Source organism: Vibrio sp. EJY3 (genome assembly GCF_000241385.1).
Taxonomy (GTDB): Bacteria; Pseudomonadota; Gammaproteobacteria; order Enterobacterales; family Vibrionaceae; genus Vibrio; species Vibrio natriegens.
The window spans coordinates 113,479-171,149 of sequence record NC_016614.1; the positions used below are offsets into that span (position 1 = coordinate 113,479).

General features: G+C 45.4%; 49 protein-coding genes and 1 tRNA gene (1 of these 50 running past the window's edge). 26 read left to right on the plus strand and 24 right to left on the minus strand.

What is annotated here, in order from left to right; all coding sequences use genetic code 11:
• Positions 1-117 precede the first annotated feature (117 nt).
• From emrD to speA, 3 genes are all read right to left on the minus strand, one after another.
• Positions 118-1,323, minus strand: a complete 1,206-nt coding sequence (emrD, locus tag VEJY3_RS16470; RefSeq protein ID WP_014233531.1) for a multidrug efflux MFS transporter EmrD — start codon at positions 1,321-1,323, stop codon at positions 118-120.
• A 241-nt stretch (positions 1,324-1,564) separates the two neighbouring features.
• Positions 1,565-2,491 carry an agmatinase gene (gene speB / locus VEJY3_RS16475; RefSeq protein WP_014233532.1) on the minus strand — a complete coding sequence of 309 codons (927 nt, stop codon included), beginning with the start codon at positions 2,489-2,491 and terminating at the stop codon, positions 1,565-1,567.
• A gap of 1 nt (position 2,492) precedes the next feature.
• Entirely contained in the window at positions 2,493-4,403 is a 1,911-nt protein-coding gene (gene speA, locus VEJY3_RS16480; protein ID WP_014233533.1) for an arginine decarboxylase, read from the minus strand.
• A gap of 549 nt (positions 4,404-4,952) precedes the next feature.
• Between speA and VEJY3_RS16485 the strand changes: the two genes are divergently transcribed.
• On the plus strand, positions 4,953-5,684 hold the full coding sequence (locus VEJY3_RS16485) for an MBL fold metallo-hydrolase (RefSeq protein ID WP_014233534.1): 732 nt from the start codon (positions 4,953-4,955) through the stop codon (positions 5,682-5,684).
• Between the two features lie 40 nt (positions 5,685-5,724).
• Here VEJY3_RS16485 and VEJY3_RS16490 read toward each other — a convergent pair whose 3' ends face one another.
• From VEJY3_RS16490 to VEJY3_RS16500, 3 genes are all read right to left on the minus strand, one after another.
• Complete coding sequence (locus tag VEJY3_RS16490) at positions 5,725-6,153, minus strand: RimK/LysX family protein (protein WP_014233535.1); 429 nt, start codon at positions 6,151-6,153, stop codon at positions 5,725-5,727.
• A gap of 66 nt (positions 6,154-6,219) precedes the next feature.
• Positions 6,220-7,125 (minus strand): 30S ribosomal protein S6--L-glutamate ligase, encoded by a 906-nt coding sequence (gene rimK, locus VEJY3_RS16495; RefSeq protein ID WP_014233536.1) that lies wholly within the window; start codon positions 7,123-7,125, stop codon positions 6,220-6,222.
• 1,500 nt (positions 7,126-8,625) lie between these two features.
• Positions 8,626-8,964 (minus strand): YggL family protein, encoded by a 339-nt coding sequence (locus tag VEJY3_RS16500; RefSeq protein ID WP_014233538.1) that lies wholly within the window; start codon positions 8,962-8,964, stop codon positions 8,626-8,628.
• A 300-nt stretch (positions 8,965-9,264) separates the two neighbouring features.
• Here VEJY3_RS16500 and VEJY3_RS16510 point away from each other — a divergent pair, with 300 nt between their 5' ends.
• Positions 9,265-11,301 (plus strand): PhoX family phosphatase, encoded by a 2,037-nt coding sequence (locus tag VEJY3_RS16510; protein WP_014233540.1) that lies wholly within the window; start codon positions 9,265-9,267, stop codon positions 11,299-11,301.
• A 70-nt stretch (positions 11,302-11,371) separates the two neighbouring features.
• Here VEJY3_RS16510 and VEJY3_RS16515 read toward each other — a convergent pair whose 3' ends face one another.
• Complete coding sequence (locus VEJY3_RS16515; RefSeq protein WP_041170383.1) at positions 11,372-12,592, minus strand: GGDEF domain-containing protein; 1,221 nt, start codon at positions 12,590-12,592, stop codon at positions 11,372-11,374.
• A 107-nt stretch (positions 12,593-12,699) separates the two neighbouring features.
• Positions 12,700-14,010, minus strand: a complete 1,311-nt coding sequence (brnQ, locus tag VEJY3_RS16520; protein WP_041170384.1) for a branched-chain amino acid transport system II carrier protein — start codon at positions 14,008-14,010, stop codon at positions 12,700-12,702.
• Between the two features lie 709 nt (positions 14,011-14,719).
• Between brnQ and lhgO the strand changes: the two genes are divergently transcribed.
• On the plus strand, positions 14,720-15,964 hold the full coding sequence (lhgO, locus tag VEJY3_RS16525; RefSeq protein ID WP_014233544.1) for an L-2-hydroxyglutarate oxidase: 1,245 nt from the start codon (positions 14,720-14,722) through the stop codon (positions 15,962-15,964).
• 26 nt (positions 15,965-15,990) lie between these two features.
• Here the strand turns inward: lhgO and VEJY3_RS16530 are convergent, their stop codons facing one another.
• Both VEJY3_RS16530 and VEJY3_RS16535 read right to left on the minus strand, forming a co-directional pair.
• On the minus strand, positions 15,991-16,602 hold the full coding sequence (locus VEJY3_RS16530; protein ID WP_014233545.1) for a DUF2913 family protein: 612 nt from the start codon (positions 16,600-16,602) through the stop codon (positions 15,991-15,993).
• A gap of 33 nt (positions 16,603-16,635) precedes the next feature.
• A tRNA-Leu gene (locus VEJY3_RS16535) sits at positions 16,636-16,719 on the minus strand.
• 561 nt (positions 16,720-17,280) lie between these two features.
• Between VEJY3_RS16535 and VEJY3_RS16540 the strand changes: the two genes are divergently transcribed.
• Positions 17,281-18,489, plus strand: a complete 1,209-nt coding sequence (locus VEJY3_RS16540; protein WP_014233546.1) for a NupC/NupG family nucleoside CNT transporter — start codon at positions 17,281-17,283, stop codon at positions 18,487-18,489.
• 49 nt (positions 18,490-18,538) lie between these two features.
• On the opposite strand, the gene VEJY3_RS16545 is transcribed toward VEJY3_RS16540, so the two are convergent.
• Both VEJY3_RS16545 and VEJY3_RS16550 read right to left on the minus strand, forming a co-directional pair.
• On the minus strand, positions 18,539-19,633 hold the full coding sequence (locus tag VEJY3_RS16545; RefSeq protein WP_014233547.1) for a DUF3541 domain-containing protein: 1,095 nt from the start codon (positions 19,631-19,633) through the stop codon (positions 18,539-18,541).
• 72 nt (positions 19,634-19,705) lie between these two features.
• A complete protein-coding gene (locus VEJY3_RS16550; protein ID WP_014233548.1) occupies positions 19,706-20,302 on the minus strand; it encodes an alpha-ketoglutarate-dependent dioxygenase AlkB in 597 nt (198 codons plus the stop codon).
• 135 nt (positions 20,303-20,437) lie between these two features.
• Here VEJY3_RS16550 and VEJY3_RS16555 point away from each other — a divergent pair, with 135 nt between their 5' ends.
• Positions 20,438-21,820 (plus strand): diguanylate cyclase, encoded by a 1,383-nt coding sequence (locus VEJY3_RS16555; protein ID WP_041170453.1) that lies wholly within the window; start codon positions 20,438-20,440, stop codon positions 21,818-21,820.
• 344 nt (positions 21,821-22,164) lie between these two features.
• Here VEJY3_RS16555 and VEJY3_RS16560 read toward each other — a convergent pair whose 3' ends face one another.
• Positions 22,165-23,721: a DUF3612 domain-containing protein gene (locus tag VEJY3_RS16560; protein WP_014233550.1), complete on the minus strand. Its 1,557-nt coding sequence runs from the start codon at positions 23,719-23,721 to the stop codon at positions 22,165-22,167.
• A gap of 174 nt (positions 23,722-23,895) precedes the next feature.
• On the opposite strand from VEJY3_RS16560, the gene VEJY3_RS16565 reads away from it, so the two are divergent.
• Positions 23,896-24,474 (plus strand): malate synthase, encoded by a 579-nt coding sequence (locus VEJY3_RS16565; RefSeq protein WP_014233551.1) that lies wholly within the window; start codon positions 23,896-23,898, stop codon positions 24,472-24,474.
• Between the two features lie 105 nt (positions 24,475-24,579).
• Here VEJY3_RS16565 and VEJY3_RS16570 read toward each other — a convergent pair whose 3' ends face one another.
• Entirely contained in the window at positions 24,580-25,593 is a 1,014-nt protein-coding gene (locus VEJY3_RS16570; protein ID WP_014233552.1) for a GGDEF domain-containing protein, read from the minus strand.
• Between the two features lie 181 nt (positions 25,594-25,774).
• On the opposite strand from VEJY3_RS16570, the gene VEJY3_RS16575 reads away from it, so the two are divergent.
• Both VEJY3_RS16575 and VEJY3_RS16580 read left to right on the plus strand, forming a co-directional pair.
• On the plus strand, positions 25,775-27,319 hold the full coding sequence (locus VEJY3_RS16575) for a cryptochrome/photolyase family protein (RefSeq protein ID WP_014233553.1): 1,545 nt from the start codon (positions 25,775-25,777) through the stop codon (positions 27,317-27,319).
• Positions 27,319-28,026 (plus strand): SDR family oxidoreductase, encoded by a 708-nt coding sequence (locus VEJY3_RS16580; protein ID WP_014233554.1) that lies wholly within the window; start codon positions 27,319-27,321, stop codon positions 28,024-28,026. The genes VEJY3_RS16575 and VEJY3_RS16580 overlap by 1 nt, the downstream gene beginning before the upstream one ends.
• A gap of 10 nt (positions 28,027-28,036) precedes the next feature.
• Here the strand turns inward: VEJY3_RS16580 and VEJY3_RS24930 are convergent, their stop codons facing one another.
• Together VEJY3_RS24930 and msrB are read right to left on the minus strand one after the other, a co-directional pair.
• Positions 28,037-28,189: a DUF2256 domain-containing protein gene (locus VEJY3_RS24930; RefSeq protein WP_014233555.1), complete on the minus strand. Its 153-nt coding sequence runs from the start codon at positions 28,187-28,189 to the stop codon at positions 28,037-28,039.
• A 10-nt stretch (positions 28,190-28,199) separates the two neighbouring features.
• Complete coding sequence (gene msrB, locus VEJY3_RS16585; protein WP_014233556.1) at positions 28,200-29,339, minus strand: peptide-methionine (R)-S-oxide reductase MsrB; 1,140 nt, start codon at positions 29,337-29,339, stop codon at positions 28,200-28,202.
• A 180-nt stretch (positions 29,340-29,519) separates the two neighbouring features.
• Between msrB and VEJY3_RS16590 the strand changes: the two genes are divergently transcribed.
• The 3 genes from VEJY3_RS16590 to VEJY3_RS16600 all read left to right on the plus strand — a co-directional run bounded on the left by VEJY3_RS16590 (position 29,520) and on the right by VEJY3_RS16600 (position 31,088).
• Positions 29,520-29,918, plus strand: a complete 399-nt coding sequence (locus VEJY3_RS16590; protein WP_014233557.1) for an OsmC family protein — start codon at positions 29,520-29,522, stop codon at positions 29,916-29,918.
• Positions 29,919-30,032: 114 nt separating this feature from the next.
• Positions 30,033-30,587 carry a sugar O-acetyltransferase gene (locus VEJY3_RS16595; RefSeq protein ID WP_014233558.1) on the plus strand — a complete coding sequence of 185 codons (555 nt, stop codon included), beginning with the start codon at positions 30,033-30,035 and terminating at the stop codon, positions 30,585-30,587.
• Between the two features lie 141 nt (positions 30,588-30,728).
• Entirely contained in the window at positions 30,729-31,088 is a 360-nt protein-coding gene (locus VEJY3_RS16600) for a DUF805 domain-containing protein (protein WP_014233559.1), read from the plus strand.
• A gap of 328 nt (positions 31,089-31,416) precedes the next feature.
• Here the strand turns inward: VEJY3_RS16600 and VEJY3_RS16605 are convergent, their stop codons facing one another.
• On the minus strand, positions 31,417-31,821 hold the full coding sequence (locus VEJY3_RS16605) for a membrane protein (protein WP_014233560.1): 405 nt from the start codon (positions 31,819-31,821) through the stop codon (positions 31,417-31,419).
• Between the two features lie 162 nt (positions 31,822-31,983).
• Between VEJY3_RS16605 and VEJY3_RS16610 the strand changes: the two genes are divergently transcribed.
• The 4 genes from VEJY3_RS16610 to VEJY3_RS16625 are packed head-to-tail and all read left to right on the plus strand — an operon-like array spanning position 31,984 to position 37,837.
• Entirely contained in the window at positions 31,984-33,168 is a 1,185-nt protein-coding gene (locus VEJY3_RS16610; RefSeq protein WP_014233561.1) for an ABC transporter substrate-binding protein, read from the plus strand.
• A gap of 42 nt (positions 33,169-33,210) precedes the next feature.
• Positions 33,211-34,080 carry a branched-chain amino acid ABC transporter permease gene (locus VEJY3_RS16615; RefSeq protein WP_014233562.1) on the plus strand — a complete coding sequence of 290 codons (870 nt, stop codon included), beginning with the start codon at positions 33,211-33,213 and terminating at the stop codon, positions 34,078-34,080.
• Positions 34,077-36,560, plus strand: coding sequence for an ATP-binding cassette domain-containing protein (locus VEJY3_RS16620; protein ID WP_014233563.1), 2,484 nt, complete (start codon positions 34,077-34,079; stop codon positions 36,558-36,560). The genes VEJY3_RS16615 and VEJY3_RS16620 overlap by 4 nt, the downstream gene beginning before the upstream one ends.
• A complete protein-coding gene (locus VEJY3_RS16625) occupies positions 36,560-37,837 on the plus strand; it encodes an amidohydrolase family protein (RefSeq protein WP_014233564.1) in 1,278 nt (425 codons plus the stop codon). The genes VEJY3_RS16620 and VEJY3_RS16625 overlap by 1 nt, the downstream gene beginning before the upstream one ends.
• Before the next feature lie 60 nt (positions 37,838-37,897).
• Here VEJY3_RS16625 and VEJY3_RS16630 read toward each other — a convergent pair whose 3' ends face one another.
• Together VEJY3_RS16630 and VEJY3_RS16635 are read right to left on the minus strand one after the other, a co-directional pair.
• A complete protein-coding gene (locus tag VEJY3_RS16630; protein WP_014233565.1) occupies positions 37,898-38,599 on the minus strand; it encodes a GntR family transcriptional regulator in 702 nt (233 codons plus the stop codon).
• A 174-nt stretch (positions 38,600-38,773) separates the two neighbouring features.
• Positions 38,774-39,679 carry a LysR family transcriptional regulator gene (locus tag VEJY3_RS16635; RefSeq protein ID WP_014233566.1) on the minus strand — a complete coding sequence of 302 codons (906 nt, stop codon included), beginning with the start codon at positions 39,677-39,679 and terminating at the stop codon, positions 38,774-38,776.
• Positions 39,680-39,810: 131 nt separating this feature from the next.
• Between VEJY3_RS16635 and yjjG the strand changes: the two genes are divergently transcribed.
• A complete protein-coding gene (gene yjjG, locus VEJY3_RS16640) occupies positions 39,811-40,485 on the plus strand; it encodes a pyrimidine 5'-nucleotidase (protein WP_014233567.1) in 675 nt (224 codons plus the stop codon).
• A gap of 38 nt (positions 40,486-40,523) precedes the next feature.
• Positions 40,524-41,063 (plus strand): NUDIX hydrolase, encoded by a 540-nt coding sequence (locus VEJY3_RS16645; RefSeq protein WP_014233568.1) that lies wholly within the window; start codon positions 40,524-40,526, stop codon positions 41,061-41,063.
• Between the two features lie 73 nt (positions 41,064-41,136).
• On the opposite strand, the gene VEJY3_RS16650 is transcribed toward VEJY3_RS16645, so the two are convergent.
• Positions 41,137-41,571, minus strand: coding sequence for a hypothetical protein (locus VEJY3_RS16650; protein WP_014233569.1), 435 nt, complete (start codon positions 41,569-41,571; stop codon positions 41,137-41,139).
• Positions 41,572-41,887: 316 nt separating this feature from the next.
• Here VEJY3_RS16650 and macA point away from each other — a divergent pair, with 316 nt between their 5' ends.
• Genes macA through VEJY3_RS16665 form a run of 3 tightly spaced genes read left to right on the plus strand, consistent with a single transcriptional unit; the run spans position 41,888 to position 46,401 of the window.
• Positions 41,888-43,060, plus strand: coding sequence for a macrolide transporter subunit MacA (gene macA, locus VEJY3_RS16655; protein ID WP_014233570.1), 1,173 nt, complete (start codon positions 41,888-41,890; stop codon positions 43,058-43,060).
• 1 nt (position 43,061) lies between these two features.
• Positions 43,062-45,011: a MacB family efflux pump subunit gene (locus tag VEJY3_RS16660; protein ID WP_014233571.1), complete on the plus strand. Its 1,950-nt coding sequence runs from the start codon at positions 43,062-43,064 to the stop codon at positions 45,009-45,011.
• 1 nt (position 45,012) lies between these two features.
• Positions 45,013-46,401 carry an efflux transporter outer membrane subunit gene (locus tag VEJY3_RS16665; RefSeq protein ID WP_014233572.1) on the plus strand — a complete coding sequence of 463 codons (1,389 nt, stop codon included), beginning with the start codon at positions 45,013-45,015 and terminating at the stop codon, positions 46,399-46,401.
• Positions 46,402-46,464: 63 nt separating this feature from the next.
• Here the strand turns inward: VEJY3_RS16665 and VEJY3_RS16670 are convergent, their stop codons facing one another.
• Positions 46,465-47,718 (minus strand): SGNH/GDSL hydrolase family protein, encoded by a 1,254-nt coding sequence (locus VEJY3_RS16670; RefSeq protein WP_014233573.1) that lies wholly within the window; start codon positions 47,716-47,718, stop codon positions 46,465-46,467.
• Between the two features lie 470 nt (positions 47,719-48,188).
• On the opposite strand from VEJY3_RS16670, the gene VEJY3_RS16675 reads away from it, so the two are divergent.
• Together VEJY3_RS16675 and VEJY3_RS16680 are read left to right on the plus strand one after the other, a co-directional pair.
• A complete protein-coding gene (locus VEJY3_RS16675) occupies positions 48,189-50,222 on the plus strand; it encodes a S8 family serine peptidase (protein ID WP_014233574.1) in 2,034 nt (677 codons plus the stop codon).
• 9 nt (positions 50,223-50,231) lie between these two features.
• Positions 50,232-50,579, plus strand: coding sequence for a hypothetical protein (locus VEJY3_RS16680; RefSeq protein WP_014233575.1), 348 nt, complete (start codon positions 50,232-50,234; stop codon positions 50,577-50,579).
• A 64-nt stretch (positions 50,580-50,643) separates the two neighbouring features.
• On the opposite strand, the gene phnX is transcribed toward VEJY3_RS16680, so the two are convergent.
• The 3 genes from phnX to phnW all read right to left on the minus strand — a co-directional run bounded on the left by phnX (position 50,644) and on the right by phnW (position 54,052).
• Complete coding sequence (phnX, locus tag VEJY3_RS16685; protein WP_014233576.1) at positions 50,644-51,459, minus strand: phosphonoacetaldehyde hydrolase; 816 nt, start codon at positions 51,457-51,459, stop codon at positions 50,644-50,646.
• A gap of 77 nt (positions 51,460-51,536) precedes the next feature.
• Positions 51,537-52,916, minus strand: a complete 1,380-nt coding sequence (locus tag VEJY3_RS16690; RefSeq protein WP_014233577.1) for an aspartate aminotransferase family protein — start codon at positions 52,914-52,916, stop codon at positions 51,537-51,539.
• 11 nt (positions 52,917-52,927) lie between these two features.
• A complete protein-coding gene (gene phnW / locus VEJY3_RS16695) occupies positions 52,928-54,052 on the minus strand; it encodes a 2-aminoethylphosphonate--pyruvate transaminase (RefSeq protein ID WP_014233578.1) in 1,125 nt (374 codons plus the stop codon).
• A 268-nt stretch (positions 54,053-54,320) separates the two neighbouring features.
• Between phnW and VEJY3_RS16700 the strand changes: the two genes are divergently transcribed.
• The 4 genes from VEJY3_RS16700 to VEJY3_RS16715 all read left to right on the plus strand — a co-directional run.
• Positions 54,321-55,331, plus strand: a complete 1,011-nt coding sequence (locus VEJY3_RS16700) for a putative 2-aminoethylphosphonate ABC transporter substrate-binding protein (protein ID WP_014233579.1) — start codon at positions 54,321-54,323, stop codon at positions 55,329-55,331.
• Between the two features lie 113 nt (positions 55,332-55,444).
• Entirely contained in the window at positions 55,445-55,855 is a 411-nt protein-coding gene (locus VEJY3_RS16705) for a GNAT family N-acetyltransferase (RefSeq protein WP_014233580.1), read from the plus strand.
• 102 nt (positions 55,856-55,957) lie between these two features.
• Positions 55,958-57,076: a putative 2-aminoethylphosphonate ABC transporter ATP-binding protein gene (locus tag VEJY3_RS16710; RefSeq protein ID WP_014233581.1), complete on the plus strand. Its 1,119-nt coding sequence runs from the start codon at positions 55,958-55,960 to the stop codon at positions 57,074-57,076.
• A gap of 7 nt (positions 57,077-57,083) precedes the next feature.
• Positions 57,084-57,671, plus strand: partial view of a putative 2-aminoethylphosphonate ABC transporter permease subunit gene (locus tag VEJY3_RS16715; RefSeq protein ID WP_014233582.1) — the start only. Its footprint extends 1,137 nt past the window's final position; the window shows 588 of its 1,725 coding nt (coding positions 1-588); the start codon lies at positions 57,084-57,086; its stop codon lies off the right edge, out of view.

The following is a 57,671-nucleotide window of genomic DNA, read 5'->3' on the forward strand; positions in this document are numbered from 1 at the left end:
TATGAAACTTTATTGTGTAAGCAGTTGTTATACAAAGCAAACAGTCTTTTGGAATGTGAGTACAAAAAAGGGACATACTACATAGTATGTCCCTAAGAAAATGCATATTGAGTTTGGTTATATAACCTGTGGTACTTGGTTGGAATGATCCGGCGTGCGGTTAACCCAGCGTAGCCCGAGCATTGCGATAACTGACATCGCCATCATCAAAATACCCAGAGGCATTTGGTTCTGAGCCGGGAATAGTGACGCAAGTAAGGTTGCGATACCCGCGCCCAAGTTTTGCATACCGCCCAACGTCGCACCCGCAGTACCTGCATGGTATGGGAACGGAGAAATCGCCCCCGTTGTGGCTGCCGGAAAGAGTATGCCTGCACCCAAAAAGTAAATAGTAGCGCCGCCAATCAAGGTTAACGCGGTCGTTAAGCCAAACAGGCCTGGGATCAACACGACGGCTGAACCGATAAAAATGGCAACCAGACCAACATTGAGGGCTCGACGCATTGAACGGCGCTGAGCGATGTAGCTCGATAAGCCTGAACCAATCAGATATCCCGGGATCGGAATAATAAACAGCAAGCTGACGGTTGTCGCTGGTAACCCCAAAACGCCGCCTAGTAGCACACCTGCAGCTGCTTCAATGACGCCCACACCCGCGAATGTTGCTACCAGGCAGATCAAAAAACCTTGGAAGCGTTTATCGGATAAAACGTATTGATAGCTCTTAGTCACTGGCTCATTTTTGCGCTTTTCGACAGGGAGAGTCTCCATCATGCTCGTCATCATGGTAATGACCACAGCAATACCAAATAGCGCGAGAAATAGGTAGCTAGAACGCCAACTGAACGCTTCTGTTAAATAGCCACCCAGTAATGGTGCCATCAAAGGTGAGAAGAGGATACACATGCTGATCAAGCTATTCGCACGGTGTAATTCTGCACCTTCAAAACAGTCACGAGTTAAGATACGTGCCATCGCACCACCACAGCCAATGCCCAAGCCCTGAATAAAGCTACCAACTAAGAACCATTCAAACTGGTGGGTAAATAGAGCGACTAACGTCCCCACGATGTAAATGAGCAAGCCAGCAATAATAATTGGTTTACGTCCAAGACGATCGGACAACGGACCATACACAAACTGTGAAAAGCCATATGGGATCAAGTAACAGGCCATAACGGCTTGAAGTGAAGACGCAGAAACCAAAAATTCACTCGCCATATGACCGATTGAAGGCACGTACATCGTTTGGGTCATCTGACCTACGGCAGTCAATATTGCGATTAAAAACGTAAGTTTCACTAATGGAAACGAAGCCGGCATTTACGTGTATCTCCAATAAATTTAAGGTGTAAGAAGCCTTAGCTCTCCATAAAGAGTGCTAATGTAATTTGTTATATTAGGGGATGATTCGTGCGAGATATTAGTGCTTGAATCTGTGCTTGGCAATCTAAACTTTTGTCGTCAAGCAAGATTAAAATCTATGATTTGGATTAGAAAAAATAATCCGAAAGTTTGCTGTGCGAAAAGACAAAAAAGGGAGCGAATGCTCCCTTTGAAAAATTTAGGCTTGTTCTCGACCTGATGCGTAAGCGTACAGCAGTTCTAGAGCAATGGTCGCGCCTGCTAATGCGGTGACATCACTTTGGTCATAAGGTGGTGACACTTCTACCACGTCCATGCCTACGATATTCATGCCAGCCAAACCACGAATGATTTTAAGCACCTTGTCAGTATTTAAACCGCCGCAAACCGGCGTTCCCGTTCCCGGAGCAAATGCTGGATCTAAGCAGTCTATATCAAAGGTAACGTATACTGGCTTATCAGCAACGGTACGACGAATCTCGTCTAGAATCTCATTCACAGACATGTCATTGGCTTGCATCGCATTAATAACGTTAAAGCCGTGATCTTGCTGTTTGTACTCAGTACGAATACCAATTTGTACTGAGTTCTTCGCAGAAATTAGCCCTTCTTTCGGTGCATGGTAGAACATCGTACCGTGGTCGTATGAGCTGCCGTTCGCGTATGTGTCTGTATGAGCATCGAAATGAACTAGCGCCATTTCGCCATAATGTTTCGCATAAGCACGCAGAATCGGAAGGGTGATGAAATGATCCCCCCCCAGTGCAAGCATTGTTTTCTCGCTTTTTAAGATTTCGCTTGTCGCCGCTTCCAAACGGTAAGTGAAGTCTTCTGCGTCACCGCAATCGAAGACCAAGTCTCCGGAATCAATGACGGTTAACTTATCAAATACGTTGAAATCCCAAGGGAATTTTTTACCTTCCCAGGCTAAATTTACAGAAGCGCGACGGATAGCATCCGGACCCATGCGAGCCCCTGAACGACCAGATGTTGCCATGTCGAGAGGAACGCCGAGTACCACAACGTCTGCCTCCGCAGTCACCGGATTTTTAATGTACGGAAGACGCAGAAACGACATTGAGTTGGAGTAAAGCGAATAATCAGTTTTAGTAAACAAATCATTCATATCAGAAATCCTCTAAATAGGTGTATCCCACCAAACCTTGTTCCAGTTCAGCAAGGATTTGTGTTTGTTCACCGGCTTCAACTCGTTCTGAAACCAGTTGTTTGTAATTATCGCGAATCGCTTCAACGTCGATATGAACATAACGCATCATGTCTTCTACGCTATCACCTTCGTTGATGTAGCTAATTTCAAACTCACCGTTCTCTTCTACGTTAACAACCACACTGTGGGTGTCGCCAAATAAGTTGTGCATGTCACCCAGAATTTCCTGGTATGCGCCAACTAGGAAGAAGCCCAGCAGGTATGGCTTGTCTTTAGTCCACGCTGGAACTGGTAACGTACTTTCTATACCTTGACCATCAACATAAAGATCAATCGCACCATCAGAGTCACAAGTGATGTCCAACATGACCGCTCGACGTTCTTCGGCGTCGCCTAAACCAGAAAGCGGCAATACAGGGAATACCTGATCGATCCCCCATGCGTCTGGTAGAGACTGAAAGAGCGAGAAGTTAACAAAGAACTTGTCTGCGAGACGTTCGCTCAACTCATCCAGAATCGGACGGTGGAAGCGGTTCTTCGTGCTCATCTTACGACTCAATTCGAAGTAAATGCGTAGCGACAGCTGTTCTGCCCAAGCGCGTTGCTCTAGGTTAATCACGCCAGTTGCAAAATTAGAATGTGCTTCTGCTAAGTCACTTTGCGTGTCGTTGTAAATCTCAATCAGTGCTCGAGCGTCAGTGCCGTTTTGCAAGTTTTCCCAATTACGCCACATGTTTTGCAGCAACAAAGGGGCATCATCGGCTGGAGCAAACACGTCTTCAGGTTGGTAAGCTTCTGTGCCAATTACATTGGATACCAACACGGCATGATGCGCCGTCAAAGAGCGACCGGACTCAGAAATAATCACCGGCATCGGCTGCTCATATTGCTGACATACATCGCCAACCGTGTTGACGATATTTCGTGCGTATTCAGCAAGACCATAGTTCATCGAGTTGGATGATTGGCTACGTGTTCCGTCGTAATCCACAGCTAAGCCGCCACCCACATCGAAGTAATCGATGCCGGCACCCATTGCACGCAGCTCGCAGTAAAAACGTGCAGACTCATTCACGCCATTGCGTACATCACGAATGTTCGCCATTTGTGACCCGAGATGGAAATGTACCAATTGCAAAGCATCGAGGTTACCGCTGTTCTTCAGGCGGTTAATCACACTCAGCACCTGTGACGCAGACAGACCAAACTTGGACTTTTCGCCACCACTTGATTGCCACTTACCGGCACCCTGAGAAGCAAGACGAATACGCAGACCCAAGCGAGGTTTTACGCCTAAACTTTCCGCTTCTTGCAGTACCAGATCAAGCTCTGATAGCTTCTCTAAGACGATAAACACTTTATGTCCGAGCTTTTCGCCAATCAGCGCAAGGCGCACGTATTCACGATCTTTATAGCCATTACAGACAATCACGGAGCTAGCCTGTTGAGCCAGAGCCAGTACGGCCAATAGTTCCGGTTTACTGCCAGCTTCGAGGCCGAGTTGTTTTGTCTCGAGCTCTGCTTGGCTGGCGAGTATTTCATCAACCACTTCACGTTGCTGGTTTACCTTAATTGGGTATACCAACAAGTATTTATTCGGATACTGATAATCTTCAATCGCTTGGTTGAAAGCATCACAAAGACCATGCACACGTTGATGCACGATCTGTGGGAAGCGAACGAGAACAGGCAAGTTCAGCTGCTTCGCTTCTAGCTCTTTTACAATGGCACTGAAAGGGATTTGATGTGCACGGTCACTTCGAGGAGAGACGTATACCTCGCCTTGGTTATCGATACCGTAGAAGCCTTGGCTCCAGTAGTGAACGTTGTAGTCCGCGCGAATGCGGTCTAATTTCGTTGCTTTTTCCAACTCAATTCTCACAAAAATGTACTTAACCCTTTAATTTATTAGAAGGAAAAGTACCAAAAAGCAATTCATGAGGCATTAATACCAATCACAGTGAGTAAGTGATCAGAAATAGCGCAGGAAAAATGCATGATAACAAGGCACAACTTTTTCATAAGTAGTTACTCTACAGTCAAAAATTGTAACGCAGTTATCGAACATTTTAACCAGCTAGAATGACCAGTTATTTGCTACGATTGGTATCACCTCATACCCTGACACGAACTCCGTGTGCGCGCATTAACGGACAAAATTTGTTTAGAGTCTAATGATTAAAATCTATCTTATCGATTAGGCTTTGTTGTCGAAGATTGGTGTAAATATTTATACCCAGTTTACTTCTTGAGGGGGGATTCAGAGTGCTGTTACTGGTGTCAAATTAACTTGGACAACATATATTTAACAATTTAATGCTTCTACTGTTATAGTTGGTCTGACCAGCAAGGATGTGGTCTTAAAACAGTATAAGGATAGATTTTGCAGCTACATAGAATTCAGGGGTACATACAGACCATGTACCTGGCCGAGTACGCCGATAAACTCATGTTGCTTGATGGTGCAAGCCGAGCTGATATCCCTCATCTTAAAGATTTTATTGAGTATCAACTTAAGCGACCATTTACCGATCTCAAGCTGGTGGTCGTAACCCACATGCACCCCGATCATGCGGGCGCTGCGCATAAACTTAGAGCTCTGACAGGCTGCAAAGTGTTGGCGACCAAACGTGACGTTCAGTGGTATAGCGGTATTGATGGCTGGTTGATGCATTTGACGGATTTGGCGTTGGCTAGGTGGATGGCAAATCGAATGCGCAAACCCAAGCGTAACCTGTGGTATTCAAGGAAACTGAATCCAGATATTGAGCTGGTGGACGGTGAAACTATTCCTGGATTTGAAGATTGGCAGGTATTGGAAACGCTGGGGCATACCGACAGAGATTTATCGGTCTATCATTCAGAACAGAGCGTGTTGTACGTCGCGGATCTGATAGTAAAAGTGAAGAAGCACTTGATTGCACCATTTCCTATTTTTCACCCCAATCAATATCGTCTTTCCGTTAAACGGGTTTTTGAATTGCAACCAAGCTGTTTGTTGCTTGCGCATGGAGGGGAGGTGGTTTTGGATGAAAAAGCCTATCGGCATATTCTGGATACAGCGCCGACCAAGCCGCATACCCATTGGCGGGCGACGAAAATAAAAGCGAAAGGGTTGTTGAGTGTGTTGCTTTGGAGAAATAAGAGATAAGTGACACCTTGTAGAAGGGTCACTCATCTATACGATAGCGTTATGGCGCTAACAAGTGTGACTGGCTTGGATCAACTAACACTTTATCTGCCATTGCCTGACGGCCTAGCAGCATCATGTACGTCATGTTTTCGCGGTTAGTCAACGTAATGTCTATTGGCCACTGTTGATCGTTCATGCGTAGCATTGTGGTGATCACACAGCGGTGCTCGAACGTCCCGTTTGAGGATTTCACTTTACGGTTCGCTTTTAATGGCGCTGTACAACGAACGACCTGTTCTAAGTGATAAACATCCGGGTGAAGATCGAACTCTACGTACGAACGGCCGTTTTTCTCAAAGCACTCGATATTATCGACGTGAAGAGAAGAAGTTTGCGCCCCAGTATCAATACGAGCTTCAAGATGGGGAATTCCTAACTCTGGTAAGCAGATTGCTTCGGCATTCCCAATGACAATTTTCTGATTCATAGTGTCATCCTAGCGACGGGTCGCATAAAGAGGCGAAGTCACCTCTTTATACTGTTTGGATAGTGATCAACCTTTACCGCGAGTACGGTTTGAATTTGGTTTTGCGTTTTTTTCGATAAAGTCGAAAATCATCCCTGCAATGTCTTTATTTGTTGCTAACTCGATGCCTTCAAGACCTGGCGAGGAGTTCACTTCCATCACTACAGGACCATTTTTCGATTGCAGGATGTCTACGCCACATAGGTTTAGGCCCATTACTCTTGCTGCATTAACCGCCGTTGCACGTTCTTCTTTGCTCAATCTGACAAGTTGAGCAGAACCACCGCGGTGAAGGTTCGAGCGGAACTCACCTTCTTTTGCCTGACGCTTCATTGCTGCAATCACCTTGTTGCCCACAACGAAACAGCGAATGTCAGCGCCTTTAGCTTCTTCAATGAACTCTTGAACCATGATATTCGCTTTTAAGCCCATAAAGGCTTCAATCACACTTTCTGCTGCTTTATTGGTTTCAGCAAGAACAACACCAATACCTTGAGTACCTTCAAGTAGTTTAATGACCAGAGGAGCACCGCCAACGTTTTTGATCACGTCCTGAATGTTGTCAGGGTGGTGAGCAAAACCAGTACGTGGTAAGCCGATGCCTTTGCGAGATAAAAGCTGCAAAGAACGTAGCTTGTCACGTGAACGGCTGATCGCTACCGATTCATTGACACAAAATGTACCCATCATTTCGAATTGGCGTACGACAGCTGTGCCGTAGAAAGTGATTGAAGCGCCGATACGTGGAATAACCGCGTCGTATTGTGGCAATTCTTCACCCATATAACGAATCTTAGGGTTGTTACTCGTAATGTCCATGTAGCAGTGCAGAGTGTCGATAACATCAATTTGATGTCCACGCTCTTCGCCTGCTTGCTTTAGGCGCATGGTTGAATATAAATTCTCATTACGAGAGAGAATAGCAATACGCATGGCTGTTCCTTTGTAAGTCAGTACCAGGTTAAAAATATAAGTATAGAGTATAGAATGCAGCAGGCTGATGATATTGATATGACATAACCTACATACTTCAACGAGTTAGAATGGTGGTTGGACAACCACGTCGTTGAGGGTGTGCACATTAGATTTTTTCGCTGGCAGATGAAAACGAAAAAAACTCGTCGTGACGACAAATAATTTTTATCGAACTGGAGCGAATTACGATGGGTAATCTCTAGCAAAGAGCAACGATGATGGGTGGTAAAAATGATAAAACCCCGCCTGGTTTCCCAGACGGGGCTTATTCTTTTTCGCAGCAATCCGGCTACTAAATAGGTGCTCCCTGCATCTATCCTTGATAATGGCTAAGTCCTTTAACCGAGTTCCCTGTTCATCGCCTTCCTAGCGGTGTCCATTCTAGCCTGTCATCCTGACGGGCGAACTCTATCCTAGAGCTTAACTACATCCTTGCTGACAACTCATCCTAAGCTATCAAATCTTCATCCTGAAGATACCTAATCCTTTAGGCTTTTTCCTGTTCCTGCCAACATCCTGTCGACACACTCAGTATTCATGGTTTGTGGTTTTGACTCAATCCTCTATTTGCAATTATTTTTGAAATCGATTGCATGAATGAAATTATTTTTATTTATAAACAATAAGTTAATGTTATTTTCTGGCTTTAATCTTAGTGTGCTTTAATCCATTTGCTTACACGCTGTGTAAGAGATCTCGCACAAGTTGATGGGCCAATGTCGTAAGTGTGAGGATTTTGGATGAGCTGCTCGATTTGCTCTCGATCACAAACCGGTCTATATATCCTGGGAGATCAATATTCTCTGCTGAGCAAAGTTTTCATTGTTCTAAGAGAAGTAATAAGTGAGTTCGATGGAAGACTTTGTTGTATCGCAGGTTTTTATCTCTGAGTGCTAGACTTTTGCGTTAAGAGTGTGGTAATTGATTATATTCCACCTCGGAAATTCTTATTAAGATTTGGTGACAGTAAAAAGAAGGAACTTGATTGCCATTTTTCTGTCATATCAGGTGAGTAGGTTGACCGTGTAAGGAAGATAATATTTGATTTGCTCAAATATTATCGATAGTAAAAAGACCATTATTGTCATTATGTTGTGAATTTGGTCACGGTTAATTGGTTGATTCCTATATAGATTTAACGGAATTGCAAACCTTAGACAATAAGCTCAACGTGAGCGTTACTTATATAAATAAGGGAGATTACTATGAAAAAGATGAGAAGAGCTCAGTTACATCGTGTTCGTATTCAGTATTGGAAAGATACGAAAGATGAGACAGCTAAAAAATCATAGTTAACTACTTTCGACGTCAATGGGCTGGCAGTGGAATACAATATTCCCAGCAATTGCCAGCTCTAAAATACCCTCCTAGCGTTACTTTCCTTCAGACAAAAAATAAAAAAGCCGATCCGAAGATCAGCCTTTGTATAATTTCCTAGCTCAGTTTCCCTGTCTGGAATTACAAGTAGTTGGCATCTACCAATTCGCCAGCTTTTGCAGTTTTTACTTCAGGGCGTGCTTCCAGCCAAGCCAGAACTTGCGCTTTTTGCTCTTCAGTTGCATTGCCGTAGCGCTCAGTTGAGCACAGGAAGCCTTCAAACAGTTCCAGACCACCACCGCCAAAGCACAGACCCAAACCGTCAATGTAGTCAACAAAGTCATCAACGAATACATCGTAGCGGTCGAAGTCATTGATGTCTGTTTCACAGCTGATTTCGAACCCTAGGATTGCGAATTCGCCTAAGAACAGTTTTTTACGGATACGACGGCTTTTGTTATCGATTTTTTCTAATTTCATAACTATCTCTCGTAGATGATCTTATTACGCACACGTTATACCTTCTATAGAACCATATCCCAAGTAAAATTCTATTAATACGACATGTTTGGTTGTTCTTTGTGCAAGCGATGTCTCGTGTTCTTCTGTGTTGATAGGGTGTTTAACCGCGCTAGAGTCGATTTGGTGAAGAAATAATTCAGCAACATAACCTTCATTTATCTTAATTATTATTGTCACAATGTTTCTCCAAACTTCCCCTCGTTCAACTACTTATAAAATCTAATTTAAAATTAAATCAAATATTGGGAAAGTGAGATCATGAGTAAGGAAACGTTCAACGCAACGCGCTTTAACCACAGCAATAACAAACCTTTTGAAGAAGTATTAGAAGCGAGTCTATCTCGTCGTAGCATTTTGAAAGGCGGCTTGGGCATCAGTGCGATGACTGCTTTTGGTGCTTTTGGCTTGGCTGGGTGTAATTCATCTAGCTCAGGTACTTCGACAAGTGCTGCGTCTGGAGTATCAAAAGCAGTACTCAACTTTGAATCGATTCCTGGTTCGTTAACGGACGCAGTTTCTATTCCATCAGGTTACACCGCGCAGGTATTGGTTCCGTGGGGGACACCTCTAAATGCTCAGGGTAACGCATGGAAAAATGACGGTTCAAACACCAGTTCTGACCAGCTGAACGCGTTAGGCATGCACCATGACGGTATGCATTTCTTCCCATTGAATGACAGCACGACAGATGGCTTGCTATGTATCAACCATGAATACATCGATACAACAGCGCTGCATCCGAATGGCCCAACGGTTGAGAACAATGTTCGTACCATCGTTGACGAAGTTCGTAAAGAAATCAATGCTCACGGCGTATCTGTGGTTCGTATCCAACTTGAAGACAACATGTGGAAGCTGGTTGATGCTGATCCACTTAACCGCCGTTACACGGGTGCGACAGTGATGGATCTATCTGGTCCAGTTGCGCACACTGAATTGACGGTAACACGCTTTTCTCCAGACGGCAGCCAAGCTCGCGGTACGCTGAATAACTGTGGTAATGGTTACACACCTTGGGGAACTTACCTAACTTGTGAAGAGAACTGGCCTGGCTATTTCGTTAACGCGGGTACTCGTACAGAAGAGCAAGATCGTATTGGCATTGAGTCAGGAAGCACTCGCTACTTATGGGAAACTCTAGCTGGCAACGCTGAAGAGCGATTGGATGAGTTCACTCGTTTTAACTTAGCACCGACAGGCGCAAGCTCAAGTGACGATTACCGCAACGAAGCTAATGGCCATGGCTATATTGTTGAAATTGACCCATACACGCAAAACTCTCGTGCGAAAAAACGTACTGCACTAGGTCGTTTCCGTCACGAAGGCTGTGCATTCGGTAAGCTGGAAGAAGGTAAGCCGGTGGTATTCTACTCTGGTCACGACTCTCGCTTTGAATACCTGTACAAATTTGAATCAGCTGCTGCCTGGGACCCTGCTGATGCAAACCCAGCGAATCGCCTGTCAACAGGTGATAAGTACATGGACGAAGGCACGCTTTATGTTGCGCGATTCAATGAAGACAGTACAGGTACGTGGTTGCCATTGACGCTAGATAGCATCACAACCTCTGGTGGCACACTGGCGGATAATTTTGACTCTTTAGCAGAAATCATTCTCAACACTGCAGGCGCTGCTGACTTAGTGGGTGCAACGCCGATGGACCGTCCTGAGTGGTGTACAGTTGACCCATTCACTGGCACGGTTTATCTGACACTGACTAACAATACTCGTCGTACAGAAGATACCAATGCGGCAAACCCACGCTTAAACAATAAATTTGGTCACGTGATTCGCTGGGATGAAGGCGATTCTGCTACCGAGTTTAGCTGGGATATCTTTGTGTTTGGTTCACCAGCAAATGTTGATGCTGACACTAACCGCTCAAGCCTAACGGAGTTAAACCAGTTCGCAAGCCCGGATGGTTTGTCTTTCGATGGCCGTGGCATCCTTTGGATTCAAACGGATAACGGTGCAGACGAAGTGACCTCTTACACCAACGATCAAATGTTGGCAGTCGTACCATCGAAACTGACGGATGAAAATGGCGACCAAGCGACGATTGGTGCGGATAACCAAGCCGAACTGAAACGTTTCTTTGTTGGTCCAAACGGTTGTGAAGTGACTGGCTTTACCATTAGCCCAGATTACAAATCATTGTTTGTAAATATCCAGCACCCGGGTAACTGGCCATACAGCGATGATGCAGCAGAAGAAACACCTGCTGGTACAACGGTTCGTCCTCGTGCATCGACAGTTGTGATTCGCCGTGAAGACGGTGGTGAAATCGCAGTATAACTGCCGCCAGTAAACGGTTTTAAAAAGCCCTGCTGTGCAGGGCTTTTTGTTTTGTAATCAATGCAGAAATCTACTTAGAAAGAGAAAGTGTGCTGGTGAGCGTGTGCATAGGAGCCTCTGGGAGGTCATGATATTGACCAAAAAGCGTAACTTGATTACGGCCAGAATGCTTAGAGTGGTATAGCGCGACATCAGCTTGAGTCAGTGCCCTGTCCATCGTACTGCTTTGTACGAGTTCACTGACCCCAAAACTCATCGTAATTTTGAACTCAAATGACTGAAGGGATGCTTCATTTTCTATCGCCGTTCTAATCTGCTCTGAAAAATTTTTTGCCTGATCTAATTTGTCTAAAATAATCATCAAGAATTCATCACCGCCCACACGCACGACACATGCGGATTCAGGCAGTTGTTTTTTAAGTATGTTGGCTATCTTTTCCATAACCTGATCGCCAGCATTATGTCCAAATTGGTCGTTAATTGCTTTAAATCGATCAATATCGGCCATCACGACACTAACAGGAAGGTTATGTTTACTCGCGTCTTTGAGCAGGCACGGGACGATATCTTCCAACGCTCTGCGATTATAGAGACCGGTTAACGCATCGCGTAGAGATAAGTCATTAATCGATGCAACAAGGCGGGCGTTAATTAACCACAAAATGTTAAAACTTAACGCAACGATCAGACAGATACTAAATAAGAAAGTAAGTTGATGGATAACGCCTGCATTCATAAAGCTAGCCATCTCTGGTGCGAATATACTCCAAAGGGCTCTTGCTCCCATAAAAGCGCTATAACAAAAGAAAGAATAGGCCATGGTTTTTACAGGAAGGTTTAGATCATTTTCTTTGCCTTTGAGCATCGCAATGCCACTGCATAATGTTACCAAACACAGATAAACACTCAGGTAGATAACGCGACTTTTGACCGAAGGTTCGTAAAAAGTGAAGTAATAAAATGAGGCGCTAATCAAGGGGATAAAACACGCCATAATGTGGGCGAGTTTAAGTGGAAAAGAACGGAAAATACTCACACTATAAAGCGTGAGTAAGAAGCCTATTAAAATAAGCGTATTGGCCACGATAATGGTGACCCAGTCGGGAGCGGAATCTCTGAGTCCAAGCAAAAATGGTCCGAGACCAATAAACAACAAAGAGACAGAAAAAGTGCTCAATCCTTTTATTTTATTCTGTGTGTATTGGTAACATAGGAGGCTAATAGAACAGATGCAAGAAAACAAAATAACAATAAAGTTAAGTGTTCTTACATCTAAATAATGATTGTCCATAGGCGCTCCGTAATGAGTTATCACTCAGGTAACTCCTTTACCTGAGTTTAACAAATAAGCCCCTAATATATTAACGTAATTATAGATAGTTGTCTTATGTGTAACCGCTATTCTTTGACCAACGCCAGAGTCTCCCCTTTGTTTTCGTTTGGTTTAAACAACAGGCCGAGCCCAGCAATGACGACACTCGGTACAATCCAACTGGCAAAATCATTGTAGAGAGGCAGGTGAGCGCTCATCCATTGATCAATGGATTCAGGCATATTACCCAGAATATGCATTGCATCGACACAACCAAATAGTAGTGCGGTGAACGCTGTGAATACCACCATTAGTTGGGACATTTTATTACGCAGCGGAGCCATCATCATTAAGGCAATCGCGACTGGATGCAGGGCAACCACTACCGGTAAGGTAATTGCCAGAAGTTGTTCTAGTCCAACATTGGCAATCAATCCTGCCAATACCATTGTTGTGATGACACTGCCTTTGTAGCTAACTTTGTTAAAGGTCTTGTCATAGAACTCGCTTCCTGCCGTGGTGACACCAATAGCCGTTGTCAAACAGGCTAAGACCATGACTGCGCCTAATAAAAGCGAGCCAAAAGCGCCAAAATGACTGAAAGTAAACGCTGTTAGAATCTCACCACCGTTACTGAACTCATTGCCCAGGTAAGTGCTCGTCGAGCCAATGTAAGCCAAAGAAATATACACAAACGCCATGGCAACGGCATACATAAGAGCGGCGATTAAAGTGTATTTTGCCGTTGCTTTTCGGCAGTTTATTCCCATGCTTCTAATTGCGCGGAAGATGATCCAACCAAAGCCAATTGATCCCAGTGCATCCATCGTCATGTATCCCTGAGTCAGGCCTTCTGCAAAAGCACCTCCTACGTATGGTCCCGTTGAGTGAGTGGAATCACCGGCAGGGTAGACCAGTGCCGTCACTGACAAGACAATTAAGATTGCCATTAAAGCGGGTGTCAGAACTTTTCCGAGATTGTCTATCAACTTACCGGGATATAGAGCAAACAAAATGGTAACTACGCAGAACACGGCGGTGAAGGGGATTAATGCTGCATCACCAAGCATCGGCGCAAAGCTAAATTGATAAGCCACGGTAATAGCGCGTGGAATTACGAATGCCGGACCAATGACGATGAAAACCATTACCCAAAAGCTGGTGGCTAATGGTTTGGGTAAAGCAGCGGTTAATTTATCTGAGCCATTAACAATCGCGACGATCACCAATGCCATTGCAGGTAATCCCACTCCGGTCAAAAGAAAGCCTGCCATACCGCTGAGAAAGTTTTCGCCAGCCTGATACCCCAAGAATGGAGGGAAGATAAGATTACCCGCGCCTAAATACATGGCGAAAGTCATAAAGCCTAAAGCAGCGATATTGCGTGCGCTTAACATTGTTATTCCTCTTGTGTTTCGCTTGAAAGAAACTGAAAGGAATGGGGAGTGTGTAGTGACCCGTCAGCTTCTTATCAAGCTGACAGAAAGTGTGGTATTGCCTGTCAGCCCTGAATCAGTTTCAGAGAGAGCAGGAGGATCGCAGCAGCAACACCTGAAGGGCGTTTTAATGCAAATGTTGATTGCATGGTCGCTGACATGAGAGATCCTTATATAGTGAAAAATGCCAAGGGACACGTTTGCCTTGGCTTATCGCTACACTAACGAACATTACGACCTTGGCACAACCCTGCAGAGGAAAATAAGTTGATACGGTTAAGGTTTGTTTTTAGGTTGGCATTATAAACTGGATTTTAAGAGATAAACTGGAATATATAACTACTAGGTTTTGGCTTGGCATTTTAGGTTATGGCTTTCTTCTCTCCATTTGGATTTTTTCGCTACAACAAATTGTTCAAAAGGTAAGCAGATTCCCATTGTCCTAATCTGTGCTTTACGATGAAGACATTTTTTCAGCAGAATTTTAATGAAAGCGTAGTTCGGGGTGTATTTTTCATAGTGTCCTTAGAGAGCCGTGACAATTTCTTATGTCGGATAAACCAATGTTGTTTCGTGTGGCAGGCTACGCGGTATTCTCTGTCAATTTTGTTTACAGTGGCGGTAATTTAAGTTGCAGCAGTCTTAACTCTGGGTTTTTATTTGAGGTCGTATGAAATCAGTTTATGACTATATTGTCGTCGGCGGTGGTATCGTTGGCGTGTCTACCGCTTGGCAATTACAACAGCGTCATCCTGATCGTTCCATTTTGCTGGTGGAGAAAGAGTCTGGTTTCGCAATGCATCAGACCGGACACAATAGTGGCGTGATTCACGCTGGTGTTTACTATGCTCCGGGCAGCCTGAAAGCCGAATTTTGTAAACGAGGCGTTGAGGCTACCATCGCATTCTGCACCGAGCACGGCATTCCGGTTGAGAACTGTGGCAAACTTTTAGTGGCGACCAGTGAGCAGGAAGTCGAGCGAATGAATGCGCTCTATGAACGTTGCCACATCAATGGCATCGAAGTTGAGCTACTTGATCAAGCGCAGTTAAAGCTGGCGGAGCCAAACATCACAGGGTTAGGCGCGATTTATGTCAAAGACACAAGTATTGTTGACTATCGATTAGTGACGAAACACATGGCGAAAGTTTTCCAAAAGCTCGGTGGGCAAGTTAGCTTGCGTACTCAAGTGGTTGCGATTGAAGAAAAAGATCAAGAGGTGCAGCTTACTTGTGTTTCTGACGGCCAGTCGATGCAACTGAACTGCAAGATGTTGATGACTTGCAGCGGGCTGATGGCTGATCGCATGACTAAAATGATGAAGATTAAGACCGATTTTCAAATCATCCCGTATCGTGGTGAATATTATCGTCTGGACAGCAAACACAATCATGTTGTGAATCATCTTATTTACCCCATTCCCGATCCTGACTTACCGTTCTTAGGTGTTCATCTGACTCGCATGATAGATGGCTCTGTTACTGTGGGACCGAATGCGGTTCAAGGCTGGAAGCGGGAAGGATACGCTAAATTGAACTTCAGTTTTCGAGATACATGGAGAATGCTGCGCTTTTCGGGTTTTTGGAAAGTGTCGAAAAAACATCTTAAAACGGGGTTAGAAGAGCTGAAGAACTCTTGGTGGAAGTCTGGCTACTTACAGCTGGTCAACAAATACTGCCCCATTATCCAAGTTGAAGATCTTAAACCTCACCCAGCAGGTATTCGGGCTCAGGCTGTGTTATCCGATGGCACATTAGTGCATGACTTCCTGTTTGCAGAGACTGCTCGTAGCCTGCATGTGTGTAATGCGCCGTCACCAGCCGCAACGTCAGCAATACCTATCGGAGAATACATTTGCGATAAAATCGATGCGAAGATAAAAGCGAAAGTCGATATAGGCGAAGAGCGCTATTGATGAGATGTTTGTGAGAGGCTCTCGGGTTACGCAAGCTCGAGAGCAATACGTACGAACTGCTCATCTTGATATTGAACAGCGTAATTAAACGTGTTGTTGGCGTAAATACTACCAAGGAATAGTGAACGCTGACTCATAGGGCCACGGAAAAGCATCGAAATAGGTGCGATCAGGGCGTTATTGTCGTCGAAATGCTGGTTTAAGTTCTCAGAGAGGACGCACAGCAGACAGCCATGTTGATCATGCGACAGATCGACATCCTCCGGACGAGAGAGCAATACGGTAGTGCCTAATTTCTTTTCGATTTCGTTAATAAGTAGCAGGTAGCTATCTAAATGCGGCTGAGGGTTACTTGGCTTGTCTGCTCCCACACAGCGTTCCAGCAATACTTCTAGATTACCGTTTTCCCCTTTAGCTTGCTGAGTCAGCGACTTTAATGGCTTTTTAATCAGCTTGTAGCGATTGCTTTTCAGCTTTGGCTTAAGCCATTTTTGCAGCAGATCATTACGTTCTTTTAAAGCGATAGGGCGAGAAGAAGCATGAATTTTAAAGTGTAGATGCAGTAAAGCATGCACAGCAAGTTCGCTCAGAAGTTGGTTTGCATCTGCGGATGGTCTTGCCTGCTTAGAACTTTGCATTACTCTCAAACGAAATCAAAAGAAGAAGGATAATGGTGCCGAGAGAGGGACTCGAACCCTCACACCAAAGGCACTAGCACCTCATGCTAGCGTGTCTACCAATTTCACCATCTCGGCATCATGATGCTCTGTAGTTACAGAGGCTTCGGAAAGAAGCGATTCAAATTGTATAACCAAATTCCATCTCTTGGCGAGTGTAAAATTAAGCATTTTTGGCCATTCTAGTTTGATTGCGCATTTATTGGCCGTTTTCCGCTTTTTTAGCCAAAGGAATTTTACTTATAGCCCTGATTTAGATATGGACATTAACGAAAAATGTCTGGATTGCATGAAATATGAACGCTTGAACGTTTGCTTTTATAAATGTGATGAATATCTCTTTTTATTGACTATACTGTCGTCCCGTTTAAACGGGATTTAGGGTTTCGTTGTTCAAGGCCCTTACCCATACAAGCCGTCACATGGAGCAGGCAGAGTAATCAACTCGCCAGCAGTGAATGACCCCACGGACCGGACCAGCTCCCTTTAATTGCTTGTATAAGGTAAAAAAAAGATGTCGAACTATTCGCTCTGTCTATATTCACATTCGCTGAGTGTGCCATCACTTAATACGTTGAGTCATTCTTTCACCAAGCTCTTTGGTGCTTCTCTTTTCGTTCACGTAGTGTAGGCCGAGTCATGAGTATCCTATTTAGTTTATTTGGTATCGCTGCACTCATTGGTTGTGCTGTTCTTCTTTCCGAGAGTCGTTCATCTATTAACTGGAAAACGGTACGCCGTGCATTACTGTTACAAATGGGTTTTGCGGCGTTAGTGCTTTACTTCCCGATGGGGCAGGCGGCACTTGCGAGTTTGAGTAGCGGTGTTGCTGGTCTGTTGAGCTTTGCAGACGAGGGCATTAAGTTCCTGTTTGGTGACTTAGCTTCTACTGGCTTTATCTTCGCCATCCGTGTCCTGCCTATCATCATCTTCTTCAGTGCGCTTATCTCCGCCCTTTACTATTTGGGCATTATGCAAAAGGTTATTCAGTTTATTGGCGGTGCTATCCAAAAGTTTCTTGGTACTAGCAAAGCTGAGTCTTTGGTTGCAACGGGTAATATCTTTTTGTCTCAAGGTGAATCACCGCTTTTGATTCGTCCATTCTTATCCAGAATGACACGTTCTGAGCTGTTTGCGGTTATGGCCGGTGGCATGGCATCTGTCGCGGGCAGCGTCTTAGGTGGTTACGCAGGATTAGGGGTCGAGCTGAAGTATCTGATCGCAGCGAGCTTCATGGCTGCACCAGGCAGCTTGATGATGGCTAAAATCATCGTACCTGAGCGCGAACAGCCGAGCGATTACAGCAATATCGAATTGGATAAAGCGGACGAAAGCAACGTCATCGATGCGCTAGCAAGTGGCGCAATGGGCGGCATGAAAGTGGCGGTTGCAGTAGGTACTATGCTGATCGCATTTGTCAGTGTCATTGCTATGGTGAATACCGGCCTTGAAAACTTAGGTGGCGCGTTTGGCTTCTCAGGCGTAACGTTGCAAGCTATTTTTGGCTATATGTTCTCGCCTTTGGCTTGGTTAATTGGCGTCCCAACTCATGAAATTCTTGCGGCTGGTTCGTATATTGGCCAAAAAGTTGTGATGAACGAGTTCGTTGCATTTATTGATTTTGTACAGCACAAAGCGGCGTTGTCTGAGCATACTCAAGTTATCATTACCTTCGCTTTGTGTGGCTTTGCAAATATTGGCTCGATAGCGATTCAGTTAGGTTCCATCGGAGTTATGGCTCCTGAACGTCGTAAAGATGTTGCGAATATGGGACTAAGAGCGGTTGCGGCGGGTACGTTAGCTAACCTGATGAGCGCGTGTTTAGCGGGCATCTTTATCTCTCTGTAAAAACACTCGCTTCATTTAATACGAAAACCCGCCGTTATGGCGGGTTTTGTTATTTTTGCTCTTTCGGTACCAAACCATAGGGTATCGATTGAAACGATTTGGGAAATGATTGGTAACTCGGCCCTTGGTTGACGCCTTTCCAGTCCAGCAGCATGATAGCTAACACGTTTCGATGTTCACCAAATTTAAGATCAAAACTCCCTTCGACTGACGGGATCAAGCCTTGCTCTTTATCCAGAGCTGCTCGTATCGCATTTCGTGTCTTTTCTACCACAGGGTCATGCGTTAGCCCTGCTAGAAGGAAAGAAATGCCAACTTCCGCAATGACATCTTCTTTGCATCGAAGCAGTATGGTATCGATGTTTTTGCGCAAGTAGTCGAAAATCCACTGATGCTGTTGTTCACTTACCTGTTTTTGGTAGTACTGAGAATCGGCAAAAATAATGTGCGTCATGCCGTAAATTTTGTTCCCATACTGTTGAGTCGATAGCTTCTTATCTTTGTCGTCGGGATAGGTTGCTTGAAACGCTTGTGTAAACGCTTCAATCACATCTTGCTCTCCGAGCTGTTTTAGCCAATACACTTGATTGGCTAACTGCGCCGCCCAAGCTTCGATCATCTCTTGGTCAGTGGCGTATCGAGTAAAATCATACCTGCGCAACACTTCTCTGAGAGTGGTATCGTTTTTGTGTTTCAAACCGTATTCGTCTGCTCTTGCCATTGCGCCGAGCAAATCAATGCCAAGGTATAAGTACTCTGGGTGGTGCTTTGTCACCGTATACCGCAGCTGGCCTCGCTCATCGTCTTTATTTTGATAGCTTGTCAATCGTTGTGACGCATACAAAATGATCTCTTCGGGCTGGATGACTTCGGAGGACAGTTTATTTAACCGGCTCGCGACTTGCGCCATATCTGTCCAAACAGCGGGTAGGTATTTTGGGTCCTGCGTCTGTCTGTACATACGCAGACCAAAATGCCCCTCTTTAAACGGAGGAAGAGTGAAAAGTTCCCGTTCATAAGTATCCCGAATTACTTGCGCTGATTGAGCGTAGCTTAAGGGAGGAGATTCAACCTCGTTGGCTTGAGTTTGAAAAATGAGAGAGCATGATAGTAAAAACGCTAAACTAATAGGCTTGATACGCATAATTTCATTCCATGAAAATCTTTTCTAAAGTTATCACCAATACTTACATGAAGTGTAAAAGGTTGGTCAATACTACAAAATATGTCGAAAAGTCAGGTTGATGCGCTCACCTTTGGGCTTTGAGGTTTTGGGAACGCAGTGTCGCCAGTGGTGTTGAAGCTCTCCGGCCATAATCAATAAAGCACCATGAGAAAGATCGTATTCAATCTGGGTTTTACAATGTAAATTCCTTAGCAAAAATCGTCGACTTTCACCTAAATTTAGCGAAGCGATCACCGGATTTCGGCCTAGCTCGGGCTCGTTATCTTGATGCCAACCCATAGAATCCTGACCATCGCGGTATAAATTGGCCAATACCGAGTTGAAAGTTACTTCAGCGATGGCTTCACAACGCGCTTTGAGAGTAAGCAGTTCGGGTGTCCACGGATAAGGGGGCATTGTCAGCCCTGAATAGGTGTAAGCGGCGTCGCCATGCCAAGCTTGCAGCCGAGGTTGCAGGACTGACCTGCCAAAGATGTTAATTCGTTCTTGCTGCCATGGTAATGTTTTCCTGAGGATAGCAAAAAAGTTGTCGGCCTCGGCAGCTTCAAGAAAGTTTGGATGATAATAGAGTTTACCTTGCTGCACTTCTTGCCAGAATGAGCTGCTAAATAAGTCATCTTGTTGCATTTTTTACCGCTCTACGTATAAATTTTTTAGATTATTGTTACCTTTATGATAGCTATTGAGTATTATTTGATTAAATAAGAATTTTAACAATAAATGAAAGCGTCTCGCAGCGGTATGCGAGATAGTGGGGAGCCAATGCGCCACTTTCCCAAGAAACAGTATTACTTTGCCTTATTCTTCCTGATTTTTTTCGTTTTGTTTGTCGGAGTTGTTGAACTATTACATCAAAACCAAAAAGAACATAACCGAGAGCAATTACTCGCTGAAGCCAAAGATCAACTTTCTATCCTCCGATCCAACCTGGAGGCAGGCCTGATGGCCGACATTTACCAAGCCAGCACTTTAGGTACGCTAGTGACATTGCTACCTGAAAGTGGTGCGCGCGAGTTAGGTATCGCCGCAGAACGTATTCTGAATAAAAGTAAGAATATTGATGCCATCGGTATCGCGAAAAATGACGTTATAAATCATATGTTTCCACTCAAAGGTAATGAGGGTGCGCTCGGGCTGGACTATAGAACAGTTCCGGAGCAATGGGCGCAAGTAAAAAAAGCCAGAGAGATTCAACAGATATTCATCGCGGGGCCCGTTACGCTGGTGCAGGGTGGGCGAGGGTTGATTGTTCGAGTTCCTGTATTTCGAGATCCGCCAACAAATAGTGATTATTGGGGCGTTATCAGCGCGGTTATCGATTTTGATAGTTTGCTGAAAGAAACAGGCATTCTCGAGTTTTCTCATCGTTATCCTTTGACGATAAGAGGCTATGACAGTAGTGGTGCATCTGGGGATATCTTTTTTGGGGTGCCGAATTTATCAAAGACAAGGTACGCGACAGAGACGGTTTACTTCCCTTTTGGAAGTTGGAGTTTGTCCGTATTCTCAAGTGATACATTGGAACAGCAACTGCCGTGGTACGAATTCCATTTGGTCAGAATTCTTGGCTATTCGGCTTTGTTGGCTTTGAGCGTTACGTTTATTGTTATTTATCGTCTGTATATCATCGCCGACACTCGTGCCTTACATGACGAGCTGACAAAATTGCCAAATCGTCGTTATTTCATGCAGTCCTATAAGCAGCAGTTTGAGCTCGCTCAGCGCTATAAAAAACGATACCACTTTGCTTTGGTGAACATCGACCTCGACCACTTCAAGCACATCAATGACACGCATGGTCATGATGCTGGCGATACAGTTTTACGAGAGACAGCGGAACGTATTAAAGGCAGTTTACGTCGTTCTGATATGGTTGCTCGCATGGGGGGAGATGAATTTTTAGTTGTCGTTTATAACCCAAAATCAGAACAGAGCTTGTTGGCTTTATTACAGAAAATCGAATCAGCGATTTGCACGGCTCCGGTCATTTACGGGCAGGAATTCATTAAACTGCATGTGAGTATGGGTTACGCGATGTTTGAACCTGGAATGACCTCGCCAGAACAAATGTTGAAAATTGCCGACGAAAGAATGTATCAACACAAGCATGGTAAGCATCAAGCGGCTAAAGCTAAATTAGGCTAATCGGAAGCCGTTCTCGTTTTAAGACCTGGCGATCACTGTGATTTCGCTGCTTGGTTGGGCGGTGTTCTTTTTGAGAAAGTAATTAGTAGCAATGCGGTTGGTAGCATATTTGCATTGCGTTGCGTTTTGCAATTGCAATTTGCAAAAATCCTGGTTAATAAAACAACGATATGCATCTGGATCGTTTAAAATACGGGATTTAAAAGTTGGCACGCATCGTGCTTATATATAAGTGACCCTTATTAAGCCGAGGGTCACCTAGCCAACTGACGTTGTTAGTGAATGCAATTTGTTCACAAGTATATACCGCCAATCACGATTATTGTGATTGGCGTTTTTTCTTTCTAGAGGTTGAGAATGTTCACCTCATCTCCTGTTTGATCTGCTTCACCACACTTGCTGTAACAACTTGGCTGTCTTGGACAAACCGCACCTCTCGAGCAGATCAGTCTTGCCTGAGTCTGTATTCCACGCTCTATCCAGTTAATATTTAAAATTTTGGCGATGGTCGTTAAATCCTTTTTGATGTGTGTCGGAATAACACTACTGCCACCTGACGCCACACACAGGGACTTCAACTCTTCTGCGATAGAAACGGCATCGCCACCTTGCGCAGTGATCGCTGGATTTAAATCGATACCAGCACACAACACGCGGTTGTTCCCTGCCGGATCAAATACATTGACTGACTCACAGCAGTAAATGCGTGGTTCATCACCGACATTAAGAATCGAGATTTGAGCCGAGCTGGTATCCAGTGGCTGCGCTAAACGGCGGAACACTGCCCAATGTTGGCAAGGATCGTTTACTTTGCGCATGTTGCCCCACGGTAAAGGAATACCATTCCCTCGATATACCGCTTTGAGCTTTCCTGGGCCGTAGGCATCAAAATAATGCCAATGCGGGTAAGGTGAAACCACCGTCATTCGGCGCATGGCCACAGAAGGAGAAACCCCGGCTTTTTTGTGTACGTCGATTTCGTATCCAGAGCGGTCGAGCAATTGACGAAACGGTACTTTAGGGCACAGCAGCGCACCCGCAAAGAAGCTCGATTCAAAATCACGCCAAGCCTGCAGAATATCTTGTGAATTCAGCTCTGAGTTGGACATTGGGCTGTCCATTTGCTCCCAGTTGTTCTGATGCCCAATGGTGAGTACGTTGTTCATCGCATCACTGCTGTGCAGAACTCGGTGACCAATGTAGACCGCCAGATCATATTTCAGTCTGGTCGGGTAATCGCGCATTCGCTTGTTGAGGTAAATCGTTCCTGGCGCTTCCATAAACGAGGTGATCAACTGTTTAGCACTCACGCCAAGCTCATCGATCACATCTTGAGGTGCTCGGTCTACCCATCGGATGTCGAGCCCCATGCTCTTGGCAATATCGATCAAGTCTTCGACCGAAAGGTTCAAGCGTTTAAGACCGACTTCTTCTGCCGCTCGCTCTAGATCAGGAAAGTGGTTCTGATGATTCTCTTGGTGAGCTCGAATCAGTAAGTGAGCAAACTGGCGTCCTGTAATTCCTGTTTGGGAGAGCATTTCAGGAATCGCAATCTGAAGAATATCATTAGAAAACAGGAAACTTGGCTCCAGCGCCATGCCACTAATACCACCACGGTTACCTTTATTCGGGGTAATAGCTTCGAGTTCCGGTTCATCATCTAAAAACCAAGCGGGATCTTTTTGGAAAACTTCCGCGATCACTTCCAGCATATCGATGCTCGGGACGCGTTTTCCACGTTCAATCATAGAAAGGTAAGAAACCGAAGGCGCGTACTCTGGATTGATCCTTACACAGCGAGCAGACAAATCTTCCATTGTTAAATGGTTGTTTTTTCTCAGGTTGCGTATTTTCGTACCGAGAAAATGAGACTGACGAATTAAGCTTTTTGACACAGACATTTTTGTAAAATTCACACTGTAAAATTTTTGTTGTGAAATTGTAGTAAATTATTCGCTAGTCTACATACTAAGCAGACAAGGAAATTAACCATCAACTTCACAGAATTGTCTGAAACTTAAACAACAGAATTAAGTAAGTACTCTAGGACGAGTTTTTAGTGCGAGGATATGACGATGAATATGCTGAACTTCGATAATAAAGAAATGCAACAACAACAACGCCCATTTATCGCTGAAGCTGTATTTGCCGTCGAAGCGGTGAGTGCTGAGCAACAGAGCGAAAAACAAGTAAAAGCGAAGCAACTACTTGACCGTATGTTCCCTTTGGAGAACGGGTCACACCAAGACGTATCAAGCTACGTAATTGATTACCGTCATGTACTAGCTTACTTTAAAGACGGTTCTCACAGCGGTCTGGCAAGTCCAAAACATTTTGTGGCGTACACTGGTGAGAAAGAAGATCCTAAATCGATTTTGCTTAAAGATGAGTCAGGTAACCATGTTGAAGTAATGTTCGGTTGTCACAAAGGTACGGGATGTGTTGAACTGATGGACATTGATGACATTCAGTTAGAAACTCGCATCACGTTTAACCCTGAACTGACTGGTAATGCGCCAACGGCAATGCGTCACTGGATTAGCCTGGTAAAAGGTGACAAGAAAGGTAAGCCGATGGCTTGCAGTGAAGACAAAGAATACACGGCTAAAAATGGTGAAGATTACGTTCTGAGCTACTGCTACAACGTCGACTAATCTTCTGAATAAGCCAGATAAACAAAACCCTGCACAATATGCAGGGTTTGTTGTTTTTAAAGTGAGCAAGGTAAATCCGTCGCACATTTGTTGTACGCTTTGATACTAGATAGGCATGACTCGATTTCGACCTAACATCTTGGCATCATAAAGTTGCTTATCTGCTTTGGAAACCAGAGATTCCGCTGTCTCTCCAGGTTCAAATTCTGCCACACCAAACGACGCTGTTATGCTGTGAACCTGAGTGCCCGTGCGTTTATCTTTTACTCGTAGTTTTTCAATCATACGGCGCAGCGTATCAGCATATTGACGTGCAATACGCAGCGATTTGTTCGGTACAATTAACGCAAACTCTTCACCGCCAAAACGATAAGCGCAGCTTCCATCACGACAGCTCTGTTGCAGTCGTCGAGCAATCGATTTAAGAACGCTGTCACCGAAAAGGTGGCCATAACAATCGTTAAATTCTTTGAAATGGTCGATATCAAGCATTATCAGACTCATCGACTGATTTGCATCGACTAACGCGGCGAGATCTGAATCAAAAGCGCGACGGTTGTAGAGGTTGGATAGCCCATCAAATAGGGCGTCTTTTTGTACTTCTGCCAGTTGGGTTTTGAGGCGAGAAATCTCTTCACTGGCGTTGGTGAGCTGACTATTTAAAAACTTAGTTGAATGACGAATCTCATGCGCATCCTCTACGAACTGATGGACGGCGTTCATGACTTCCTCAATGCTCACATTGTTATCTTGAACTTTTTCTAGCTTGTTGACGCTCTTGTCTACCATGTCTGAAAATGTGGAGGTATCTGAAATCGTATCATTCATTGAACTTGATATTTCGTTCAACAACACTTCTATATTGTTTCTTAGATCGTCAAGACTGGTTTCTGCTTTATTTGCCACATAACGCTTATAGAGATTCTTCGTGGCAGCTGGCGGACAAACATCGTAGCTTTTTAACACCGTATCCATCTCTAGATTGAGATCTGGAATGGCGTTATCCACGTAGGTATACCAAAGCGCGTAGTTAGCTGGAGTTGCTGCTACGTAGTTTTTGATCATTAGTGGCACCGCTTTTTTTAAGTTAGCGGTTGATTTCTTAAACTCGTCAGTCATTTCTGAGATGAAAGTAACAAAATGGAATTAGTCTTAGAGTAGCGGAAAATGGAAAGTATCGCTTTAAATATTTGAATGCTTTATACAAAAATGAGTGATTAGGATAATTATTGATAATTTTAAAGGCAGAAAACCCAAACCAATGACTAGAAGCAATAATTATTCGCATAAGGAATGTTAGATGCGATATGAGACAGTTAGACTGATACTAGGTGATCAACTCAATAGTGAGCATTCATGGTTTCAGCAAGTGGATGACAACGTACTTTTTCTGATAGCCGAACTGAAGCAGGAAAATACTTATGTGACCCATCATATACAAAAAATATGTGCATTTTTCTCTGCGATGGCGCGGTTTGCGAAAGAAAAACAGAATGAAGGCCATCATGTATTGTATTTGACTTTAGATGACACCCAGCCTTTTGAGAACCTAGAGCAATTGTTAAAGCACTACGTTAAAGAAGTGGGTGCGATTAAGTTTGAGTATCAAAGACCGGATGAATACCGGCTATTGGAACAGTTAGCGAATGTAAAACTAGAAGGCGTGGTTACGCGTTATGTCGATACTGAACACTTTTTACTGCCATTTGAGGAAATAGAGCCGCAGTTTCCGAAAGGGAAGCACGTCACGATGGAGCATTTTTATCGCCGCATGCGTAAGCGTTTCAATATTTTGATGCAAGACGGCAAAGCTCTGGGTGGAAAGTGGAATTACGACGCCAACAATCGCAATAAACTCAAAGTAAAAGACATCGAACAACTGCCTAATCCTCTGATGTTCAGCTTAAACGTGCATGAGATTACTGCGCGCTTAAAGCGACACGATATCCAGACGATAGGAAAACTCGACGCAGCTCTGCTGTGGCCAGTTAACCGTACTCAGAGCTTATCTCTTCTGGCGCATTTCTGTCAGGTCTGCCTCCCTTTGTTTGGACGGTTTCAGGACGCCATGACGGGCGAGCATGATGCGAAGTGGAGCCTTTACCACAGTAGATTGTCTTTCTCGATGAACAGTAAATTACTGCATCCGAAGGAAGTGATTAATGCTGCGCTTCGTGCCTTTGAGGCGAACCCCAATATCGATATTTCTCAGGTCGAAGGCTTTATTCGTCAAGTTTTAGGCTGGCGAGAGTACATACGAGCCATTTATTGGGCGAATATGCCACAGTATCCGCAGAAAAATGAGCTTGGGGCGTCACGCCAACTGCCCGGCTACTTTTGGAGTGGTGAAACGAAAATGGCTTGTATGCGTAATGCGATTGGACAGTCACTTGATTTCGCCTACGCGCATCACATCCAGCGTTTGATGGTTACGGGTAATTTTTGCTTGCTGACAGAGATAGATCCAGACCAAGTGGATGAATGGTACCTTGGTATATACGTCGATGCGATTGAATGGGTGGAAATGCCCAACACCCGAGGGATGGCCTTGTTCGCCGATGGTGGCATTGTTGGCACTAAGCCCTACGCCGCCAGTGGCTCCTACATTAATAAAATGAGTGACTATTGCAAAAACTGCCACTACGACAACAAAGCTCGCAGCGGAGAAGGCTCATGCCCATTTAACAGCTTGTACTGGCGCTTTATGCACAAACACGAGAAGCACTTAGCCAGCAATCCGCGAATCGGGATGATTTTCCGTTCGTGGGACAATATGGAAGAGTCGCAACGTCAAGCCATTCTGGATACTGCTGAGCAATACATCTCAGACTTGGAGAACTTGTAATGAAAATTCTGGTTGCTGGTGGAAATGGTGGAATCGGGTGGGCGATAGTGCAAGAAATAGGAAGACGATTTCCGACTGCGGAGGTTCATGCTACCTATCGTCGACAAAAGCCAGACGTTCATCAAAGTGGAGTGATTTGGCATCAAGTAGATGTCAGCGATGAATCTCCAATAAGAAGCTTGAGTGAGTCTGTCTGCGAGGTCGATTGGGTGATTAACTGCATTGGCATGCTGCATACCAAGGACAAAGGGCCAGAAAAGAATTTGAGTTCTCTGGACGCCGAGTTTTTTCTTCAATCGATCTCAGTAAATACCTTGCCAACTATGCTGTTGGCAAGGTATTTCACTCCTGCCTTAAAACGCAGCCACTCGCCAAAATTTGCTTCAATATCGGCAAAGATTGGCAGCATCAGTGACAATCAACTTGGTGGCTGGTACAGCTACCGAGCTTCCAAGGCCGCGCTCAATATGTTTCTTAAAACTATGTCGATTGAGTGGCGTCGCACGGTAAAGCATGGCGTGGTTTTAGCGCTTCACCCCGGTACGACGGATACGCCTCTATCTGCACCTTTTCAGGCGAATGTGCCTTCAAATAAGCTTTTTACTCCACAGCGAGTCACGTCTGATTTGATTCGGTTGATAGAAAAAGCAGCCCCGCAAGAGAGCGGGGCGTTTTGGGCGTATGATGGGGAGAGTTTACCTTGGTAACATCTTTTTACTACGACGCCGTTAGTGAGGACTTACTACGGCGACAGCGCTCTGAGCAATAAACCACTTCCGCCCAATTTCGTTGCCATTTTTTTCGCCAGGAAAACGGGCGCTTACAGATAGGGCAGGTTTTCGTCGGTAAATGCGCTTTAAACCCCTTCATACTTTTCCCACTATTTGAAAAGATACAAGTAATCGCCGTAACCTTGCTGCGCCATTTTATTTACAGGAACAAATTTCATCGCAGCAGAGTTCATGCAGTAACGCAGGCCGGTTGGCTTTGGCCCGTCTTCAAACACATGACCAAGGTGTGAGTCTCCGAATTTACTGCGCACCTCTGTTCTCGGATACAACAACTTATAATCGGTTTTTTCCACGATGTATCCGGGGTTGATTGGTTTAGTAAAGCTTGGCCAACCGGTGCCGGATTTGTATTTGTCGGTTGAAGAAAATAGCGGTTCGCCCGTGACAATATCCACGTAAATACCCGCTTTTTTGTTATCCCAATACTCGTTATCAAACGGCTTCTCTGTCCCTTCTTCTTGTGTGACGTAATATTGCAATTCCGTCAGGGTAGACTTGATTTTAGCTTGGGTAGGTTTGTTGTAAGCTTTGACCTTCGACAATAGCTTTTTTTCTTCGATAAGTTGGCGAAGGGTTTTCGGACGTTCTTTACGATCATCGCCGAACACGTCATCCAGGTACTGATCTCGTCCCGAGGCGTAACGGTAGTATTTGTATTTCAAACTGCTCTTTTTGTAATAGTCCTGATGGTATGTCTCGGCAGGATAAAACTTCTCAAATTTGATTAACTCAGTTTTCAGCGGTTTCGGATAGATCATCGCTTTGTCGATTTCCATCATGAAGTCTTCAGCAATCTGCTTTTGCTGCGCATTGTGATAAAAAATCGCTGGGCGATATTGAGGACCGCGATCAACAAACGAGCCTTTATCGTCGGTCGGATCGATGTGCCTGAAAAAGTAGTCCAGAACTTGCTCGTAGCTCACCACGCTTGGATCGTATTTCACCTCGACCACTTCAATGTGCCCGCTCTTACCCGAAGACACTTGTTTGTAGGTTGGGTTTTTAACGTGACCACCCGAATAGCCGGAAACCACGTCCAACACACCGGTTAGTTGCTCTAAATCTGACTCTGTACACCAAAAGCAGCCGCCCGCAAGTGTCGCAACCTCTACTTTTTCCGATGTGTTCGTTTTGCTCATCGTATCCGCGTTGCTTACCGTACTGATTAGTAGGAACAAGACTGGCAGCCCGAAAGAGAATCCGATTATTAACTTAGATAACGTCTTCATAGCATCCTCTATAATTAATTTCTCAACTGTTACGTAAATAGAAAGGTAACAGAGCGAAAAAATTGCACGAATCTTGAAAATTACGTTGTCCTTTTTTCTAACAAAGATAGAGTATCGGCACGAAACATACCTGCTCGTTGATACGAGGGTGTTAACGAACGATGCAATATGAGGTAAACCATGCAAGCAGAAGTTAAATGGGTCGAAGATTTTAAATTCCTAGGTCAGTCTCAGTCTGGCCATTCTGTCGTGATGGACGGGAATGGTGGCGCGACGGCTCCAAGCCCAATGGAAATGGTACTAATGGCGGCGGGCGGTTGTAGCTCTGTCGACGTTGTAGATGGTTTAAAATCTGCAGAGCAAAAGGTTGAGTCGGTCAACGCGAAGTTAACCACAGAGCGTCGCGAAACGGCACCGCGTATTTTTACCAAAGTGAATATCCACTTTGAAGTGTCTGGTAATGATCTGAATCCAGAAATTGTTGCGCAAGTTGCGGCAGATTCCCTCGAAAAATATTGCTCAGTTTGTTTGATGCTTGGAGAAGGCGTTGAGATGACCCATAGCTGGGAAATTGTTTAACCCCGCATAACGCCAAAAATCAGAAAACAGGAAGGAGAAAAGCGTCGTCTTTTCTCTTTTTTTATTTCTGAAATCACGTACGGTGAGTGGTGTTTTAAGTAGTAGGGTTTTCCAATGACAGAATTAGAGAAAATGATGTCTGGCCAAGTGTTTAATGGTATGGATGAATCAATCGATGCCATTAGGACGCACGCCACTCATGCATTGCGCGCGTTTAACAACAATACCGATGAAAGTCAGCGTGACGCGTTGCAAAAGCAACTGTTTGGTAAAGCAGGGTTGTGTATTGTTCAAGCTCCGTTTCACTGCGAGTTTGGTAAAACCATTGAAATTGGTGAAGAGACCTTTATCAACATGAATGTGGTTATGCTTGACGGTGCAAAAATTACCATTGGAAATAACGTCCTGATTGGCCCAAGTGCCCAGTTTTATACCGCTTCACATTCATTGGATTATCGCAGTCGCCGACGCTGGGAAACCTTTTGTAAACCGATCGTTGTCGAAGACGATGTATGGATTGGTGGTAACTCCGTCATCAATCAAGGGGTGACGATTGGTGCTCGATCCGTCATTGCGGCAAACTCAGTTGTAAACAGTGATGTTCCGCCCGATTGCCTTTATGGCGGGACGCCAGCGAAATTGATTCGTCGTCTGGATGAAAAGGACTAGTTTCAAAGCGATCTTCCATCAACCGAGTAAGATATGGTTGAAAATTGCGACTAAGTGCAAAAAGTTGCATTTGTCGAGGTAAGTATGAGTTATGCACTATATAGTTAGTGTTAGCAAACTTACCAAGTCGGGAGAAAAGAGATGGATTGGTACTTAGCAGTATTAAAGAAATATGCAGTGTTTAACGGAAGAGCAAGAAGAAAAGAGTATTGGATGTTCTTTTTATTCAACCTTCTGATTACGATTGTTTTAGAAATTATTGATGGCCTATTAGGCACGGCTTTGATTGGCGCTGTTTACGGGCTCGCTGTGTTGATTCCTAGTATTGCTGTTACCGTGCGTCGATTACACGACATAGGACGAACAGGCTGGTGGGTATTGATTGGCTTGATTCCTTTGCTTGGTTTGATCGTACTGATTATTTTTGCTGCGACTGAAGGTAACAGAGGCAGGAATGAGTACGGCTCAGATCCGAAAGAGGCAGGTGAAGCCTTCGCTTAATATAACCAAATGACTTTAAGATGCTGAATTCAGAGCGTTGTCACTGGCTCGAGTTCAAGGAAAATAACCAGCGGAATAGAGAGTTTTTGCCAAGCCATTCTTGCTGAACTATGCAATTCGGTATAACTTTCTTTGAATAAATCTTGGCATTTTCCGAACACTGGATTTGATTTTAATCTCGGGTTAGTACCTCTTAAGCTTTAAACTGGCACTAATTATAAAATATGATTTTAACTATCGCTAAAAGCCTGCAATTACTTAATTTGCAGGCTTTTTTATTGTAGTTAACCTGAACGCAGGCTAGTTAAGTGGTTGAGAAAGGGGGGAGTTATGCCTTTTCGCGATTTATTTCTGGCGTTAGGATCCACTCAGCGCTGTCATTAAGTACATCCATTTTGGTGATTTTCCCATTACGCACCTCAAAACGGTCGGTGTAGCGGTTACCGTCAAAGTGACGACCATCTTTCCATTGCCCATACAAGTAGCCGATGGAGTAAACCACACAATGATCTTCTTTCTGCATCGCATCATACTGGACGATATTCTTTTTTACCCACTGATAGCGCTGCTGGTTAAATGCTGTGATAGCTTGGGCATTTTCCATCTCTCGGCGTCCAGTAAACGTGATCTTTACTTCGTTATCCATGTAGGTAGCGGCAGTATCTGGATCTGGAATCATTGACGCCTCTAAAAACTTACTCACGATTTCTACTGCTTTATCTACTTCTGTCATATCTTTTTCCTTGTTGTATACATTTGGTGCAAACTTATCCAAATCGGATCATTTTTGTGCACATTTTTACGTTAATTCACCGAAAATCAGGGCTTTTCGTCTGGCATCTTAATTGCTAGCAATAATTGTGCAATAGCTAGCAATCAATAAGAGAGGGATTTTATGAAGCGTTTAACAATGAAGAAATTGGTGAATAAAGGATTGAAGGTTGGGGTTGGTACGGTGCTTTCGTTAAGCGCTATTTCTGCTTATGCCGTTGAACCGATCAAAGTGGGGCTAGTAGCGGCACTTTCTGGGCAGTCTGCAAAATCAGGCGAGGCGATAACAAGAGGTTTAGAAGTTGCCATTGATGAAATTAACGCGGCTGGTGGCGTACTTGGACGTCCGCTAGAGCTAGTGCGTCGTGATGATGAAAGTAATCCGTCTAAAGGTTTACTGGCCGCCCGTGAACTGATTCAGAAGGAAGATGTTTCTGTACTGTTTGGCGGGCTGGATACGCCAGTCTCATTGGCCATTGTTCCTGTGGCAAACAAAATGAAAATGCCTTTCATGGGCGTATGGGCTGCTGGGACACCGATTACGAAAAATGGTGCGAAAGAGAACTATGTTTTCCGTGTTTCTGCTGTTGATGAAGTCGTTGACGAAGCTTTAGTGCAGTACGCCATCGATAAATACGAAATGAAAAAGCCAGGTATGCTACTGATTAATAACCCATGGGGCGAATCCAATGAGAAAGGGTTTCGACTCGCGCTTGAAGCTCGTGGTATGGAATACACTGGCATCGAACGAATTGAGTCAGGTGACGTAGATCTGGTTCCGCAACTCACTCGACTGAAAGAGAAGGGCACCGACACTTTGTTGATGGTCGCTAACGTAGCACCTTCGGCTCAGGTGGTGAAGTCACTTGAGCGTATGGGCTGGGATGTTCCAGTGGTTTCACACTGGGGGCCTGCCGGTGGTCGTTTTGGCGAGCTTGCCGGACCAACCGCTGATCGCGTGCACTTTATTCAAACCTTTACGTTTACCGATACTCAGTCAGGAAAAGGCGGTGACGTGTTTGCCAAGTTGCAGGCTAAATTCCCGGAAATAAAAACAGTTGCTGACGTGACGCCAGCTGTGGGGATCGCCAACGCCTATGATGCGATGCATCTAACGGCGATGGCTATTGAGAATGCCGGTTCGACAAAAGGCAGTGATATTCGTTCTGGTTACTATCGTATCGATGACTATAAGGGGCTGATCAAGGATTTCAAACGCCCATTCAGTGAAACACAACATGATGCGATTGGCGCGAAAGATTATGTATTCACTCACTTCGTAAACGATCAAATTGTTCCTGTGCAATAAGAATAGTTATTCACTAGGTCAACGTTAGGAGAGGGTGAAGTAATGTTAACTGCTGCAATCATTACCGGGCTAGGTCTGGGGAGCATGTATGCTCTCCTTGCACTCGGGTTTCATATCACTTACATCGTTAGTAAGACCGTAAACTTTTCTCAGGGCAGCGCTATGATGCTCGGAGCGGTACTGGCTTATACCTTGTGTATTACTTGGGGAATGCCTTACTGGATGGCGTTTTGTATCACCTTAATGCTGAGCGCACTATACGGTTTGGTTATTGAGAGGTTTCTCGTCCGTCCGTTTGCTATGAAAGGATCCGACGCCTGGCTAATGGCGACGGTCGCGGGTGGCATTCTGATTGATAACGCCGTCTTGTTTACATTTGGCAAAGAACCCCGCCAGTTCAGTAACGCATTTGCGACGACCAGTATTGATTTGTTTGGGAGTGGTGTTTACGCCTTGCAAATCATCATTCCTATCGTTGGCGTCATTATCGCTTTGCTGCTTGCCTATGCTGTGCATCATACCCGTCTTGGAAAAGTACTTCAGGCTTGTGTGCAAAACCCGAATTCAGCACAACTGATGGGGATTAACGTTGGACGCGTGGTCGCAGCGAGCTTTGCGGTGTCTACCGTGCTGGCCGCGATTGCTGGGATTTTGATTGCCCCATTATTTGCCGTTCATTCGGATATGGGCACCTTGTTCGGTCTGAAAGCATTTGCGGTTGCTATTTTGGGAGGCATTACCAGTGCATCTGGTGTGTTTACCGCTGGCATCATTTTTGGCTTGGTAGAAGCAATCGTAACCGTTTATCTGGGCTCTGCATTTACACAGATCATCACCTTTACACTCGTTATTTTTGCCCTAGCAGTGAAACCTAATGGACTGTTTGTCAGAGGTCAGGAGATCAAAGTATGAGTTTGACAGGAACAAAATCGTGGTTACTAGTCGCAGTCGCCACGTTGGTAGGTTCGCTTTTGTGTTTCCTACTCGATAGTTACTCGCTATTGGTGTTTACCTTATGTGTTATCACTGCTTTAGTGGGGGTTGGACTGAACATTTTAATGGGTATGAGTGGACAGATAAGCTTTGGACATATTGCCTTTTACGCAATAGGTGCTTACATCAGTGCGCTTCTACTGTTAAATGATGTACCGTTTGGATTAGCCGTGCTGTCTGCCGCTTTGGTATGTGGTGGTATCGGCGCTTTGTTAGCGATACCGGCTATGCGCGTGAGCGGGCCTTATTTGGCCATGGTCACTATCGCTTTTGCTTTTGTTGTTCATCATGGCTTGATGGAATGGCGTGATGTCACCGGGGGCGCAAACGGCTTAATGGGCATTCCTATGCCTGAGCTCGGTGATTTGGAAGCAGAGCGATTACTGGCGTTGATCGGCGTGATGATTTTAGGATCGTCATTACTGGTCTACCAACATCTCTATTCGAGTGGATGGGGAAAAGCGATGCGAGCGGTAAAATCTAGCCCGATCGCAGCACGTTCGCTAGGCTTTAATCCGCTGCAGACACAAACACTGGCGTTTGCCATCTCAGCGCTGTTCGCGGGTTTGGCTGGCGCTATGATCCCCCCACTGATGATGTATATCAGTCCTAGTACCTTCCCCTTTACTCAGTCGATCTTGTTTGTATTAGTGGTGATTCTTGGTGGGGTTGGCACATTGTGGGGGCCCGTCATTGGTGCGGCGATTGTCGTTTTGTTGCCAGAACTTCTTGCTCCGTTGGCAGAGTACCGTCTGCTTATTTTCGCAGCACTTTTACTTGCCGTTCTTTGGGGGGCGCCTCGGGGACTTCTTGGCGAAATCAGCGTTAAGTTTCGTCGTACTTCAATACAACTACCACCCAAATCGGTCAATCGTCACCTGATTGGTACGTTTTATGACCGAGCTGACAATGGACTCAATGGATTGCGTGTTGATGACATTAGTATCAGCTTTGGTGGTGTTGCGGCCGCTCAAGGCGTCAGCTTTGAAGCTCCTCTGGGCAAAGTAACCAGTATTATCGGTCCAAATGGTGCCGGTAAGACGACGGTACTCAACATGATCAGCGGCTTTTACAATCCGGATAATGGCAGCGTCAAGCTCAATGAAGAGTTGGCTGGTATGAGTGCTCATCGAATCGCTCGTTGTGGTATTTCTCGTACTTACCAAACCAGCCAGCTGTTTGACAGTATGTCTGTGTTGGAAAATCTCCTCGCGGCAATGCAGCAAGGTAGTATCGGACACCCATTCTATGCGGAACAAGCAGGGCAGCGTGATCTTGCTTTAAACCTGCTAGCTCTGGTTGGTTATCGAGGTTCGATTAATACTCCAGCTCAAGATTTACCTCATGTCGACCGACGTTTGGTTGAAATTGCTCGTTCATTAGCAACATGTCCTTGGGTTCTGCTGTTGGATGAACCTGCCGCAGGATTAAGCCGTGAAGATACGGATCAGCTGGCTGGGCTTATCAAGTCCATTGCCAGATTTGGTATCGCCGTCATTCTGGTTGAGCATGACATGAAGTTAGTGATGGGAGTCAGTGACCAAATTCTGGTGTTAGATGCTGGTAAACCGATCGCGTTGGGAGAACCAAAACAGATTCAGAACAATGAGAAGGTCATTGCAGCCTATCTTGGCGCGACCAACTATGAAGCGCCACAACGAACTGAAAAATGGCGAGCCACCAGAGAGTCAGTACTATTTACTAAAGGCCTAACCATAGATTATGGCGCATCACCTGTGGTTGAAGATGTCGATGTTGAAGTCAATCCGGGGGAGTGTGTTGCGATTCTAGGTGCGAATGGCGCAGGTAAAAGCAGTATCTTACAAGCGATGGCTGGGCTGAAAAAAGCAGGGGCTGGAACAATCGGTTTGGACGATAGCTATATCCATGAGCTTAATGCTAATCAAATCGCCAAACGGGGCTTAGCATTGGTACCCGAAGGTCGTCAATTATTCGGTGAATTGTCCGTGAAAGACAACTTACTGATGGGGTCTTACTCGAGACAGGACACTGTCGATCCTGAGTCTGAAATCGAAGCCATTTTACAACGCTTTCCTCGCTTACGGGACAGAATCGACAGTCCTGCCGGACTGCTTTCTGGTGGGGAACAACAGATGGTTGCTGTCGGTCGGGCCTTGATGGCCAAGCCAAGAGTACTGCTGTTGGATGAGCCGTCACTTGGTCTGGCACCTTCGATGATTGGTGAACTGTATGATGCACTGGCGCAGCTTCGTGATGACGGGGTAACCATACTATTAGTTGATCAAATGGCTAACTTGGCATTACAGATTGCCGATCGTGCCTACGTCCTTGAAACTGGGAAAGTGGTGCAATCTGGTACTGCAGAACAGCTATTGTCCGATTCTGAGTTAGAAAAAGCGTACATGGGAGCAAGTTAATGAAAGCAGATACAGCAGTGATTAACTTCCGTTTAGAAGGACAAGATGCTTTACAGATTGCACTGATAAAGCAGGGGTATTTTGTTCAGTTTCTGTCTCAAAATGAAGTCGACGTTTCTGGTTTGGAAGTGGATAACGTGATTAATGCGAAAGGACAACTGATGCTTCCGGGCTTAATAGAAACCCATGTTCATCTTGATAAAGCGTGTACAGTCTCACGTTGTCAGCTACACCAAGGAACACTCAAAGAAGCGATTGAACAGACAGCAGCTCTGAAGCAAGCATTCACTTACGATGATGTTTATCAGAGAGGAAAGCGAGTACTGGAAAAAGCGATCACTCAAGGCACCAGCTACATGCGAACGCATGTAGAAATTGATCCGGTGATCGGGTTGATAGGTTTTAATGCGATTAAGCAGTTAAAACAAGACTATGCCTGGGCGATCACGCTAGAGCTATGTGTTTTCCCGCAGGAAGGGCTACACAATAACCCTGGTACCTACGACCTGTTAGTGTCTGCGTTAGAGCAGGGTGCAGATTTACTGGGAGGATGTCCGTATACCGATAGTGATCCTGAGCAGCAGATACGAACGTTATTTGCTCTGGCTGTTGAGTACGATGTTGATTTGGATTTTCATCTTGACTTTGATTTGGACAGTTCCAGCATGTCTTTACCCCATGTATTGGAAATGACTCGAGAGTTCGAATATCAAGACCGTGTAACTGTTGGGCATGTGACCAAACTTTCCGCTCTTAAACCGGATTATCTGGCGGAAATAGCAAAGCAAATGGTTAGTGCGGGGGTGCGGTTAACGGCTCTACCGAGCACCGACTTGTTTTTAAATGGAAGAGAGTATGATCATTTAGTGCCAAGAGGGGTTGCACCGCTTTTGCCATTGAGTGCTCATGGTGTCTGTTGTTCTGTTTCAAGTAATAATATTGAGAACCCATTTACACCTTACGGCGATGCGTCTCAGGTTAGGCAAGCAAATTTGTACGCAAATATAGCGCAGTTGGGCACCCCGAATGAGCTTCGTCAGTGCTTTGAATGGATTTCCGGTGAGTCGGCAAAGATCATGCGTTTAGCTGACTACGGCATTGGCGTAGGAAAGGTTGCGGATGTGGTGTTTTTTGATGCCAATGCTCAAGCGGAAGTGGTGGCGACTATTCAACCTCCAAGTATGGGGCTTAAGCGCGGAGCGGTTACTTTTACTCGGCAGAAGACGATGTTAAAGCCCCCTCAGGCTAACGTTGCAGATACGATAGTGAACGAATAACGGCTTGATCTCGAGCTACAAAGAAAAAGGGAAGGGCTCACTTCTCTTTTTCTGTTTAGATTATCCGCGGAGTGCTTCGTTTAGCTCCAGTTCTTGATCTTTGCTGCTACTCAGTACCAGCTCCGCTTCTAAGTGATCTAAATGAGCGATCATTACCGACGTTGCTTGCTGCGCATCACCGCACTTTAGTGCGTCAATAAGGGATTGGTGTTCGTCATGCTGGCAAGATGGTACATCGTTACGCTGATACAGGGCGACGATCAGTGAACTGCGCACCATTAAGTTGTCGAACATCTCGATCAATATTTGGTTTCCACACATATCTGCGAGCATTCTATGGAACTTGGTTAATGCACTGATAATGGCGCGGCGGTCATTGGTATTAATCGCTTCTCGTTCTGCGACCATATGCGCTTCAATCTCAGACCAGCGATCTTCAATGATTTGAGGTGAAATGCCCTCAACAATACCTCTTTCAATCACTCGCCTTGCTGCGAATACTTCCCTGGCTTCTTCTTCACTTGGCTGTGAAACCCAAGCCCCTCGATTTGGCTCTATGGTCACGATGTGCTGTAGCGCCAGACGTTGTAGCGCAGTCTGAACATGGTTTCGGTTTGCATCCAATGCTGCAACGATTTGAGCTTCAACAAGACGTTGGCCGGGCTTAAGCTTGTGTTGGGCAATAGCTTTGGACAAGGAACCCATAATGCGTTGTACTTCTTGTTGTTTATGAGTCGAAGCTTTAGAGCGCGACGTAACCATATTTTTATCACCCCATTTTTCAAATACTAAACTCAACTTCAGCTGTTTTTAGTCTCTGCCTTATCTTTAATTCTTAACGCTTTTTCTAACTTCTGAGCTTTGCTCCTACTATATCAGAACAGCGCACCAGATTTGAAACTTCAGTGCTGATGAATAGGTTAGCGTAAACCTTAGTTAGCGATCCCAGTAGGGTAAATCAGTCCCCAGCTTTTCGCTGATATAGTCGATAAATACCCTCACTTTTAACGGCATGTGTTTACGTTCTGGAAAAACGGCGTAAATGGCGTGCTCTGGTAGCGCGTAATCTTCCATGACTACTTTGAGGTTACCAGCAGCGATGTCTCTTGATGCGATAAAAGTGGGTAGCTGAGCAACGCCAGAACCTCTTAGCAGAAGTTGCCGAATGGCTTCGCTGTTATTCACAACAAAGTTACCTTTTGGCAAAACGCGGTACTCACTGCCGTTGTTAATGAACATCCACTCTACGCCACCTCGAAAGTACGAATACAGCAGACAGTTATGGGCAACCAGATCACTTGGCTTTTGCGGAGTACCGAACTCAGCAAGGTAATCGGGTGATGCGCAAAGCACACTTTTACAAGGTGCGAGACGCTTGGCAACTAAGTTAGAAGAGGCTAACTCTCCAATGCGGATACCCAAATCAAAGCCGTCTTTGATCAAGTCGACCATCTTATCTTCGAGGTTCAGGTCCACTTCGATCTTAGGGTAACGAGAGAGAAACTCACTGATTAGAGGCGAGATATGCAGCACGCCAAATGACATCGGCACAGTGATTTTAAGCCGCCCTTGCGGAGAGCCTTGCAATTCGGAAACCGCATCGACACCTTGTTGAGCAAGATTGACTGCTTGAGACGCATATTCAAAGTAGCGTCTGCCCGCTTCGGTCAGGCTTAATTTTCTTGTAGTGCGGTTAAGTAAACGAATGCCGAGATCGTCTTCCAGTTGATTGATGCGCTTACTGACGGCAGATTTTGTCAGGTTAAGTTGTTTGGCTGCAAGCGAAAAGCTGCCGCACTCTACCCCCGCCACAAATACCGGCAGGGAGGCTATCGCATTCACATCAATTTCCTTACATTGTTGATTCAAAGGATACAATTAATTTCCAATTATAGTGATTATCTTCCAGAAGAAAACAATCTAGACTATGTACCCATAAGATTATCGACGACCTTGAATTTTGGGATGAAAAAATGAAGTACGATTGGATTCTGTTTGACGCTGACGAGACCTTGTTTCACTTTGACGCTTTCAAAGGTTTGCAACTGATGTTTTCTCGCAAAGGCGTAGATTTTACAGAGCAAGATTTTGCTCACTACCAAACGGTAAACAAGCCACTATGGGTTGACTATCAAGATGGAAAAGTGTCAGCAGATGAGCTTAAACACAAACGGTTTACCGAATGGGCAGAAAAGCTCAACACGACTACCGCAGAATTAAACAGCGCGTTTTTAGAAGCCATGGCTGACATTTGTAGCCTGCTGCCAGGGGCGAAAGATCTGATGGAAGCGCTACAAGGTAAAGCTAAAATGGGCATCATCACCAATGGCTTTACTGAGTTGCAGGCTATCCGTCTTGAACGTACCGGGATGACCGACTACTTCGAGCAAATCGTGATCTCCGAGCAAGTTGGTGTCGCAAAACCGGACTTAGGCATTTTTGAATACGCGATGCAGCAAATGGGTCACCCATGTAAAACGCGTGTATTAATGGTAGGTGATAATCTGCATTCAGATATTTTGGGCGGTAATAATTTTGGCATTGAAACCTGTTGGTTGAACACCACCGGCGCAAGTGTTGACGAACGTATCGCACCTAGCTATACCGTAGAATCATTGAGTGAACTAAAGAACATTTTGATTGCGTAGAGAGTCAATCAATAGGCTTTTATAAACAAGGAATAACCATGTCAGATATCAAGCAGCTCGACAGTAAAATTGTCTATCAAAATAAGTGGATGACGGTTCGTGAAGACAAAATTTTGCGTCCAAGTGGCGCGGAAGGCATCTACGGTGTTGTCGACAAACCAGACTGTGCGGCGATACTTGCTATCGATAATGGAATGATTCACTTGGTTCAACAGTTTCGTTATACCGTAGGACAGCGTTGCTGGGAGATCCCGCAAGGTGCCTGGGAATCCAGCCCGGATGTTGATCCGCTGGAGCTCGCAAAAGGCGAACTTAGGGAAGAAACTGGCATGTTAGCGGGAACAATGGAGTACGTGGGTCCTCAGTTTATTGCTTACGGTTTTCTGAATCAGACTTGCCACGTTTACTTTGCAAGCGATCTTACTGAAGTGGGCAATAAGCTTGATAGCGAAGAAGAAGATCTTATTTCCCGGGCATTCTCTGTAGAAGAATTCGAGCAGATGATGATAGAAGGGTCAATCAAAGACAGTGTGACGATTGCCGCTTATGGTCTAGCGAAACTCAAGAAATTCATTTAATTCCACAGGACTATTGGTTGCTTTTGAATTTTTACAGCGGCATGGTGCCGCTGTATCAGACATGATATGTCGTTTATTCGTCGACTTTCTTACCTAATATTTCCACATGTGCTTTTTTAGTCACACCAGTGACTTGTAGCGCAGTATTGCCAACAGATTCGTAATTCAATTCGATCTTATCTAGTTTAGCGTCATCTTTTGTTGGAAGGCTCAGGCTGCGTGATGACATGCCACTGGTGAGAACACCCAAACTGTCGAATGTTTTTTCTTTGCCGTCCTTCATGATGACTTTAATGCTCTTTAGATTCACGGTACCTTGCGTACATTTGATCTTTATGTGACTAAAACGAGCATTCGCAAACGGAGATAGAGGGTTTACAGTGTCTGTCTCTGATTTAAAGCTTACGGTTTTTTCCGCAATTTTGTCCCAATCACTATCACTCGCGACCGATTGAAATGACGCACAGGCCGCTAAAAGGCAGAGTGAGATGGTTTTCAGTAGTTTCATATCTTTTCCTCGCAATAAACTTAGACGTTTTTTAATTCAATTCGATGGGTACTGTGCTCTTTTCCTGTCAAAAACTGGTGTTGTCTTAAAGACAAGACCAGTTTTTACTTGGGCAGTTTAAGCCGATTTTCTTATTGTAAATCCATCGCTTAGTGTAGTTCAGGAATGGACATCTCACGACTTAATTTAGCTAGGCTATCTAGATTTTGGGGAGAAGAATCTTGACGATACTTTACTTATCTTTACGACTACCTGCCTATACGTCTTGATTAAATCGCAGTATAAAATAATAACGATTACTTACTTCACATCTTTTATGAAACTCAAGAAAAAATGGCTCGCATTGTGTGGTGTTCTTCTCGCTGGTGCGGCTGGAGTGTACTTTTTACAACCTCCGGAAGAACTCTCTTCTTATGCCACAGAAACGGTACGTAAAGGGAACATTGAAAAAGCCGTTTTGGCGAATGGAATGTTGCAGGCATCGAAGCTTGTTAATGTTGGTGCTCAGGTCTCAGGACAGATTCAAAGTTTGGCGGTCAGTCTCGGTGACGAGATAAAACAAGGCGATCTTATTGCCCAAATTGACAGCCTGACTCAACAAAATAGCCTCAAAGAGGCGCAAGCATCTCTGAACAGTCTCAACGCGCAATACAAGGCAAAGCAGGCTGAAATCAAACAGGCAAACTACGAGTATGTGCGTCAAAAAGGCATGCTAGCGGCAAAAGCGAGCTCAAGAGCTGATTTTGAAAATGCCGAAGCGTCATTGGCAATTTACAAAGCAGAATTAGCACAGCTCGACGCGGAAATCGAGAAAGCTAAGATCAATGTCGACAGTGCCAAAGTCGATCTTGGGTACACGACGATTAACGCTCCGATGGATGGCACCGTGGTTTACACTTCTGTTGAAGAGGGGCAAACCGTCAACGCCAATCAGACCACGCCAACCATTATCGAACTTGCCAAGCTGGATACGATGACGGTAAAAGCCGAAATCTCGGAAGCAGATGTTATCTTCGTTCATCCCGGTCAAACGGCGGTGTTCACAATTCTTGGTCAACCTAATCAGCAATATCAGGGAGTCTTACGTGCCATCGAACCCGGGCCAACGATTATGGATGGCGATGACAGCGATTTGACGATCTCTGACAGTGATGCCATTTACTACAACGCCGTTTTTGATGTTGATAATCCGCAAGGTGTTCTGCGCATTGGTATGACGGCTCAAGTCTCGATTGTTCTGGAAGAATCTCAAGATACACTCGTTATCCCGGCACAAGTACTGCAAAAATCGGGTGGCAAAAACGCTTACACGGTTCCGGTTCTGGAAAACGGCCAAGTGGTGCAAAAGCCGGTTAAAGTCGGTATCAATAATAAAGTGAATGTTGAAATTCTTTCTGGCCTGCAGGAAGGCGATCAAGTGGTATTGGGCACAGCAACGGCAGGTGGTTCGTCAAGTAGCAGACGTCCTGGACCTCCAATGGGGTTATAAGATGAGCCAAGTTCTATTAAAAGTAGAGGACTTAAGCCGGAGTTTTGTGTCCGGTGATGAATCACTTACCGTACTTAATCACATCAATTTAGAGATTAAGCGCGGTGAGATGGTGGCTATCGTTGGTGCCTCTGGTTCTGGTAAGTCCACGCTGATGAACGTACTGGGCTGTCTGGATCAACCCACAAGCGGCCGCTATTTCATTAACGGTCAAGACGTTTCGACGCTGGAGTCTGATGAGCTGGCTGAGCTAAGACGTGAATATTTTGGCTTTATCTTTCAAAGATATCATTTGCTTGGCGATTTAACGGCCGTGGGTAACGTGGAAGTTCCTGCCGTGTATGCGGGTGTTCCTCATCGTCAACGAGAAGAGCGTGCCAAATCATTACTGACACGGCTGGGGCTTGGAGAGCGCCTGACTCACAAACCGAGCCAATTAAGTGGTGGCCAACAGCAGCGCGTGAGTGTCGCGCGTGCGCTGATGAATGGCGGTGAAGTTATTTTGGCGGATGAACCGACGGGAGCGCTGGACAGCCACAGTGGTGAAGAGATGATGGCTCTGCTCAAAGAGTTGCATCAGCTTGGACACACTATCATTCTCGTCACCCATGACATGAATGTGGCGAATTTTGCCGACCGAGTTATTGAAATCAAAGATGGCGAAATCATCTCTGATCAGCAAAATGTCAGTGAAAGCAAAATTGCGCAGACACAGGTCAATAAACAGCCGCAGCAGGATGCCAGTAAATGGTGGAAGTGGGATAGCTTCGTTGATGCATTGAAAATGGCGCTGCTTGCTATGTCCAGCCATCGAATGCGAACGTTTTTGACCATGCTAGGGATCATCATTGGCATTGCATCCGTCGTATCGGTGGTCGCTCTCGGTAACGGTACTCAGCAACAGATTTTGTCGAATATTGCTTCTATGGGTACCAACACCATTGATATCAGGCCCGGAACCGGTTTTGGTGACAGACGCTCAGGAAGAATTCGGACTCTGACCGCGGATGATGCTGAATCACTAAAGAGCCTGCCATTTGTGGATAGTGTAACGCCTTCAATTTCGAACAGCTTAACCGTTCGATACGCCAACCAAGATGCGTCGGCAACCATCGAGGGTGTGGGTGAAGATTATTTCCGCGTTCGTGGCTATGAGATTGCTCAGGGTCAGTTTTGGGATGAAGATAGTGTCAGTTCACTCGCACAAGAAGCGGTAATTGATGACAACACCAGAAAAGAGATGTTCGCTGATCGAAGCCCGATTGGTGAAGTGATATTCCTTGGCTCACTGCCAGTGCGAATTGTTGGCGTTACGCAAAAGAAAGATGATGCATTTGGTAATAGTGAAGCACTGAAAATCTGGGTGCCATACACCACGATGTCTGGTCGTATGATGGGACAACGCTACCTTAATGGCATTACTGTCAGGATTGATGAAAATGCCTCTAGCAGCGCCGCCGAGCAAAGCATCATCAGTTTGCTGAAAATGCGCCATGGCACGGAAGATTTCTTTACCATCAACACAGACACAATTCGTCAAAATATCGAGAAGACGACGGCCACGATGACGCTGCTCATCTCTGCGATTGCGGTCATCTCTCTTGTTGTTGGCGGTATCGGAGTGATGAATATCATGCTGGTCTCGGTCACCGAACGGACCAAAGAGATTGGTGTACGAATGGCGGTTGGCGCAAGGCAGGCAGATATTCTCAGGCAATTCTTGATTGAAGCCGTACTGGTCTGTTTGTGCGGCGGTATAACAGGGATTGGTTTAGCGTTTTTGATTGGCTTCGCGTTTAGCTCATCGGGCAGCAGTTTCCAAATGATCTATTCGATGAACTCTATCATTGCGGCATTTATCTGTTCGACTCTGATTGGTATTGCGTTTGGTTTCTTACCTGCGCGTAACGCCGCAAAACTCGATCCAATTGAAGCACTAGCGAGAGACTAGCATGACGAATACAACAAAATTTAAAACTCGCTTTCTTGCCGTCGCATTAGGCGCAGCCTTGTTGACTGGTTGTGGCTCGATGATGCGTTCTGATTATCAGGCTCCTGAAGTTCAGGTGCCGACCAACTGGCAGCAGGTGCATGTTGCTGGTGATGTCAGTATCGACCCGTGGTGGCTGGCGTTTAATGATCCAAACCTCAACAGTTACATCAATAAGGTTCTTCAGGAAAATAACGATCTGGAAGTCGCGACGCTAACACTGAAAAAAGCACGTTTGCAGTTAGGGTTAGCGAAAGATGACCTGTTCCCGACGTTCAGTTCATCGACCTCTGCTCAGGTCGAAAAGTGGCTAGACAGTGGTGAATCAGGTGACAGTTACAGCACAAGCTTATCCGTCGGTTACGAGTTGGATTTGTGGGGTAAGGTCTCTGCGGATATCGATGCAGCAAAATGGGCGGCAATGGCGAGCAAAGAAGATCGCGAAGCCACGGCTCAAAGTTTGGTGGCGACCACCGCTTCACTTTACTGGCAAATTGGTTATCTTAAGCAGCGATTGCAACTTGGCCAAAATAACATTGATGATGCACAGCAAACCCTGAATCTGATTCAAAGGCAGTATGAGCTGGGTGCGGTTGATCAGCTTGATGTGCTGGAAGCGAAAAGTTCACTGGCAAGTTTGCAAGCGCAGCAGAGTGAGTTCGAACAGAGCTTGTTAGAGGCGAATAACGCCTTTGCCATCTTGTTCAATCAGCCTCCTCAGAGTATGAGTGACACTATTCGCATGTTACCGGATGAAAGCGTTCCGTCGCTCAATGTAGGTGTTCCTGCCGATCTGTTGATTCGTCGGCCTGATGTCAAAGCTGCGATTTATGACGTGAAATCTGCTCTGGCAAACAAAGATGCCGCTGATCTGGATTACCTACCTGAGCTGACGTTAACGGGAGCGCTAGGTGGTTCTTCAGAGGCATTAAAAGACTTGCTTTCTAACCCCGTAGGCACGTTAGGCGCAGACATCACATTGCCATTTCTGCAATGGAACGAAATGGAGAACAATAAAGCGATTGCGGACGTCGAGTACAAAACGGCTATCGTCAATTACCGCCAAGTGTTGTACACCGCATTCCAGGATGTGGAGAACGCACTGTCAGCACGCGAAAAGTTGATGTATCAATCTGATCGTTTGCAAGAGCAATATGATGCGGCCAGTGCCGCTGAGAAGATTTATGCTGCGCGATACCAGTATGGCTCTACTTCGATCATGGACTATTTAGATGCTCAGGAAAACACCAGAAACGCAGAAGCGTCTTTGCTTGAGAATCGATACAATCAATTCATTACTCAGGTAACGCTATATCAATCATTAGGTGGTACGGACATAGCGCCGTTGTAACTCCCCGCGTAAAAGTAGAAACATAAAATGGCCACGTTTTAGCGTGGCCATTTTTATCAAAGCTTAGAAATGGTGTTGTTCTAAGTTATTGCTACTCTCGAGCATTTTCTCCGCTACATAGCGGTGTGTTGCGGTTGTTGGGTGAGTGACGTCCCAGAAAACGAACTTCTCAGCGCCAGAGCTTGCACACTCGGAGCGTAACGCATGTGAGTAGAGGTAATCCATTGAAGAGGAGCGGTTGATGTCCAAACAAGGCTCTGTTGCATTTACAAAGCCATGATCTTCGGGCGCTGAAGTCAGGGCCTCAAACAGCGCATATGTATCAAACAGTGTGATATTGTAACCCTGAGCTTTGTAATATTTCTCCTGCTCTTTGATGAACTCATTCATCGCTAACACTTTTGCGCGAATCTTTTCGATTTCTTCCGGCGTAGAGTATTTGAACTGAGGCGCTTTCGTGGCATCTGGCAGCGTCATTAACAAAAAGTTGTTCGCTCCTGCATCCGTCAGGCGAATCAATGCTTCAGCGTAGTCCGATTGCACTTCTGCTACGCTACGGTCGTAATTCATGAAATCATTCAACCCAAACTCTAATGTGAATAAGGTATTGGCTGGATTGTAGTTTTTGGCCAGCTTTGCATAAGTTAAGTAAGAAGAGACTTGCTCGCCAACACCTGTGAGTGCGATGTACTGATTTTCACCTGCAGCGCCACCGACAGCCCAGTTGTAAAGGGGTAGATTTTTGGCTTTCGCGATGTATTCCGTCCATACAAAGCCATTTGAAAAGTGGCCCAGAAACCAGCTATTTGGATTAGGAAAGCGCCATTGTGAAGCATTAAAGATGTTACCGGTGTCAGATAAACTGTCCCCCAGAGCAACCACCTTATTGATTTGGTCCGGTTGCATCGCCGCATCGTTGCTCCAAATGGTATGGTTATATGAGAAGCGATTATCAGCGGCAAAGAATGTGATATCAGCGTTTTCGTTAGCTAAATCCAGCGTAGACTCACATCGTTGGCGGATGACATTTTGAGTCGTGTTGGTATAAAACATGTTTTTAAACGAAACTGCACTCCACCAATAGCCGTCAATAGTGAAATAACTCCCATCTTCATTTTTTGCCCATTCCCAATCAGTGGCAACGTCATCTTTAGAATAACTCGTGCGATACCAACAGCGGACGTAAGTGTAAGTTTGGTTTTCTTGCGCACTGATCACTTCGGACGCCGAAACTTTTTCTGGAGATAACGCTGGCTGTTCAGCGATTGCAGAAGCAAACGGGAGCAACGCGGTTAACAGTGTGATTGTTCGTTTCATCTTTCACTCTTCTCGTTTTGGTTATTGTTCCAAGCAATTGGAAAAATACCGGGTTATAAAAGTAATCAAATGAGAATTTCTCTCACTACAATGTATAACCTTGAGTAAAAACTCTACATAGTCAACATCTGAATATTCAATATTTTCCTTTTGGCACCATGGTCAAAAAACGCATTCAGTATGAAATGATAAAGGCAACCAAATATAGAATAATTACTCAATAACATTAATTTAACATTCACTTTTTGTTTATATAAGTCTTTGCTTTATAAGTGTTTGTTTGTGTTTCCAATGCTAACTGAAAATGTTTATTGAATGATCTTTTGTACAAAAAATTACATTCATGAACCGAATTGTTTGGCATTTTCAGGTGATGGGCTATAGCTGAGTCTCTCATGTGAACACCGATTTGGTGATTTTTCATGAGGATATGGTGAATAAAAAATCAGCTCATATAAGGAATAGAGCAAATGCATTACACAACAACTAAAAAACAGGGCTTATTATCATTGTCTGCCTTGGCCGTTGCGCTAACGACTTCTTTGTCGGCGTATTCGGCACCACCGATGGGATTTGATGAATCCAAGTTACCGAAGAAATATATCGTCAAGTTTACTGAGGACGAGGCTGGTGGTTCTTCCATGCAAGGCAACGCATTTTGGGGGCCGCGAATAGCACAAGAGTCTGTTTTAAAACAGGTAAAAGCACGAAAAGTTGAGAAGCTGGGTAACCGTGCTATCTACAGCGTAGAAATCGATGCTGATGAACTCACGCAACTTCGCAACCGCAGCGATGTAGAATATGTGGAAGTCGATCCACCGCGTTATTTGCTCAGTGAAACGACACCATGGGGCTATAACGCAGTCAATGCTCAGCAGTTGGATGACTTTAACGCAGGCAATCGTACCGTGTGTATCATCGACTCTGGATACGATCTTTCACATAACGATCTTAGCGGCAACCGCGTAGCAGGCACAAACGACAGCGGTACGGGTTCATGGAGTGACCCAGGGAATAATAACGCTCACGGCACTCACGTTGCAGGTACGATCGCGGCAATTGCAAATACTGAGGGCGTTAAGGGAGTCATGCCAAATCAAAACGTCAATCTACACATTGTGAAAGTGTTTAACGAATCTGGCTGGGGTTACTCTTCTGGTTTAGTCAAAGCGATTCAAACGTGTGCAGATAACGGCGCAAACGTGGTGAATATGAGCCTCGGTGGTAGCCAATCTAGCCGAACCGAGCAAAATGCACTGCAAGATATTTATGACCAAGGTGTTCTTCTTATTGCAGCTGCGGGCAATGATGGCAATACGGCACACAGTTACCCGGCATCTTACGATTCGGTCATGTCGATTGCGGCCGTTGATAATCAAAATGATCATGCTGCGTTTTCTCAAGCGACGGATCAGGTTGAAGTCGCCGGACCGGGTGTTGCTATCCTTTCTACCGTTACCGTCGGTGAGGGTAAACTGTCGGACATCACTCTTAATGGTGTAAGCCAGTTTGATCGCGGTATCGTTCCTCACAATCGTTTGATTAATAACGGCACGTCTTATGTACCGGATCCTGTAGCAGGAGCGGTGACGGCTACCTTAGAAAGTTGTGATGTCTCTGGTGGTAATTTTAATTGCGGTGATATGTCAGAAAAAATCTGTTTGGCTGAGCGTATTGGTAACCAATCTTCAGGTAATTACCCAGAAGTGGACGCTGTGCAAGCTTGTTACAATGCAGGCGCTAGTGCTGCAATTGTGTACAGTAATACGGAATTACCTGGTTTACAAAATCCGTTTTTAGTTGACCAGAATAATGCGTATCGCATGGTATCAGTGACCGTTGATCGAGCACTTGGTCAAGAGCTGCTTGGCTACTTAGGGCAAGAGATCACTGTGTCCACAACGACAGGTGAAGACTACGAGTACTACAATGGTACATCGATGGCGACACCTCACGTGACTGGCGTGGCGGGCTTGGTATGGAGCTACCACCCAACGTGTACTGCGGCACAAGTGCGTAATGCTCTCGTTCAAACCGCGACAGATATCGATGTGGCAGGTCGAGACAACCGCACTGGCCACGGCTTAGTCAATGCAGAAGCGGCGAAGCTGTTCCTGGATGCAGGCTGTAACGGCCCTGATGGTGGAGGCAGCGCTTCGGATTCAAGCTACTCAAACACGGATCCTGTGGCGATTCCTGATAACAAAGCATCAGGGGCAATCAGCGCGCTCGATGTCGATCGCTCTGGTGATTCAGGCACGGTGAGTATTGACGTTGATATTAGCCATACTTACATCGGCGACCTGCGAGTGACGCTGACTTCACCAACGGGTGGACAAGTTGTGCTGCATGACAATACAGGCGGAAGTGCTAACGATATCAAAACCACTTTCCAAGCGGATTTCTCTGGTTTTGAATCGCAAGGCTCGTGGGAACTAAAAGCCGTAGACAGTGCCAGAAGAGACACAGGCACAATCAACAGCTGGACTCTGACTTTTCAATAAGGAGTGGCCATGAAGAAGTCGACCTTACTTTCTCTGTCTGCGGTGGGTGCTACCGCACTATTGGCAATCGGACTGAGTTCGGCCAGCTTGGCGAACAATCAAGGATTTCCGCTCGTGGATGAACGTTCTGAACAAGCTGAGCAACAACCTGCGCGTTACTTTGTAAAGTATCACAAGGGGAAAGAAAGCGAAGTGAGAGCACTTCTTCGTCAGCATAACCTTGAAGTGGTCGATGCTTTGGTGAAGCAACAGGTACTAGTAGTGAGCGGCGAACAAGCGGACGTCGATAAGCTATCTGGTAACGAATCGGTTGAATACACTGAGCAAGAACCAACGCGAAAGCTATTGTCTCAATAAGATAGCCTCAATAAAAGAAACGCCCCGCTAAAAAGAGGGGCGTTTTTTCTGCTTATTAGACGAATTAAGGACGCTCGCCAGCTTCCAAACGACGCTCTATATCTGCAATCACTTCTGGTAGATCTGCGATAGTGTCAACCAAGTAATGAGGTGAACTTTTGATAAGTTTTGCGCGTGCTTTCTCACGGGCAGCATCTAACGTTGCTTTGTCTGCCGCTTGATACTCTTCAAATGTAAGACCTGCTTCGTTCCCCGAAAGTAGAAGGCCCAACGTCCACATGCCAGCGTTATGCCCCTCAAAGATACCCGGTGCAGAGTCGTCCACTTTGATACACGCATTTACGTCTGTCACGCCAAGTTCTATAACGTTTTTCAGTGCCATAAATGGCGCAGGGCGTCCTCCCTGTGGCAGGTCATCGGTTGCGACTACGTAGTCAGGCTGGTAACCGTAATCTGCGGCAACAGGAATAAGCACGTCCATCACTTCACGCGGGTAACCAGAGCAAGAGCCGATTTTAATGCCCTTGGCTTTTAGGTTGTTGACCACGTCAATTGCGTTGAGGATAGGCGCAGCGTGGTCCGCAACTTTCGCTTTTTGAAGAGGCATAAATGCCGCGTAAATTGCGTCGATGTCTTCGCTGGTCATCGAGCGACCGAACTTATCGTTCCAGCGTTTATCAACCGCAGGAATACGCCCAACCGCCTGAATGTGGTCCCATTTGCCCAGCCCCATTGGTTCGCGGGCTTCTTCAAGGTTAATATCAAAATCAAAACCTTGCTTAAACGCTTCGACGAAGATGCTGGTAGGTGCAAAGGAACCGAAGTCGACGATAGTGCCTGCCCAGTCAAAGATGACTGCTTGAATTGGTGAGTTGCTCATGGTCAATCCTTTTATTGCTTGTCAAAGTGCGCTCTGGCGCTTTGGATAACGTAGGTTTCGTAAAAGGTCAGCAGACCTTACAGGTAGTTAAAGTCTTTACATACTTTGGCGATGGCCTCATCAAATATTGCCATCGCCAGCGTTAATTGTTCTCGAGTGATGACCAATGGTGGGCTAAGTTGAATCACATTGCCTTGTGAGACCTTAAAGCTCACGCCATCGTTGAGGCATTGGTACAACACAGCTTCGGCTTCATCAAACGCGCGCTGTTTAGTATCATGGTCCGTAACCAGTTCTACCCCCCACAGCATGCCGATGCCGCGAACGTCACCAATTACCGGGTACTTAGCTTTCATCTCGAGTAACTTTTCGCGCATGAATTGGCCGTCGGCTTTCGCTTTATCAAGCAGGTTTTCTTGTTCAATGACTTCCATGGTTGCCAGTGCTGCGGCACAACCGATAGGGCTTTTCTCATGGGTGTAGTGACCCATCGAGATTTGCTCAGCCGTGTTGTATTTATCTTTGGTGACCATGGCTGCGATTGGCACTAAACCACCGCCTAAACCTTTACCGATACACAGAATATCTGGCTCTATATCGTAAGCCTGATAAGTAAACCATTCGCCACTGCGACCCATGCCGTTGGGAATGTCATCAATGATCAGCATGACATTGTGTTTGTCACAAATTTCCCGAATGCGTTTCCAGTAGGCTTTACTAGGCACTTGAACATCGGTATTTCTCACCGCTTCAGCAATGAACGCGCCTACGCCACCTTCTTTCTCGATCACGTACTCAAGGTAGTCGGCGTAATGCACATCATGACCATCTGGTGAGGGAAGGGCGCCCCGGTAAGAAACCGCTGGTGGAATTCGCTCCACGCCAGCCATTAATGGCCCCATACCGTGACGAAAACAGGCTTCACCACCAACTGAAATCGCATCTAAAGATGCACCATGGAAAGAATCCCACAGTGACACCACTTTATAGTTACCCGTGATGTGACGAGCCAGTTTAAGTGCCATACCTATTGCTGATGTTCCACCCGGAGCAAACAAAACGCGGTTTAACTCTCCACCACAAATTTGCGTCAGTTTTTCTGCGCACTCAATCGCGGTTTCGTTGGTAAAACGGCGAGGCGAAAACGGCAACTTAGCGATTTGTTCCTGCACCCGTTCAATAACATGCGGGTGTCCATAACCAAGCTGGTGAACGTTGTTACCATGAAAATCCATATACTTTTTGCCGTTAACATCTTGGATGTAGATGCCTTCTGCTGCCTCTAATGTATCGAGACACGGCGTCGACATGGCTTGATGCAGAAATACGTCGGAGTCACGCTTCAATAGAGTTTGCGTGCGTTCGTCGTCCATTGATTCATTCCACACTTGGCGAGCGGGCGTTGTATTGACGTCGCCTTCGCTACGGAAATGCGTTGGCTTTACATTCTGACTCATCGTGATTTATCTCAGCTCGCCAACTTTTGATCTGGTTGATTTTGCCAGTACATCGCGTTTTTTACCGCCCCGATCAGACGCTCAATATCTACTGGATACACTTCACCAATGTTGCCAATGCGGAAGCAATCTGCGTTTGATACTTTGCCTGGATAAATTACGAAGCCTTGCTCTTTCAAACGCAGGTAGAACGTTTTGAACTGATAATCGCTGTGTGTTGGCGAGTAGAACGAAGTGATGACAGGTGAATGTAGCTCGTCATTGAGTAGTGGTTCGAAACCAAGTGAACGCATACCCGCTACCAGCGTTTTCTGGTTGGTTTGGTATCGCTGATGACGGGCTTCTACGCCGCCTTCTTGTTCCAGTTCTAGTAATGCTTGATAGAAAGCTCGCACCGTGTGAGTCGGAGAAGTAAAACGCCATTTACCGTGGTTGACTTCCATGCAGTGCCATTGGTCATATAGGTCGAGGCTGAGTGAACGTGCCTGGCCTTTGCATTTTTCAAGCTCGCTCTGCTTTGCAATCACAAAACCGAAGCCCGGAACGCCTTGAATACACTTGTTCGCTGAGCTGATCATAAAGTCGATACCAAGATCGGCGATATCCATTGGAATGCCACCAAAGCTCGACATGGCATCGAGAATGACGACTTTACCGTGCGCTTTCGCGACCGATGCAAAATCGGCGATAGGGTTGAGCATGCCAGTGGTTGTCTCGCAGTGAACAATCGCCACGTGCGTGATAGTAGGATCCGATGCCAATGCAGTTTCCACTTCGTTCAAGTGTGGCTGTGATGTTTCGCCAGGGGAAACCACATGGCATGGAATATTCAGATATTCGGCGATTTGAGCGATGCGAGCACCATAGGCACCATTGTCGACGACAAGCAGTTTGCCATCTTTACCAATCGCGCTACCAATGGTTGCTTCTACCGATGCAGTGCCACTACCTTGCATTAATACGCTGGTGTAGCCGTCTTTTTTTGTTGCCAGCTTGACGAGCTTCGTGCGGATCACTTCTACGATATCTTTATTGTAGTCATCGTCCCATGTGCACCAGTCTTTCAACATTGCTTCACGCACGCCTTCAGAGGTAGATAAAGGGCCAGGGGTCAGTAGCAGGTATTCGTTTTTCATTTCTCTTTCCGTCAGAATTAATTTATTGGTCTACACCAAAATATGAAATTAACTTTAGCAGGTGAGAAAAAGGCACGTAAATAGTCGATCGATGAATTTCACAAAACTTTAATATGGCAAATTTAATGGTTAAAAGAAGGGCGATTTGAAGAAAGTTTTCGTAAAACTGCCATTTAACGATCATGAATTCGTCACATTTGGTCAGTAGGGTAATGAACGTCAACTGGTACAGACCAAAATGAATACTTAGCCAAATTAACTGGAGAAAATGATGAAAAACCGTTTGATGAAAGGATCGCTGGCTGCGCTTGTATCTCTGCTAGCTACTAATGCAATGGCTGCACAGGAAGTGACGGTTTACACCGCTTTCGAAACTGACATTCTTGCTAAATACAAGTCTGCGTTTGAGAAAGACAACCCAGATATCAAGATTAAGTGGGTTCGCGACTCAACAGGTATCATGACGGCGAAATTGCTGGCAGAAAAGAATAATCCTCAGGCAGAAGTCGTGTGGGGTCTTGCTGGATCGTCAATGGCACTACTGAAAGAAGAAGGCCTGTTAAAGGCTTACCAACCTGCAGGCTTGGCGGATCTTCATGCGAACCTTAATGACCCACAATCCAATCAAGCGTGGTTCGGTAACGATGCGTTCTTTAACGCAGTTTGTTTCAACGAAGCGGTTGCCAAACAACTTAACCTGCCTAAGCCAACGTCTTGGGAAGACCTCATTAAGCCAGTTTATAAAGGTCACATTGCCATGCCAAACCCTGCATCTTCTGGCACGGGTTACATGCAGGTTTCTGCTTGGCTGCAAAACATGGGTGAAGATCAGGCATGGAACTACATGCGTGACTTAGACAAAAACATTGCTCACTACACACACTCTGGTTCTAAGCCATGTGTTCAGGCGGGGATGGGCGAAGTGGCTATCGGTATCTCTATGGCAAGCCGTGGTGCGAAGCTGAAAACTCAGGGCGCACCTTTGTCAGTGATCACTCCGAAAGGCATCGGCTGGGAATCAGAAGCTGTAGGTCTGGTTAAAGAGTCAGATGCGGCGAAGCGCGTGGTTGACTGGTCCATTTCGAAAGCAGCGAATGAGCTATACGTAGAAATGTACCCTGTTGTCGCTCACAAAGACGTGAAAGCGACGGTGTCTAATTTCCCGAATGTTCAAGAAAACATGGCGAAGATGGACTTTGCACAAATGGGCAGTAAGCGTGCAGAAATTCTAGCGGCATGGTCTGAGAAATTTGACGCGAAATCAGAGCCAAAATCGTAATATTCCGCGCATACAGGGTTTTACTGGGGAGAGCGATTGCTCTCCCTTTTTGCATCTTGTTCAAAGTAAAGGCACATTAATGGCCGGATAGGCGTATAGAAAAGAGGGAGCGAATGAAAGTCCAACGAATTAATGCAGAGCAGACACTACAACTTCGGCAACAGGTTCTATGGCCAACTCAAAGCATTGATTTTTGCAAGGTGGCAGAGGATGAATCTGGCTATCATTACGGCGGGTATGTTGATGGGTATTTGGTGGGTGTCGCTTCCGTATTTTTTAGTGAAGGTTCGGCAAGGTTAAGGAAATTTGCTGTATCCCCAAGTCTGCAAGGGAGGGGATTAGGCTCATTGATGTTGGAGACCATGATCGCGGATGCCAAAGCGCTAAACGCAGAAATATTTTGGTGCGACGCTCGTGAGTCCGCGCTAGGGATTTATCAGAAGTTTGGATTACAGAAAGAGGGTGAACGCTTTTATAAATCCGACATCCCATATTTTAAGATGAGTCTGGATTTAAGCGTGTAAATTGAGGGCTTTCATCAGTTTGTCATCTTCTGGCTATAAATTTGTCATTGGAACGTAACACTCCAAACCTAAAATTGGTATATACCATTTGGAGTGTGTGTTATGTCAACTAACCAACCTTATCTGAACATTGAAAATGTAGTGAAACAATTTGGACAGTTCACTGCATTAAAGCAAATCTCGCTGGCGATCAAAAAGGGCGAGTTCGTCTGTTTCTTAGGCCCGTCTGGCTGCGGTAAAACAACCTTGTTACGCGCAATTGCGGGTTTAGATTTGCCAACGTCTGGTGCGATCTTTCAAAACGGTCAAGAGACGACATTTCTACCACCAGAAAAGCGTGACTTCGGCATCGTATTTCAGTCTTATGCGCTATTCCCTAATCTCACGGTACAAGAAAACATTGCGATGGGTTTGAAGAACCAAGGCATGTCGACCAAAGACGCCCTGGAGAAAGTTGATCAGTGGCTTGAGACGATAGGATTACCCACTTCGGGCCAGAAATTCCCTAACCAATTGTCGGGCGGTCAGCAGCAGCGTGTTGCTTTAGCGCGTGCACTTGCTTTATCTCCCGGTCTGCTGCTTCTTGATGAGCCTTTATCTGCGTTGGATGCGAAAGTGCGTGTTCACTTACGTGATGAAATTTGTAAGCTGCAACGCAAACTGGGTATTACCACCATTATGGTGACCCATGATCAGGACGAAGCGTTGTCGATGGCAGACCGAATTGTCGTGATGAATCATGGTGTGATTGAGCAGGTAGGGACGCCGCAAGAGATTTATCAAATGCCAGCGACGCGTTTTGTGGCCGAGTTTGTCGGCAGCATGAACTTCATTGAGACATCCGTCGTTACTGAGTCTCAGGTACGTATTGCAGAGACTTTGTTACCACTACCAAATTTAACGAATTACGAGATTAAACGCGGTGACCGTTTTGATCTGGCTGTGCGTCCTGAGAATATCAAGTTTGTTGAAAACTACCGCAATTCGCTTCCGGTTCGCATTACAGCAAGCGAGTTTTTGGGGGCGTTTTTCCGAGTAGATTGCGAACTGCAGAACGACGGCCAGGCGAAGCCAATCGTTGTTGATGTCCCAGTGGAAACCGTGCAAAACCTCAATATTCGTATCGGTGATGTTCGTTATATCCAGTTCTCGGAAACTGGCTTACACGCCTATGCCATTCCTTCTAAGGGTAAAGCCTTCAAAAAAGCGTTGGCGGCGTAGGTGCAACATGGATGCAAAGACAATGACGATGAATAGCCTGACTACTCAAGACAAAGCGAAATCATTGGTGGGACGTATTAGCCGCGACAACCTCGTGTTGTTTGGATTGTTAGCGGCTACCTCGACGATGATGATCTTGTTCATCTTGATGCCGCTGTGGGCGATGTTGACTAAAAGTGTGCAAAACAGCGATGGGGAATTCGTTGGGTTAGCTAACTTTGTGAGTTACTTTTCTTCCTCAAGCCTGTGGGTTTCCGTTGGTAATACTTTTACGTTAGGTCTGGTTGTGACAGCGGTGGTTGGCTTACTGGCGTTTGGTTATGCTTACGCACTGACTCGCTCATGCATGCCGTTAAAAGGTTTGTTTCAAATATTAGGTACCGCGCCGATTCTTGCGCCGTCGCTTTTACCAGCGATCAGCTTGATCTTTCTTTTTGGTAATCAAGGTATTGCGAAAGAGCTACTTGGTGGCCACTCAATATATGGTGTTATTGGTATCTCAATGGGCTTGATCTTCTGGACGTTCCCTCATGCTTTGATGATTCTGACCACATCTCTGCGCACTTCGGATGCACGTCTGTATGAAGCGGCTCGC

Excerpts from the sequence above, each read along its gene's own strand:
- VEJY3_RS16510 (WP_014233540.1), top strand. The coding sequence starts at position 9,265 with ATGAGTAAGGAAACGTTCAACGCAACGCGCTTTAACCACAGCAATAAC.
- emrD (WP_014233531.1), bottom strand. The coding sequence starts at position 1,323 with ATGCCGGCTTCGTTTCCATTAGTGAAACTTACGTTTTTAATCGCAATA.
- VEJY3_RS16660 (WP_014233571.1), top strand. The coding sequence starts at position 43,062 with ATGAGCCAAGTTCTATTAAAAGTAGAGGACTTAAGCCGGAGTTTTGTG.
- VEJY3_RS16710 (WP_014233581.1), top strand. The coding sequence starts at position 55,958 with ATGTCAACTAACCAACCTTATCTGAACATTGAAAATGTAGTGAAACAA.
- VEJY3_RS16515 (WP_041170383.1), bottom strand. The coding sequence starts at position 12,592 with ATGGACAATCATTATTTAGATGTAAGAACACTTAACTTTATTGTTATT.
- VEJY3_RS16595 (WP_014233558.1), top strand. The coding sequence starts at position 30,033 with ATGACAGAATTAGAGAAAATGATGTCTGGCCAAGTGTTTAATGGTATG.
- VEJY3_RS16670 (WP_014233573.1), bottom strand. The coding sequence starts at position 47,718 with ATGAAACGAACAATCACACTGTTAACCGCGTTGCTCCCGTTTGCTTCT.
- VEJY3_RS16540 (WP_014233546.1), top strand. The coding sequence starts at position 17,281 with ATGAGTATCCTATTTAGTTTATTTGGTATCGCTGCACTCATTGGTTGT.
- VEJY3_RS16500 (WP_014233538.1), bottom strand. The coding sequence starts at position 8,964 with ATGAAATTAGAAAAAATCGATAACAAAAGCCGTCGTATCCGTAAAAAA.
- VEJY3_RS16700 (WP_014233579.1), top strand. The coding sequence starts at position 54,321 with ATGATGAAAAACCGTTTGATGAAAGGATCGCTGGCTGCGCTTGTATCT.
- brnQ (WP_041170384.1), bottom strand. The coding sequence starts at position 14,010 with ATGTTAAGCGCACGCAATATCGCTGCTTTAGGCTTTATGACTTTCGCC.
- VEJY3_RS16680 (WP_014233575.1), top strand. The coding sequence starts at position 50,232 with ATGAAGAAGTCGACCTTACTTTCTCTGTCTGCGGTGGGTGCTACCGCA.
- VEJY3_RS16485 (WP_014233534.1), top strand. The coding sequence starts at position 4,953 with ATGTACCTGGCCGAGTACGCCGATAAACTCATGTTGCTTGATGGTGCA.
- VEJY3_RS16615 (WP_014233562.1), top strand. The coding sequence starts at position 33,211 with ATGTTAACTGCTGCAATCATTACCGGGCTAGGTCTGGGGAGCATGTAT.
- lhgO (WP_014233544.1), top strand. The coding sequence starts at position 14,720 with ATGAAATCAGTTTATGACTATATTGTCGTCGGCGGTGGTATCGTTGGC.
- VEJY3_RS16690 (WP_014233577.1), bottom strand. The coding sequence starts at position 52,916 with ATGAGTCAGAATGTAAAGCCAACGCATTTCCGTAGCGAAGGCGACGTC.
- speB (WP_014233532.1), bottom strand. The coding sequence starts at position 2,491 with ATGAATGATTTGTTTACTAAAACTGATTATTCGCTTTACTCCAACTCA.
- VEJY3_RS16645 (WP_014233568.1), top strand. The coding sequence starts at position 40,524 with ATGTCAGATATCAAGCAGCTCGACAGTAAAATTGTCTATCAAAATAAG.
- VEJY3_RS16600 (WP_014233559.1), top strand. The coding sequence starts at position 30,729 with ATGGATTGGTACTTAGCAGTATTAAAGAAATATGCAGTGTTTAACGGA.
- VEJY3_RS16610 (WP_014233561.1), top strand. The coding sequence starts at position 31,984 with ATGAAGCGTTTAACAATGAAGAAATTGGTGAATAAAGGATTGAAGGTT.
- VEJY3_RS16530 (WP_014233545.1), bottom strand. The coding sequence starts at position 16,602 with ATGCAAAGTTCTAAGCAGGCAAGACCATCCGCAGATGCAAACCAACTT.
- phnW (WP_014233578.1), bottom strand. The coding sequence starts at position 54,052 with ATGAAAAACGAATACCTGCTACTGACCCCTGGCCCTTTATCTACCTCT.
- yjjG (WP_014233567.1), top strand. The coding sequence starts at position 39,811 with ATGAAGTACGATTGGATTCTGTTTGACGCTGACGAGACCTTGTTTCAC.
- msrB (WP_014233556.1), bottom strand. The coding sequence starts at position 29,339 with ATGAAGACGTTATCTAAGTTAATAATCGGATTCTCTTTCGGGCTGCCA.
- VEJY3_RS16625 (WP_014233564.1), top strand. The coding sequence starts at position 36,560 with ATGAAAGCAGATACAGCAGTGATTAACTTCCGTTTAGAAGGACAAGAT.
- VEJY3_RS16665 (WP_014233572.1), top strand. The coding sequence starts at position 45,013 with ATGACGAATACAACAAAATTTAAAACTCGCTTTCTTGCCGTCGCATTA.
- macA (WP_014233570.1), top strand. The coding sequence starts at position 41,888 with ATGAAACTCAAGAAAAAATGGCTCGCATTGTGTGGTGTTCTTCTCGCT.
- rimK (WP_014233536.1), bottom strand. The coding sequence starts at position 7,125 with ATGCGTATTGCTATTCTCTCTCGTAATGAGAATTTATATTCAACCATG.
- VEJY3_RS16490 (WP_014233535.1), bottom strand. The coding sequence starts at position 6,153 with ATGAATCAGAAAATTGTCATTGGGAATGCCGAAGCAATCTGCTTACCA.
- VEJY3_RS16555 (WP_041170453.1), top strand. The coding sequence starts at position 20,438 with ATGCGCCACTTTCCCAAGAAACAGTATTACTTTGCCTTATTCTTCCTG.
- VEJY3_RS16565 (WP_014233551.1), top strand. The coding sequence starts at position 23,896 with ATGAATATGCTGAACTTCGATAATAAAGAAATGCAACAACAACAACGC.
- VEJY3_RS16590 (WP_014233557.1), top strand. The coding sequence starts at position 29,520 with ATGCAAGCAGAAGTTAAATGGGTCGAAGATTTTAAATTCCTAGGTCAG.
- VEJY3_RS16705 (WP_014233580.1), top strand. The coding sequence starts at position 55,445 with ATGAAAGTCCAACGAATTAATGCAGAGCAGACACTACAACTTCGGCAA.
- VEJY3_RS16675 (WP_014233574.1), top strand. The coding sequence starts at position 48,189 with ATGCATTACACAACAACTAAAAAACAGGGCTTATTATCATTGTCTGCC.
- VEJY3_RS16620 (WP_014233563.1), top strand. The coding sequence starts at position 34,077 with ATGAGTTTGACAGGAACAAAATCGTGGTTACTAGTCGCAGTCGCCACG.
- VEJY3_RS16580 (WP_014233554.1), top strand. The coding sequence starts at position 27,319 with ATGAAAATTCTGGTTGCTGGTGGAAATGGTGGAATCGGGTGGGCGATA.
- VEJY3_RS16570 (WP_014233552.1), bottom strand. The coding sequence starts at position 25,593 with ATGACTGACGAGTTTAAGAAATCAACCGCTAACTTAAAAAAAGCGGTG.
- VEJY3_RS16560 (WP_014233550.1), bottom strand. The coding sequence starts at position 23,721 with ATGTCTGTGTCAAAAAGCTTAATTCGTCAGTCTCATTTTCTCGGTACG.
- VEJY3_RS16545 (WP_014233547.1), bottom strand. The coding sequence starts at position 19,633 with ATGCGTATCAAGCCTATTAGTTTAGCGTTTTTACTATCATGCTCTCTC.
- VEJY3_RS16575 (WP_014233553.1), top strand. The coding sequence starts at position 25,775 with ATGCGATATGAGACAGTTAGACTGATACTAGGTGATCAACTCAATAGT.
- VEJY3_RS24930 (WP_014233555.1), bottom strand. The coding sequence starts at position 28,189 with ATGAAGGGGTTTAAAGCGCATTTACCGACGAAAACCTGCCCTATCTGT.
- VEJY3_RS16550 (WP_014233548.1), bottom strand. The coding sequence starts at position 20,302 with ATGCAACAAGATGACTTATTTAGCAGCTCATTCTGGCAAGAAGTGCAG.
- VEJY3_RS16650 (WP_014233569.1), bottom strand. The coding sequence starts at position 41,571 with ATGAAACTACTGAAAACCATCTCACTCTGCCTTTTAGCGGCCTGTGCG.
- VEJY3_RS16605 (WP_014233560.1), bottom strand. The coding sequence starts at position 31,821 with ATGACAGAAGTAGATAAAGCAGTAGAAATCGTGAGTAAGTTTTTAGAG.
- VEJY3_RS16630 (WP_014233565.1), bottom strand. The coding sequence starts at position 38,599 with ATGGTTACGTCGCGCTCTAAAGCTTCGACTCATAAACAACAAGAAGTA.
- phnX (WP_014233576.1), bottom strand. The coding sequence starts at position 51,459 with ATGAGCAACTCACCAATTCAAGCAGTCATCTTTGACTGGGCAGGCACT.